Source organism: Streptomyces sp. NPDC002853 (genome assembly GCF_053591915.1).
The window spans coordinates 455,270-498,543 of the sequence record NZ_JBSFUS010000009.1; the positions used below are offsets into that span (position 1 = coordinate 455,270).

42 protein-coding genes (1 of these 42 cut by a window edge) are annotated in these 43,274 nt (G+C 69.6%); 31 read left to right on the plus strand and 11 right to left on the minus strand.

Annotated features, from left to right (window positions below):
- Positions 1-412, plus strand: partial view of a response regulator transcription factor gene (locus ACWD02_RS26710; RefSeq protein ID WP_451214950.1) — the 3' portion only. It extends 332 nt beyond the left edge of the window; 412 of the gene's 744 nt are visible here — the last part of the coding sequence; the start codon falls outside the window, past its left edge; the stop codon is at positions 410-412.
- Complete coding sequence (locus ACWD02_RS26715; RefSeq protein ID WP_451214951.1) at positions 409-1,815, plus strand: sensor histidine kinase; 1,407 nt, start codon at positions 409-411, stop codon at positions 1,813-1,815. Before ACWD02_RS26710 ends, ACWD02_RS26715 begins: the two co-directional genes overlap by 4 nt.
- A gap of 4 nt (positions 1,816-1,819) precedes the next feature.
- On the opposite strand, the gene ACWD02_RS26720 is transcribed toward ACWD02_RS26715, so the two are convergent.
- The gene (locus ACWD02_RS26720) at positions 1,820-3,124 is read right to left on the minus strand and encodes an LmeA family phospholipid-binding protein (RefSeq protein ID WP_451214952.1); all 1,305 of its coding nucleotides are present in this window, start codon (positions 3,122-3,124) and stop codon (positions 1,820-1,822) included.
- A gap of 97 nt (positions 3,125-3,221) precedes the next feature.
- Complete coding sequence (locus tag ACWD02_RS26725; RefSeq protein ID WP_451214953.1) at positions 3,222-5,042, minus strand: bifunctional metallophosphatase/5'-nucleotidase; 1,821 nt, start codon at positions 5,040-5,042, stop codon at positions 3,222-3,224.
- A 294-nt stretch (positions 5,043-5,336) separates the two neighbouring features.
- Here ACWD02_RS26725 and mshD point away from each other — a divergent pair, with 294 nt between their 5' ends.
- The 11 genes from mshD to pstB all read left to right on the plus strand — a co-directional run bounded on the left by mshD (position 5,337) and on the right by pstB (position 16,980).
- Positions 5,337-6,260 (plus strand): mycothiol synthase, encoded by a 924-nt coding sequence (mshD, locus tag ACWD02_RS26730; RefSeq protein ID WP_451214954.1) that lies wholly within the window; start codon positions 5,337-5,339, stop codon positions 6,258-6,260.
- Between the two features lie 91 nt (positions 6,261-6,351).
- Positions 6,352-6,825, plus strand: a complete 474-nt coding sequence (locus tag ACWD02_RS26735; RefSeq protein WP_451214955.1) for a GntR family transcriptional regulator — start codon at positions 6,352-6,354, stop codon at positions 6,823-6,825.
- Positions 6,822-7,724, plus strand: a complete 903-nt coding sequence (locus tag ACWD02_RS26740; protein ID WP_451214956.1) for an ABC transporter ATP-binding protein — start codon at positions 6,822-6,824, stop codon at positions 7,722-7,724. Before ACWD02_RS26735 ends, ACWD02_RS26740 begins: the two co-directional genes overlap by 4 nt.
- A complete protein-coding gene (locus ACWD02_RS26745) occupies positions 7,721-8,689 on the plus strand; it encodes an ABC transporter permease (protein ID WP_451214957.1) in 969 nt (322 codons plus the stop codon). Before ACWD02_RS26740 ends, ACWD02_RS26745 begins: the two co-directional genes overlap by 4 nt.
- 212 nt (positions 8,690-8,901) lie before the next feature.
- Entirely contained in the window at positions 8,902-11,145 is a 2,244-nt protein-coding gene (locus tag ACWD02_RS26750) for an RNA degradosome polyphosphate kinase (protein ID WP_451214958.1), read from the plus strand.
- Positions 11,126-12,199: a CHAD domain-containing protein gene (locus ACWD02_RS26755; protein WP_451214959.1), complete on the plus strand. Its 1,074-nt coding sequence runs from the start codon at positions 11,126-11,128 to the stop codon at positions 12,197-12,199. The genes ACWD02_RS26750 and ACWD02_RS26755 overlap by 20 nt, the downstream gene beginning before the upstream one ends.
- The gene (locus tag ACWD02_RS26760; RefSeq protein ID WP_451214960.1) at positions 12,196-12,618 is read left to right on the plus strand and encodes an NUDIX hydrolase; all 423 of its coding nucleotides are present in this window, start codon (positions 12,196-12,198) and stop codon (positions 12,616-12,618) included. The genes ACWD02_RS26755 and ACWD02_RS26760 overlap by 4 nt, the downstream gene beginning before the upstream one ends.
- 219 nt (positions 12,619-12,837) lie before the next feature.
- A complete protein-coding gene (pstS, locus tag ACWD02_RS26765) occupies positions 12,838-13,968 on the plus strand; it encodes a phosphate ABC transporter substrate-binding protein PstS (RefSeq protein WP_451214961.1) in 1,131 nt (376 codons plus the stop codon).
- Positions 13,969-14,085: 117 nt separating this feature from the next.
- Complete coding sequence (pstC, locus tag ACWD02_RS26770; RefSeq protein WP_451214962.1) at positions 14,086-15,108, plus strand: phosphate ABC transporter permease subunit PstC; 1,023 nt, start codon at positions 14,086-14,088, stop codon at positions 15,106-15,108.
- Positions 15,105-16,154 (plus strand): phosphate ABC transporter permease PstA, encoded by a 1,050-nt coding sequence (gene pstA, locus ACWD02_RS26775; protein ID WP_451214963.1) that lies wholly within the window; start codon positions 15,105-15,107, stop codon positions 16,152-16,154. Before pstC ends, pstA begins: the two co-directional genes overlap by 4 nt.
- A gap of 49 nt (positions 16,155-16,203) precedes the next feature.
- Positions 16,204-16,980: a phosphate ABC transporter ATP-binding protein PstB gene (pstB, locus tag ACWD02_RS26780; RefSeq protein WP_451214964.1), complete on the plus strand. Its 777-nt coding sequence runs from the start codon at positions 16,204-16,206 to the stop codon at positions 16,978-16,980.
- A gap of 112 nt (positions 16,981-17,092) precedes the next feature.
- Here pstB and ACWD02_RS26785 read toward each other — a convergent pair whose 3' ends face one another.
- The gene (locus ACWD02_RS26785; RefSeq protein ID WP_249589095.1) at positions 17,093-18,091 is read right to left on the minus strand and encodes an inorganic phosphate transporter; all 999 of its coding nucleotides are present in this window, start codon (positions 18,089-18,091) and stop codon (positions 17,093-17,095) included.
- A gap of 9 nt (positions 18,092-18,100) precedes the next feature.
- Complete coding sequence (locus tag ACWD02_RS26790) at positions 18,101-18,721, minus strand: DUF47 domain-containing protein (protein WP_363213187.1); 621 nt, start codon at positions 18,719-18,721, stop codon at positions 18,101-18,103.
- A 223-nt stretch (positions 18,722-18,944) separates the two neighbouring features.
- On the opposite strand from ACWD02_RS26790, the gene ACWD02_RS26795 reads away from it, so the two are divergent.
- Positions 18,945-19,298: a metal-sensitive transcriptional regulator gene (locus ACWD02_RS26795; RefSeq protein WP_363213188.1), complete on the plus strand. Its 354-nt coding sequence runs from the start codon at positions 18,945-18,947 to the stop codon at positions 19,296-19,298.
- Between the two features lie 127 nt (positions 19,299-19,425).
- Here ACWD02_RS26795 and ACWD02_RS26800 read toward each other — a convergent pair whose 3' ends face one another.
- Both ACWD02_RS26800 and ACWD02_RS26805 read right to left on the minus strand, forming a co-directional pair.
- A complete protein-coding gene (locus ACWD02_RS26800) occupies positions 19,426-19,608 on the minus strand; it encodes a hypothetical protein (protein WP_451214965.1) in 183 nt (60 codons plus the stop codon).
- Positions 19,609-19,750: 142 nt separating this feature from the next.
- Complete coding sequence (locus ACWD02_RS26805) at positions 19,751-20,572, minus strand: hypothetical protein (RefSeq protein WP_451214966.1); 822 nt, start codon at positions 20,570-20,572, stop codon at positions 19,751-19,753.
- Positions 20,573-20,691: 119 nt separating this feature from the next.
- On the opposite strand from ACWD02_RS26805, the gene ACWD02_RS26810 reads away from it, so the two are divergent.
- Positions 20,692-20,847: a hypothetical protein gene (locus ACWD02_RS26810; protein WP_451214967.1), complete on the plus strand. Its 156-nt coding sequence runs from the start codon at positions 20,692-20,694 to the stop codon at positions 20,845-20,847.
- Positions 20,848-20,949: 102 nt separating this feature from the next.
- Complete coding sequence (locus tag ACWD02_RS26815) at positions 20,950-22,521, plus strand: FAD-binding oxidoreductase (RefSeq protein WP_451214968.1); 1,572 nt, start codon at positions 20,950-20,952, stop codon at positions 22,519-22,521.
- Between the two features lie 315 nt (positions 22,522-22,836).
- On the opposite strand, the gene ACWD02_RS26820 is transcribed toward ACWD02_RS26815, so the two are convergent.
- Positions 22,837-23,535 (minus strand): phosphatase PAP2 family protein, encoded by a 699-nt coding sequence (locus ACWD02_RS26820; RefSeq protein ID WP_451214969.1) that lies wholly within the window; start codon positions 23,533-23,535, stop codon positions 22,837-22,839.
- A 199-nt stretch (positions 23,536-23,734) separates the two neighbouring features.
- Positions 23,735-24,733 (minus strand): C40 family peptidase, encoded by a 999-nt coding sequence (locus tag ACWD02_RS26825; protein ID WP_451215009.1) that lies wholly within the window; start codon positions 24,731-24,733, stop codon positions 23,735-23,737.
- Positions 24,734-24,890: 157 nt separating this feature from the next.
- On the opposite strand from ACWD02_RS26825, the gene ACWD02_RS26830 reads away from it, so the two are divergent.
- Positions 24,891-25,172: a DUF397 domain-containing protein gene (locus tag ACWD02_RS26830; protein WP_451214970.1), complete on the plus strand. Its 282-nt coding sequence runs from the start codon at positions 24,891-24,893 to the stop codon at positions 25,170-25,172.
- A gap of 31 nt (positions 25,173-25,203) precedes the next feature.
- Here the strand turns inward: ACWD02_RS26830 and ACWD02_RS26835 are convergent, their stop codons facing one another.
- Entirely contained in the window at positions 25,204-25,977 is a 774-nt protein-coding gene (locus ACWD02_RS26835) for a hypothetical protein (RefSeq protein ID WP_451214971.1), read from the minus strand.
- A 277-nt stretch (positions 25,978-26,254) separates the two neighbouring features.
- Between ACWD02_RS26835 and ACWD02_RS26840 the strand changes: the two genes are divergently transcribed.
- Positions 26,255-26,971: a DUF4232 domain-containing protein gene (locus tag ACWD02_RS26840; RefSeq protein ID WP_451214972.1), complete on the plus strand. Its 717-nt coding sequence runs from the start codon at positions 26,255-26,257 to the stop codon at positions 26,969-26,971.
- A 40-nt stretch (positions 26,972-27,011) separates the two neighbouring features.
- Here ACWD02_RS26840 and ACWD02_RS26845 read toward each other — a convergent pair whose 3' ends face one another.
- Entirely contained in the window at positions 27,012-27,647 is a 636-nt protein-coding gene (locus ACWD02_RS26845) for an NADPH-dependent F420 reductase (RefSeq protein ID WP_451214973.1), read from the minus strand.
- Positions 27,648-27,871: 224 nt separating this feature from the next.
- Here ACWD02_RS26845 and ACWD02_RS26850 point away from each other — a divergent pair, with 224 nt between their 5' ends.
- Positions 27,872-28,465, plus strand: a complete 594-nt coding sequence (locus ACWD02_RS26850; protein ID WP_451214974.1) for a hypothetical protein — start codon at positions 27,872-27,874, stop codon at positions 28,463-28,465.
- A 33-nt stretch (positions 28,466-28,498) separates the two neighbouring features.
- On the opposite strand, the gene ACWD02_RS26855 is transcribed toward ACWD02_RS26850, so the two are convergent.
- Complete coding sequence (locus ACWD02_RS26855) at positions 28,499-29,266, minus strand: TetR/AcrR family transcriptional regulator (RefSeq protein WP_451214975.1); 768 nt, start codon at positions 29,264-29,266, stop codon at positions 28,499-28,501.
- A gap of 94 nt (positions 29,267-29,360) precedes the next feature.
- Here ACWD02_RS26855 and ACWD02_RS26860 point away from each other — a divergent pair, with 94 nt between their 5' ends.
- The 12 genes from ACWD02_RS26860 to ACWD02_RS26915 all read left to right on the plus strand — a co-directional run bounded on the left by ACWD02_RS26860 (position 29,361) and on the right by ACWD02_RS26915 (position 43,142).
- Complete coding sequence (locus ACWD02_RS26860) at positions 29,361-29,582, plus strand: hypothetical protein (protein WP_451214976.1); 222 nt, start codon at positions 29,361-29,363, stop codon at positions 29,580-29,582.
- Between the two features lie 501 nt (positions 29,583-30,083).
- Complete coding sequence (locus ACWD02_RS26865; protein WP_451214977.1) at positions 30,084-31,805, plus strand: hypothetical protein; 1,722 nt, start codon at positions 30,084-30,086, stop codon at positions 31,803-31,805.
- A gap of 236 nt (positions 31,806-32,041) precedes the next feature.
- Positions 32,042-32,350 carry a hypothetical protein gene (locus ACWD02_RS26870; RefSeq protein WP_160505898.1) on the plus strand — a complete coding sequence of 103 codons (309 nt, stop codon included), beginning with the start codon at positions 32,042-32,044 and terminating at the stop codon, positions 32,348-32,350.
- Positions 32,351-32,546: 196 nt separating this feature from the next.
- Positions 32,547-33,386 (plus strand): hypothetical protein, encoded by an 840-nt coding sequence (locus tag ACWD02_RS26875; protein ID WP_451214978.1) that lies wholly within the window; start codon positions 32,547-32,549, stop codon positions 33,384-33,386.
- Positions 33,376-34,731 (plus strand): hypothetical protein, encoded by a 1,356-nt coding sequence (locus tag ACWD02_RS26880; RefSeq protein WP_451214979.1) that lies wholly within the window; start codon positions 33,376-33,378, stop codon positions 34,729-34,731. Before ACWD02_RS26875 ends, ACWD02_RS26880 begins: the two co-directional genes overlap by 11 nt.
- The gene (locus ACWD02_RS26885) at positions 34,728-36,287 is read left to right on the plus strand and encodes an SCO6880 family protein (protein ID WP_451214980.1); all 1,560 of its coding nucleotides are present in this window, start codon (positions 34,728-34,730) and stop codon (positions 36,285-36,287) included. Before ACWD02_RS26880 ends, ACWD02_RS26885 begins: the two co-directional genes overlap by 4 nt.
- A gap of 18 nt (positions 36,288-36,305) precedes the next feature.
- Entirely contained in the window at positions 36,306-37,727 is a 1,422-nt protein-coding gene (locus ACWD02_RS26890; protein WP_451214981.1) for an ATP-binding protein, read from the plus strand.
- 3 nt (positions 37,728-37,730) lie between these two features.
- Positions 37,731-39,296: a TraM recognition domain-containing protein gene (locus tag ACWD02_RS26895; RefSeq protein WP_451214982.1), complete on the plus strand. Its 1,566-nt coding sequence runs from the start codon at positions 37,731-37,733 to the stop codon at positions 39,294-39,296.
- A gap of 118 nt (positions 39,297-39,414) precedes the next feature.
- A complete protein-coding gene (locus ACWD02_RS26900; protein WP_451214983.1) occupies positions 39,415-40,350 on the plus strand; it encodes an ABC transporter ATP-binding protein in 936 nt (311 codons plus the stop codon).
- Complete coding sequence (locus tag ACWD02_RS26905) at positions 40,347-41,159, plus strand: ABC transporter permease (protein WP_451214984.1); 813 nt, start codon at positions 40,347-40,349, stop codon at positions 41,157-41,159. Before ACWD02_RS26900 ends, ACWD02_RS26905 begins: the two co-directional genes overlap by 4 nt.
- Before the next feature lie 55 nt (positions 41,160-41,214).
- Positions 41,215-42,474 (plus strand): sensor histidine kinase, encoded by a 1,260-nt coding sequence (locus ACWD02_RS26910; RefSeq protein WP_451214985.1) that lies wholly within the window; start codon positions 41,215-41,217, stop codon positions 42,472-42,474.
- Positions 42,471-43,142 carry a response regulator gene (locus ACWD02_RS26915; protein ID WP_451214986.1) on the plus strand — a complete coding sequence of 224 codons (672 nt, stop codon included), beginning with the start codon at positions 42,471-42,473 and terminating at the stop codon, positions 43,140-43,142. The genes ACWD02_RS26910 and ACWD02_RS26915 overlap by 4 nt, the downstream gene beginning before the upstream one ends.
- Positions 43,143-43,274: the final 132 nt, after the last annotated feature.

Here is a 43,274-nt window from a genome sequence, read left to right on the forward strand (position 1 = left end):
GCCCTTCGAGCTGGACGAGCTCTTCGCCCGCATCCGGGCGCTCCTGCGCCGCAGTTCGTACGCCGCCGGCGCGGGGCAGGCCGAGGAGGGCGACACGCTCGCCTTCGCCGACCTGCGGATGGACCTCGCGACGCGTGAGGTCACGCGCGGGGCGCGCACGGTGGAGCTGACCCGCACGGAGTTCACGCTGCTCGAGATGTTCCTCGCGCACCCGCGTCAGGTCCTCACCCGGGAGCAGATCCTGAAGGCGGTCTGGGGCTTCGACTTCGAGCCGTCCTCCAACTCCCTTGACGTGTACGTCATGTACCTGCGCCGCAAGACGGAGGCGGGGGGCGAGCCTCGTCTCGTCCATACGGTGCGCGGTGTGGGGTACGTGCTGCGGCCCGGGTCGGGCGGGGGCGGCGGCGAGTGAAGGGGCTCGTCCGGCGGTATCGCGCACTGCCGCTCCGATCGCGGCTGGCGATGCTGGTCGCGTCGGCCGTGGCCCTTGCGGTCGCGGCGGCCGCTGTCGTGTGCTGGTTCGTGGTGCGCAACGCGCTGGTGAGCTCGCTGGACAGCGCGCTGCGCGAGGCCCAGCTCTCCTCGGGGGAGGTCCTGAACGCGATCCAGACCAGCCGGTGCAGCGAGCAGCCGGGTGACATCACACAGCGGCCCGACCTGATCAAGCAGACGATCCAGGTCGTCGATCCCAAGGGCAACGACTGTCTGATCGTGGGTGAGCAGTCCGTCAAGGTGACGGCCGCCGACACGGCCGTCGCCGACGGCAGGTCCCGCGCGACCGTGCACAACGGCATCGCGTCGGACGGCTCCGAGTACCGCGTCTACACCTACCCCCTGCGGGGCGTCACCGGCGCGGTCTCGGTGGCCCGCCCCCTGAACGAGGTCGACGACACCCTCGACAACCTGGTCCTGGTCCTGGCCCTCGTCGCCGGGGTCGGCATCATCGGCGCGGGAGCCGCCGGCCTCTGGGTGGCCCGCACCGGCCTGCGCCCGGTCGACGAGCTGACCGCGGCCGTCGAGCACGTCGCCCGCACCGAGGACCTCGATCTCCGCATCCCCGTCGAGGGCGACGACGAGATCGCCCGGCTCTCGCGCTCCTTCAACTCCATGACCGCCTCGCTCGCCTCGTCCCGTGACCTCCAGCAGCAGCTCATCGCCGACGCGGGGCACGAGCTGCGCACCCCCCTCACCTCGCTGCGCACGAACATCGAGCTGCTCGCCCGCAGCGAGGACACCGGCCGGGCCATCCCGCCCGACGACCGCAAGGCACTGCTCGCCTCCGTGACGGCACAGATGACCGAACTGGCCTCGCTGATCGGCGACTTGCAGGAGCTGTCACGCACGGACAGCGGACAGAGCGGAAAGGTGCAGGTCGTCGCCCTGCACGACATCGTGGACGCGGCCCTCGAGCGGGCGCGGCTGCGCGGCCCCGAGCTGACCTTCGAGGCGGACCTCGGGCCCTGGTACGTACGCGCCGAGCCCGCGGCCCTGGAACGGGCCATCGTGAACATTCTGGACAACGCGGTGAAGTTCGGCCCCCCGGGCTCCGCCGTCGAGGTGGCCCTGAAGGGCGGCGCGCTGACCGTCCGCGATCACGGCCCCGGCATCCCCACCGACGAACTCCCGCACGTCTTCGACCGTTTCTGGCGCTCCCCGTCGGCCCGCAGTCTCCCCGGGTCGGGCCTCGGCCTGTCCATCGTGGCCCGCACCGTGCACCAGTCGGGCGGCCAGGTGGAGCTGCACCCCGCCGGGGGCGGCGGCACGGTGGTCACGGTCCGCCTGCCGGGGGCGCCGACCCCGCCCCCCGCCGCGTGAGCCGCTACTTGCCGATCCCCAGCCCCGTACCGCTCAGCCGCACCCGGATGCCGTCCTGCCGCACGCTCACGTCCTGCAGCCAGACGTTCCCCTTGCCCGGCAGCTTCGGCAGCTGGAAGGCGAGCGTGAGGCGGTCGGTGAGGACGGGGCGGGTGAGCTGGGAGAGGCCCTTGAGGAGACCCGGGTCCAGGCCCAGCTTCTTCAGGAGCTCGGGGTGTGCCATCGCGACGTCGAGGAGGTTCAGGCCCATCACGTCGTTGATGAAGCGCGGCGATCCGACCAGGTCGTGGAGCTTGGTGTCGCTCTTCAGGGCGCCGCTGACCACGGAGTCCGGGACGCCGAGCCGCTTGACGATCGACGGCACGGAGAGCAGCGCCTTGGCCTTGGCGGTCTCCTCGGCGAGGCGGTCCGCGGACTTCTTGCTGAGGTGCAGGCCCTCGGACTCGCGGGCTCCGGGCCGGTAGGTCGCCAGATCCCCGATCTGCAGGCTCATCCTGCCGATGTCGGTGGAGATGCCGCGGTCGCCGTTGCGCTGGATGCGGGCGTCGGCGCGCAGCTTCAGGTCGTGGCCGGCGACGGGCAGCGTGCCGCGGGCGAGGACCTGGTCGCTGCCGCGGCCGGTGAACGTGACCTGGGACGCGCCGAGTTCACGGTTCAGGTCGTCGAAGGAGAGGAGCACCTCGCCGTTCATCTCGTGGATGAGGGCGCCCTTGATGTCGGTGGGTCCGTCGCCGGTGATCGTCACGTCCGTGGCGGTGGCGGAGACCTGGGCGAGCGAGATCCGGTCGGCCGCGACGTCCGGGACGGTGACCTTGACCTTGTCGACGCGCTTGTCGACGACCTGGGTCAGGAAGGGGAAGCCCTCGATGTCGACCTCGGGCGTCGCGTTCAGGTGCAGGGAGTCCTTGAGCTTCTCCGCGGCCTCGTGCTCGGCGTAGAGCAGGGCCCAGCGGTCACCGAGCCCGAGGAAGGCGGTGGCGACCAGGAGCGCCACGACGGCCTTCGCGGCGAGCGGGAGCCCGGCGAACCGGTTGATGCGGCGGCGGCTGCCGCGGCGGTGGTTCGGGGGCTGCCAGGGGGCCTCGGCCTTGTCGGCGCCGGCTGCCTTGTCGTCGTCGTCCGTGTCGCGGAGGAAGTCCTCCAGCGGGTTCGGCGACGCGAGGGCGCCGAGCTCGTCGTACGGATTGAGCGGGGCGGTCGTCTCCGCCTGCGATGCTTCGGGGGGAACCGATTCGGCGTGCCAACCATCAGACGGATAGGCCTGGTTGTGATCGGGCGGAAGCGTGGCTATGCGGTGGGGGGAACGCATCAGCTGATTTCACCATACGTTCACACCCCACCCCAAGCCTTACGCCCAGTAACAGCCGATTTAGGCCACCTTCTGAGCGCGTCTGTTAACGCGTCATTCACTTCACGATGGTGATCCTGTCCGCCTTGGGCGACGCGATCGGCTTGTCCGCCGAGGAGTTGGCGGTCAGGTAGTCGTTGAACGCCTTCAGGTCATCGCTGCCGACCAGCGGCTTCGTGCCCTTGCCGAGCTCGCCGAAGCCGTCGCCGCCGCCCGCGAGGAAGGAGTTCATCGCCACACGATAGGTGGTGGCCGGATCGATCGCCTTGCCGCCCAGCTTGATCGAGTCGGTGACCACGCGGTCGGCGCCGGACTTCGTCATGTCGAGCGTGTACGTCAGGCCGTCCGAGATCTGCAGGATCTTCGGGGACGCCTCGTTCGACCCGCTCACCTGCTGCTTCAGACCGGTGATCAGCTGTGCGCCGGTCAGATCGACGAGGTTGACGGTGTTGCTGAACGGCTGGACGGTGAAGCCCTCGCCGTACGTGACCACCCCGTCACCCTCGCTCCCGCTCGCCTTGAAGACCAGGTCGGAGCGGATGCCGCCGGGGTTCATCAGCGCCAGGTCCGTCTCGGGGTCCAGCGACTTGCCGTGCGCGAGCTGCGCGTCCGCGATCAGGTCGCCGAGCGGCGCCTCGGGCACTCCGGCGCCACGGCCGGGGATGTCGGCGGAGATGTAGCCGACCGGCTTGTTGGCGACCGGGGCGGCCAGCTTGTCCCAGCGGGAGATGAGCGAGGTCATGTCCGGGGCCTTGGCCTGCTCCCGGCTGACGACGTGGTTCGCCGACTTCACCGACGTACGGACGATGTCCTTGGTCTTGCGGTCGTACGTGAGCGTGGTGTCCGTGTAGAGCTTCCCGAAGGACGAGGCGGACGTGACCATGCGGGGCTTGCCCGACGGGTCGGGGACGGTGCAGACGTACGCGGCGTGCGTGTGGCCGGTGACCAGGGCGTCGACCTTGGGCGAGATGCCCTTGGCGATGGTGGTGATCGGACCCGAGATGCCGTCGCCCGCGCCCGGCGAGTCACAGTTGTAGTTGTACGCCTGGCTCGCGGGGGCGCCGCCCTCGTGGATGAGCGTGACGATCGACTTCACGCCCTGCTTGTCGAGGATCTTGGCGTACTTGTTGACCGTCTCGATCTCGTCGTGGAACTTCAGCCCCTTGACGCCGTCCGCCGAGACGATGTCGGGCGTGCCCTCCAGGGTCACGCCGATGAAGCCGACCTTGACGCCCTTGTTCTTCCACACCCAGTACGGCTTGAGGATGGGCTTGTCCGTCTTCTCGTCGGTCACGTTGGCCGCGAGGTAGGGGTAGTCGGCCCCCTTGAACTTCTTGCCCTTCTCGAAGCAGCCGTCCTTGGGGTGACAGCCGCCCTTCTGCATGCGGGCCAGCTCCTTGGCCCCCTCGTCGAACTCGTGGTTCCCGACGCTGGTGACGTCGAGGTCGAGCTTGTTCATCGCCTCGATCGTCGGCTCGTCGTGGAAGAGGCCGGACAGCAGCGGGCTCGCGCCTATCAGGTCACCCGCGGCGGCCGTGACGCTGTAGGGCTTTCCCTTGCGGGCCGCACGAAGAGACGTGGCGAGGTACTCGGCGCCGCCGGCGTCGATCTTCTTCTCGGTCCCGTCGGCCTGCTTCTCCGTCACCTGGCCCGACGATCCGGCCGGGGGCTGCAGATTGCCGTGGAAGTCGTTGAAGGACAGCAGCTGCACGTCGACGGTGCGCTTCTTGCCCGCCGCACCCGCCGCGCCCGTGTGGTCCTGACCGGCGTTCGCGGGCAGCGCGGCGGCCAGCGCACCGATCGTGGCGAGCCCGGCCGCGGCGGCGAGCACACGGGTGGCGCGGCGTCTTGGCCGACGCGGCTGAGGAGTGACTGGCACGTGTCCCCCTGGGAGAGGTCTGAGACGAACTGAGGGTGGTGAGACACCGCGCAGCCTAAAGTCAACGCGCGTAGCGCGACAGGGGGTTACGGGTTACGAGGTGGTTGCCGTCGGGGGGCATGGCGGGAGCGTTGCGGACACTTCGGACACTTCGGATGAGTGCGTGGGGGCTTACGGGGGCGAAGCCGGCCGGGTGCGGCAGCAGCGGCGCGTACGCCGTCGCACACTCCCCCGCGGACCGTGAGTACGTCCGTGATCTGCTGCTCGACCGGCCGCCGCCGTACCCTCGACTCCATGACTGACGAGCAGCAGCCTCCCGCCACCCTGCGGCAGATCGACACCGTCGCCGCCCTCACCTCCGACCAGGCCGACGCCGTGCTCGGGCTCATCGCGGAAGCTGCCCGCTCGGACGGCCAGCAGGCCGTGTCCGAGCAGGGGCGGCTGCAACTGCGGGGAGGCGCGCGGGACGGGGTGCGGCATCTGCTGCTCGGCCTCGACGGCGAGCTCGTCGGGTACGCGCAGCTGGAGGACACCGATCCCATCGAGGCGCCGGCGGCCGAGCTGGTCGTGCACCCCGCGCACCGCGGCCGCGGGCACGGCCGGGCGCTCGGCAGCGCGCTGCTCGCGGAGTCCGGCCGCCGGCTGCGGATCTGGGCGCACGGGGGGCACTCGGCCGCGCGGCACCTCGCGCAGGTCCTCGGGCTCACCCTCTTCCGCGAACTGCGTCAGATGCGGCGCTCGTTGGGTGATCTCGACCTGCCGGAACCCGTCCTCCCCGAGGGCGTCTCCGTACGCGCCTTCGTCCCCGGCCAGGACGACGCGGCCTGGCTCGCGGTGAACGCCGACGCCTTCGCCCACCACCCCGAGCAGGGCTCGCTCACCCAGCGCGACCTGGACGACCGCAAGGCCGAGCCTTGGTTCGACCCGGCGGGCTTCTTCCTGGCCGAGAAGGACGGCGAGCTCGTCGGCTTCCACTGGACCAAGGTGCACGCGGACGAGGGCCTCGGCGAGGTGTACGTCCTCGGGGTGCGGTCGGGCGCGCAGGGCGGCGGCCTCGGCAAGGCCCTGACGACGATCGGTCTCGACCACCTGGCGGCGGCGGGGCTGCCGACCGCGATGCTGTACGTGGACGCGGACAACAAGGCGGCCGTCAGCGTCTATGAACGGCTCGGGTTCGTCACGCACGAGACGGACCTGATGTACCGCACGGAGTCCTGAGCCAACTCGACGAGGGGCGGCGTCACTTGACGCCGCCCCTTTCTTGCACCACCCTTTCACTACTCAATTAGTGAAAGGGTGGTGCAAGGGCATGGTCGAGTTCCGTATCGACCGGCGCAGCGGCGTCGCCACCTACCTCCAGATCGTCCAGCAGACCCAACAGGCCCTGCGCCTCGGCCTGCTGGAACCGGGCGACAAGCTGCCCACGGCCCGTGAGGTCGTCGAGGCCACGGCCATCAACCCGAACACGGTCCTGAAGGCCTACCGCGAACTGGAACGCGAGGGCCTGGTCGAGGCCCGCCGCGGGCTCGGCACCTTCGTGCGGAAGTCACTGGGCTCCACGCCCGCCGACTCACCGCTGCGCGGCGAGCTGAGCCAGTGGGCCGCCCGTGCCCGCGCCTCCGGTCTGGAGAGGGACGACGTCGCGGCGCTGTTCAGCGCCGTACTGGAAGAGCAGTTCACGCAGTCAGAGCAGTCAGCGCAGTCAGCGCGCACAGAGCACTCAAAGCACTCAGAGCACGCAGAGAACGCAGAGCAGCACGTGACCAAGGGGGACCCCGCATGACCGACACCGCCATCGAGGCGGCCGCGCTTGCCAAGAGCTACGGGCGGCGGGGCCATGCCCTGCGCGACTGCTCTTTCCGGCTGCCCGCCGGAAGGATCTGCGCGGTCGTCGGGCCCAACGGCGCGGGCAAGTCGACGCTCCTCGCCCTGGCCGCCGGGCTGTTGAGGCCGACCGAGGGCACGCTCACCGTGCTCGGCACCGACCCGGCCGCCGCGCGGGAACACATCGCGTACGTCGCCCAGGACAAGCCGCTCTATCCGCAGCTCAGCGTCGCCGACACCCTGCGGCTCGGGGCCGAGCTGAACCCGGGGCGCTGGGACGCGGGGCTCGCCGAACGCGTCGTACGGGAAGGGGGGTTGGACCCGAAGCTGCGCGTGCGCACGCTCTCCGGCGGGCAGCGCACCCGCGTCGCGCTCGCCCTCGCGCTCGGCAAGCGGGCCGAACTCCTGCTCCTGGACGAGCCGATGGCCGACCTCGATCCGCTCGCCCGCCATCAGCTGATGGGGACGCTGATGGCCGAGGCCGCCGAGCACGGCACCACCGTGGTGATGTCCTCGCACATCGTCGGCGAACTGGCCGACGCCTGCGATCACTTGCTGCTCGTCTCCGGGGGCCGGGTGCGGCTCGGCGGGGGCATCGACGACCTCGTGGCCGCGCACGCCCTGGTCACCGGGCGCCGGCCCGTCGAGGAGCTCGCCCCGCACACGGTCGTCGAGTCCCGCGCCACCGGGCGTGGCCTGACCGCGCTGATCCGCCCCGAGGGCCGGATCGACGGGGGCTGGGACGTCGAAGAGCCTTCCCTGGAGGAACTGTTGCTGGCCCATCTGCGCTCGCCCGAAGCACCGCCACTCCTGACGCCGAGCACGACGGCCGCCGTCGCGCGCGAGGTGACGGCATGAGCTCCCCTCTCCTGCGCGGCCCCCGCTGGGCGGATGTCCGGCTGCACCGCACCGCGCTGTGGACGGCGGGCGGCCTCGTCGTCGCGGCGGCGGTGGTGACGGGTTACCTGCGGTGGGCGGCCTCGGCCTACCCGGTGCCGACCGCCGACTGCCACGGCCCCTGCGAGGACACCTTCCTCGGGTTCGCCAGCGCCATGGACCTGCTCTCCAGCACCATGGAACAGGGGGCCGTGGCCCTGCTGCTCCTGCCCGTGCTGATCGGCGCCTTCGTCGCAGGCCCGATGACCGGCCGCGAGATGGAGTCCGGGGCGTACAAGCTGGCCTGGACCCAGTCGGTCTCCCCCGCGCGCTGGCTCGCGTCGAAGCTGACGACGGCCGCCGCGCTGACCCTGGGCGGCGCGCTCGTGCTCATGGCCGTCTTCCAGCTCGGCGCCTGGAACCTCCTGGGCCGCTGGAACCTCTCCTGGACCGACCGCGGCGTGTACGAGGCGATCGGCCCCGTCCTCATCGCGTACTGCCTGCTCGCCGTGGCCGTCGGCGCGCTCGCCGGACTGCTCCTGCGGCGCACACTGCTCGCCATGTCCGTCACCGGCGGCGTCACCGGCGGCGTTCTCCTCGCCCTGGGCAGTGTGCGCTGGCACCTGTTCCCGGTGACCACGGTCTCGGGGCCCGCCTCGGGCACGGACTCGGACTACACGATGCACGACGTCCCCGTGGACTCCCTCATCATGGACATGGGGGTCCACAACGCCGCCGGTGAACGGTTCGTGGCCGGACAGTGCTCCCCCGAACAGATGGCCGACTTCCCTTGCCCGACCGACACCCGCATCACCGGCTGGTACGCCGACATCCACCCCCATTCCCACTTCTGGTACGTCCAGTTGGTGGAGACCGGCATCATCCTCGCCCTCGCCGCGACAGCCACATACGCCGCCTTCCGCGTGCTGCGGCGTCGCGCCGCCTGAGTTGCGCATCGCCCCCGGACGTGTAGACGTCCGGGGGACTCCGGCAGATGTCCCGCACGTCATGTCGCCGTAACCAGTGATTCAGACTGGCTTGCGACCCTCGCTCAATGCAGCCCGCCGTGCCCGACCCTCCCCCCATGAACGGGAAGCTCGTCATCGCCCCGGCACTCTCCGACGCGCCCATCGGGGTCCCCGCGCGGAAGAATGGGGCCATGAGCCAGCCCAGCACGCAAGGTGTCCAGCACGCCCAGCCCTCTGTGGGCTCCATCGCCGCGCACCGCCCGCACACGCTGTCGGCAGCGGTGTCCGACCTCGACCCCGACATCGACGCCGATCTCGACGCGTACGACGAGGACGGCCAGGTGGGACACGACGGCCAGGAGCTGCCGCAGGGCCGTTTCCTGGACCGGGAGCGCAGCTGGCTCGCCTTCAACGAGCGGGTCCTGGAGCTCGCCGAGGACCCGAACACCCCGCTCCTCGAACGGGCCAACTTCCTGGCGATCTTCGCCTCGAACCTGGACGAGTTCTTCATGGTCCGGGTGGCAGGGCTCAAGCGCCGCATCGCGACCGGCGTCGCCACCCGTTCGGCCTCAGGCCTGCAGCCGCGCGAGGTCCTGGAGCTGATCTGGAACCGCTCCCGCGAACTCATGGCCCGGCACGCGGCCTGCTACCAGGAGGACGTCGCCCCCGGTCTCGCCGACGAGGGCATCCATCTGGTCCGCTGGAACGAGCTGACCGAGAAGGAGCAGTCCCGCCTCTTCACGCTCTTCCGGCAGCAGATCTTCCCCGTCCTGACCCCCCTCGCGGTCGACCCGGCGCACCCCTTCCCGTACATCTCGGGGCTCTCGCTCAACCTCGCCGTGGTCGTGCGCAACCCGGTGTCCGGACACACTCACTTCGCGCGCGTGAAGGTCCCGCCGCTTCTCTCCCGGTTCCTTGAGGCCTCTCCCCAGCGGTACGTCCCCATCGAGGACGTCATCGCCGCTCCCGCGCACCTCGCGGAGCTGTTCCCGGGCATGGAGATCCAGGAGCACCACATGTTCCGGCTCACCCGGAACGAGGACCTCGAGGTGGAGGAGGACGACGCCGAGAATCTCCTCCAGGCCCTGGAGAAGGAACTCATGCGCCGCCGCTTCGGGCCCCCGGTGCGCCTTGAGGTCGAGGAGTCCATCGACCGGAACGTCCTCGACCTGCTCGTGCGCGAGCTGAAGATCAGCGAGGCAGAGGTCTACCCGCTGCCGGGCCCGCTCGACCTGACCGGCCTCTTCGGCATCGCGTCCCTGGACCGGCCCGAGCTGAAGTACCCGAAGTTCATCGCGGGCACGCACCGCGACCTCGCCGAGGTGGAGTCCGCGTCCGCGCCGGACATCTTCGCCGCCCTTCGCGAACGCGACGTACTCCTTCACCACCCGTACGACTCGTTCTCGACGTCCGTCCAGGCCTTCCTGGAGCAGGCGGCCGCCGACCCGGACGTCCTCGCGATCAAGCAGACGCTGTACCGCACCTCGGGCGACTCCCCCATAGTCGACGCCTTGATCGACGCCGCCGAGTCGGGCAAGCAGGTGCTCGTCCTGGTCGAGATCAAGGCACGCTTCGACGAGCAGGCGAACATCAAGTGGGCGCGGAAGCTGGAGGAGGCGGGCTGCCACGTCGTCTACGGCCTGGTCGGCCTGAAGACGCACTGCAAGCTGTCGCTCGTCGTCCGCCAGGAGGGAGAGACCCTGGTCCGCTACTCCCACGTGGGCACGGGCAACTACCACCCCAAGACGGCCCGGCTCTACGAGGACCTGGGGCTGCTCACCGCCAAGCAGGAGGTGGGCGCCGACCTGTCCGACCTCTTCAACAGGCTCTCGGGGTACTCCCGCCGCGAGACCTACCGCCGCCTCCTGGTCGCCCCCAAGTCCCTGCGCGACGGGCTCATCTCGCGCATCGACAAGGAGATCCAGCACCACCGGGCGGGCCGCCCCGCCTACGTGCGCATCAAGGTCAACTCGATGGTCGACGAGGCCGTGGTGGACTCGCTCTACCGCGCGTCGCAGGCCGGTGTGCCGGTGGACGTGTGGGTACGCGGGATCTGCGCGGTGCGGCCAGGGGTCGCGGGGCTCTCGGAGACGATCCGGGTGCGTTCCGTCCTCGGCCGCTTCCTGGAGCACTCCCGCGTCTTCGCCTTCGGCAACGCGGGCGAGCCCGAGGTGTGGATCGGCAGCGCCGACATGATGCACCGCAACCTCGACCGCCGTATCGAGGCGCTGGTCAGGGTCACCGACCCGGCACACCGTGCGGCGCTCAGCCGGCTCCTGGAGACCGGCATGTCGGACACCACCGCCTCCTGGCACCTGGGCGCGGACGGCAACTGGACCCGGCACGCCCTCGATCCGGAGGGCCAGCCCCTGCGGAACGTACAGGAGATGCTCATAGACGCCCGGAGGCGCCGGCGTGGCACAGCTAAACCATGAGACGACGACAGGCGACGTCCTGTCGGCCTATCTGCAGGGCCAGGCCACGGAGTTCCTGCGCTCGCTGCGGCTGCACCGCGAGTCGTCGACGGACGCGCAGGGAGCGGAGGATTCCCTGGAGGCGGCCCGCGCCCTGCGCCGCGCCGCCCGCCGCATCGGCGGCACCCTGCACACCTTCCGGCCGCTCCTCGACCAGGAGTGGGCGGCGGGAATGCGCCCCGAACTGGCCTGGCTCTCCGGCACGTTGGCGAGGGAGCACGCGTTCGCGTCCCGCCTGGAACGCCTCCTCGACGCCCTGCACCGCCTGTCGGGTACGCCGGGGGTGCCGACGCCCACGGATCACGCGGCCGTCACCGCCAGGCGCTCCGCACGGCAGAACGGCTCGGCGCGGCCCGCGGCGCAGGGCGCCGGTGAACAGGGCGGGGCACCTCGGGGCCTGACGGTGGGGGCGGCCAAGGCCGCGGCCCTGCTCGAGCGGCAGCTCACCCTCGCCAGGACGCGGGCCCACTCCACGGCCCTCCAGGCCTTCGGCTCCTCCCGCTTCCACGCGGTGGCGGACAACGTCGCCGTCCTGGCCAGCGATGTCCCCCTCAGGACCAGCACCCCGGAGGACCTGAAGCCGCTGGCCGCGCGGGCCGAGGAGAACCTCGCCGAAGCGGTGGCCGCGCTCCCCCTGGGCCAGGCGGGCCACCCGTACAACGCGGAGGCGCTGACGCACGGCCTGGCCGCCGACACCGCCCCCGAGGCGCAGGACGCCCCCTGGCTGCAGACCCGCGCCCTCCTTCGCCTGCACAGGTACGCCCAGGAGGTCCTCACCGGCGGCCCCGGCGGGGACCCGCGCCTCGCGGACGCGGGGCAGGCACTGGACCGCCACCGCGAGGCCGCGGAGGCCGCGTCGGCCGCGGCGACGGCCGCCCGCACCCCCCGCATCGCCCCGGCCACGGCGTACGCCCTCGGTGTCCTGCACGCCGACCAGCGCCACGAGGTGGAGGCGGCCCGCTTCGCGTTCCACCAGGCCTGGCTCCGGGAGACAGAGGCGGCGAGTACCCGGTGACGCGCCCCGAGGGAGAGGTCGTCCGCGCCGCGGGCTGCGTCCTGTGGCGCCACTCCCCTTACGACGGCCGCCTGGAGATATGCCTGGTCCACCGGCCGAAGTACGACGACTGGTCGCACCCGAAAGGCAAGCTGAAGCGAGCCGAGACCCCCCTGGCCGGCGCCCTGCGCGAGGTCGAGGAGGAGACCGGCCACCGCTGCGATCCCGGCGCCCGGCTCCCCACGGTGCGCTATCTGGCCCAGGGCCGCCCCAAAGAGGTCAGTTACTGGGCGGCCGAGGCGACCGACGGCCACTTCGCGCCGAACAGCGAGGTCGACCGCATCCTCTGGCTCTCGCCGACCGCGGCCCGCAACCGCCTCACACAGCCCCGCGACCAGCAACTCGTCGACGCTCTGCTCGGCGTCCTCAACGCCGCGTAGTCAAGCAGATACTTTCCGTGACACTCTGCCTAACCAGGCCGACCGCCGAGGTTCACCCGCCGTTCACTCATGCCCATCGGCCGCTTCACCTGCCCTGCCTAATTTCAGCCTTACAAAACAACGTAGGACCGCAGGACAGAACGACCGCAGCACCGGAACGACGAAGACCTCGCACGCCGCCAGCAAAGGGCCGGCGGCTCCCGGAAGGAAGACCCGAAAGTGAAGCTTCAGCGCAAGAACCGGCTCCGCGCCCTCTCCCTCGGCGCCATCGCCGTCTCCGGCGCCCTGGCCCTCACGGCGTGCGGCTCCGACGACACGAGCGGCGGCAGCGGTGGCAGCGGCAAGGAGACCAACGCCAACGCCAACATCAAGTGCGACGACGCCAAGGGCCAGCTCGCGGCCTCCGGCTCCTCCGCGCAGAAGAACGCCATCGACGCCTGGCGCAAGGTCTACTCGACCGCCTGCAAGGACGTTCAGCTGAACTACAACCCGACGGGCTCCGGCGCCGGCATCACCGCGTTCATGCAGGGCCAGACCGCCTTCGCGGGCTCCGACTCGGCGCTGAAGCCCGAGGAGATCGCGGCGTCGAAGAAGGTCTGCAAGAACAGCCAGGCCATCGACCTGCCGATGGTCGGCGGCCCGATCGCCGTCGGTTACAACGTGCCCGGCGTGGACAACCTCGTCCTGGACGCCGAGACCCTCGCCAAGATCTTCGACGACAAGATCAAGACCTGGGACGACAAGGCCATCCAGAAGCTGAACCCGGACGCCAAGCTCCCCGGCACCAAGATCCAGGCGTTCCACCGCTCCGACGAGTCCGGCACCACGGACAACTTCACCAAGTACCTCAAGGGCGCGGCCCCCTCCGCCTGGCCGTACGAGCCCGGCAAGTCCTGGGAGGCCAAGGGCGGCCAGTCCGCCAACGGCTCCTCCGGTGTCGCGGGCCAGGTCAAGCAGACCGCCGGCGCCATCTCTTACTTCGAGCTCTCCTACGCCTCCGACGGCATCAGCACGGTCGACCTGCAGACCGACGCCAAGGAGCCGGTGAAGGCCACCGTCGACAACGCCTCCAAGGCCATCTCCGAGGCCAAGGTCGTCGGCAAGGGCAACGACCTCGCCCTGGAGCTGAACTACAAGCCCACCGCCGAGGGCGCGTACCCGATCACCCTGGTGACGTACGAGGTCCTGTGCGAGAAGGGCAACAAGGCCGAGACCCTCGCCGCGACCAAGTCCTTCCTGACCTACATCGCCAGCGAGGACGGCCAGAACGTCCTGAAGGAGAACGACTACGCGCCGATCCCGGCCGAGATCATCTCCAAGGTCCGCACGACCGTCGCGGGCCTGAGCTAGTCGAACCGAGTGCGGCCGGCCCCGCGTGTCAGGGCCGGCCGCACCGTCCGGTGCACCGCCGCCAGGAGCAACACCCGCTGAAGAAGCGGTGATCGGCTCCGCAGACCGGAGAACCTCATGGATATACCGAGCAGTACGACAGCACCCCCACCCCTCGACGACGTGAAGCCCTCGGGCATCACCCCCAAGAGCTCTCGCCGCAGCGCAGCCCGCCCCGGTGACCGGATCTTCCTCGGTCTCTCGCGCGGCTCCGGCATCACGCTGCTTGTGATCATGGCCGCCATCGCGGCCTTCCTGACCTACCGCGCGACGCTGGCCCTCGCGGACAACACGGGCAACTTCCTCACCACCTTCGAGTGGGACCCGGCCGGTGCCACCACCGGCGGCAAGCCGTTCTTCGGCATCGCGGTCCTGGTCTTCGGCACCGTGGTGAGCTCGGTGATCGCCCTGGTGATCGCCGTCCCCGTGGCCATCGGCATCGCGCTGTTCATCTCGCACTACGCGCCGCGCAAGCTGGCGACCCCCATCGCCTTCGTGATCGACCTGCTCGCCGCCGTGCCGTCGATCGTCTACGGCCTCTGGGGCGCCCTCGTGGTCGCGCCGAACCTGACCGGTCTCTACAGCTGGCTCGACGACTACTTCGGCTGGACCGGGATCTTCGAGTACCAGGGCGGCGCCCCGCGCTCCCTGATGACGGTCGGCATCCTGCTCGCCATCATGATCCTGCCGATCATCACGAACGTCAGCCGTGAGGTCTTCCTGCAGGTCCCGAAGATGCACGAGGAGGCCGCGCTCGCGCTCGGCGCCACACGCTGGGAGACCATCCGCATGTCGGTGCTCCCCTTCGCACGCTCGGGCGTCATCTCCGCCTCGATGCTCGGCCTGGGCCGCGCGCTCGGCGAGACGATCGCCGTCGCCACCGTGCTCTCCCCGACCTTCCTCATCAGCGCGTCCGTGCTCGACCCCGGCGGCGGCACCTTCGCGCAGAACATCGCCAGCAAGTTCAACGAGGCGACCGAGTACGGCCGTGACGCGCTCATCGCCTCCGGTCTGGTCCTCTTCATCATCACGCTGCTGGTCAACGGCGCGGCCCGCATGATCATCGCGCGCCGCAAGGAGTACTCGGGGGCCAACGCATGAGCGCCACCATCACCAAGCCCGCGAGCCTGCGGGGCGCCCGCCTGCCGCGCTGGACGCCGGCCGTCGTCGCGCTCGGCTCCGTCGCTGTCGCCGTCGGCATCGGCGTGGGGGCCGGCCTGGAGAGCCGTATCCAGTGGGGCCTGATCGCGGCCATCCTCTTCATCGGCGTCTCGTACGCCGCCGCGGTCACCGTCGAGGGCGGCCGTCAGGCCAAGGACCGCCTCGCCACCTCGCTGGTGTGGGTCATGTTCCTGCTGGCCGTGGTCCCGCTCGCCTCGCTGATCTACGAGACCGTGGAGCGCGGCTCGACCGTCTTCAACGGCTACTTCCTGACCCACTCCATGGGCGTGGTCGCGGACGACGAGCCCGGCGGCGGCATCTACCACGCGATCATCGGAACCCTGGAGCAGGTGCTCCTGGCCTCCGCCATCGCCGTGCCGATCGGCCTGCTCACCGCGATCTACCTCGTCGAGTACGGGCGCGGGAAGCTCTCCAAGGTCGTCACGTTCTTCGTGGACGTCATGACCGGCATCCCGTCGATCGTCGCGGGCCTGTTCGTCCTCAGCTTCTGGATCCTGATCCTGGGCTTCGACTTCTCCGGCTGGGCCGGTGCCATGGCGCTCGCCATCCTGATGATGCCGGTGATCGTGCGCTCCACGGAGGAGATGCTCAAGCTCGTCCCGAACGAGCTGCGGGAGGCATCACTCGCCCTCGGCATCCCGAAGTGGCGGACCATCCTGAAGGTGGTCCTGCCCACCGCGATCGGCGGCATCACCACGGGCGTCATGCTCGCGGTCGCCCGTATCGCGGGCGAGACCGCACCGGTGCTGCTCCTGGTCTGGGTGAACCCCATGATCAACACGAACCCCTTCGAGGGCTCGCAGGCCTCCCTGCCGCTGTACATCTACCAGCAGTACGGGGCCGGCAACCAGGCAGGTTACGACCGCGCCTGGGCGGCAGCGCTCGCCCTCATCGGCTTCATCATGATCCTCAACCTGGCGGCCCGCGGCGTAGCCCGCTGGAAGGCCCCCAAGACGGGCCGCTGACGCGGCCACTCAGCGACCCTCTCGTATCCCCCTTAAGGCAGTGATCCACATGGCCAAGCGAATCGACGTATCGGGCCTGACCGCTTACTACAGCGCCCACAAGGCCATCGAGGACATCTCGATGACCGTGGAGCCCCGCTCCGTGACGGCCTTCATCGGCCCCTCCGGCTGCGGCAAGTCCACCTTCCTGCGCACCCTCAACCGCATGCACGAGGTCACCACCGGTGGCCGCGTCGAGGGCAAGGTGCTCCTGGACGACGAGGACCTCTACGGTCCCGGTGTCGACCCGGTCGCCGTGCGCCGCACCATCGGCATGGTGTTCCAGCGCCCCAACCCGTTCCCGACGATGTCGATCTTCGACAACGTGGCGGCGGGCCTGCGGCTCAACGGCTCGTACAAGAAGAGCGAGCTGAACAACATCGTCGAGAAGTCCCTCAAGGGCGCCAACCTCTGGAACGAGGTCAAGGACCGCCTGAACAAGCCCGGCTCCGGTCTCTCCGGCGGTCAGCAGCAGCGTCTGTGCATCGCGCGTGCCATCGCGGTGGAGCCCCAGGTCCTCCTGATGGACGAGCCCTGCTCGGCCCTGGACCCGATCTCGACCCTCGCGATCGAGGACCTGATCGGCGAGCTGAAGGAGCGCTTCACGATCGTCATCGTGACGCACAACATGCAGCAGGCGGCGCGCGTCTCGGACCGCACGGCCTTCTTCAACCTCGCGGCGGTCGGCCAGCCCGGCAAGCTCGTCGAGATCGACGACACGGAGCGCATCTTCTCCAACCCGTCCGTGCAGGCCACCGAGGACTACATCTCGGGCCGTTTCGGATAAACCCCTTCCGACTCCTTGCGGTGCTGCATGGCGGTGCCACCGCAGGGGCAACAAGAAAGGCCCGCCCCCTGGCTCCCGGGGGGCGGGCCTTTCCTTTTGCTCTTACATCTCGCTAGAGGAACGCCAGATTCACGATCCAGAAACTCACCGCGGCGACGATCGCAGCCGCGGGCATCGTGATGAACCAGCCCAGGATGATGTTCTTGGCGACACCCCAGCGCACCGCGTTGACCCGCTTCGTGGCCCCCACACCCATGATCGCGGAAGTGATCACGTGCGTGGTGGAGATCGGCGCGTGGAACATGAACGCGGTGGTGAACATGATGCCCGCGCCGGTGGTCTCCGCGGCGAATCCCTGCGGCGGGTCCAGCTCGATGATCTTGCGTCCGAGCGTACGCATGATGCGCCAGCCACCCGCGTACGTACCGGCGGAGAGCATCAGCGCACAGGCGATCTTCACCCAGATCGGAATGGGCGCGTCGGCGTCCTGCACATCGGAGATGACCAGGGCCATCACCACGATGCCCATCGTCTTCTGCGCGTCCTGCAGACCGTGACCGAGCGCCATTCCGGCCGCCGAGACCGTCTGCGCGATGCGGAATCCGCGCTTGGCCTTGTGCGGGTTGGACTTCCGGAACATCCACATGATCGCGCACATCACCAGATAACCGGCGACGAGACCGACAAGGGGCGAGATGAACATCGGAATGACGACCTTGTCGAGCACTCCGGACCAGATCACCCCGATACCACCGGCAAGCGCGGCTCCGACCATTCCACCGAAAAGGGCGTGGGACGAGGACGAAGGAAGCCCGAAATACCAGGTGATGAGGTTCCACACGATGGCGCCCACCAGGGCGGCAAAGAGGATCCACATTCCCTTGTTGCCTTCGGGCGTCTCGATCAGGCCCTTGCTCACCGTCTTGGCGACCCCGCTGCCCATGAAGGCACCGGCGAGGTTCATGACGGCGGCCATCGCGAGTGCCGCGCGAGGCGTCAGCGCACGCGTGGAGACGGAAGTGGCAATGGCATTCGCAGAGTCGTGAAAGCCATTCGTATACGTAAATCCGAGCGCGACGCCGATGGTCACGACCAAAGCAAAGGTGTCCATGGAGAGGCCTCAGGACTCCTTGACCGCGATGGTCTCCACCGTGTTCGCGACGTGCTCGAACGCGTCGGCCGCCTCTTCGAGCACGTCGACGATCTGCTTCAGCTTCAGCACCTCTATGGCGTCGTACTTGCCGTTGAAGAGCTGAGCGAGAAGCTTGCGGTGAATCTGGTCGGCCTGGTTCTCCAGACGGTTGACCTCGATCCAGTACTCGGTGAGGTTGGACATCGTCCGCAGATTGGGCATGGCCTCCGCCGTGAGTTCGGCGGCCCGCGCGAGCACCTCGATCTGCTGCTCGACGCCCTTGGGGAGTTCCTCGACCTGATAAAGGACGACCAGGTCGACGGCCTCCTCCATGAAGTCCATGATGTCGTCGAGGGACGAGGCGAGGTTGTAGATGTCCTCGCGGTCGAAAGGCGTGATGAAGGAGGAGTTCAGCTGGTGGAAGATCGCGTGGGTAGCGTCATCTCCAGCGTGCTCCGCGGCCCGCATACGCTCTGCGATCTCGGCTCGGGCGGAGGCGTCAGCCCCGAGCAGTTCCATCAGGAGCTTCGAGCCCGTGACAATGTTGTCCGCGGATGCGGCGAACATGTCGTAGAAGCTCGTCTCCCTGGGGGTCAGACGAAAGCGCACGTGGGGTCCTCGGGGTGCTTTGGATTCGGTCAGGCTGATGCTAGGCGCATCATCCGGCCACGGCTAACCGGCCAGACCCCAGTGTCGCCCATCAGGGACAGTGATCAGCACGCCCCCCGAGCAATCGAGTATCCTATACCCACTAGGGGTATAGAAAGCCAGGCGAGCCAGCGGCTTTTCCTATGACTGCCCAGCAGAGTGACTGTCCAAGCAGGAGGACGCGATGACGACCACCGATGCGGCCGGTGTGGCCATGAACACCGAAGCGCCCTCCGAGCCCGGCCACGACCAGGGCGTCCACGGCTACCACAAGCAGAAGGACGAGCACCTCAAGCGCCTGCGGCGCATCGAGGGGCAGATCCGGGGCCTGCAGCGGATGGTCGAGGAAGACACCTACTGCATCGACATACTCACCCAGGTCTCGGCCGGCACGAAGGCCCTGCAGTCCTTCGCCCTCCAGCTCCTCGAGGAGCACCTGCGGCACTGCGTGGCGGACGCGGCCGTCAAGGGCGGCGACGAGATCGACGCGAAGGTCGAGGAGGCCACCAAGGCCATCGCCCGCATGATGCGCACCTGATCTTTCGCGTGCCGCGTGCCGCGTGCCACGCCAGGCGGACCGCCGGCGAGGGGCGACAGGGGGCGGGCGGAGTGACGCGGCAGGGGCTGGGCCGCGCCTCGCATCCCGGGAGTCCCGGGGGCCGGGGCTAATCCCGGTTATTGCCCAGCTGCTCCACGTCGGTGAAGACGTTCAGGACCTCGTCAATGCGGTCGGCGCTCAAGCGCTCGGCGGCGGCGGACGCCGCGATGATGAGTTCACCGCACAGCTCGATCTCGGCAAGGGCAACGTGGTCCTGAACAGTCGTACCGCGTACCAGAGCCACGTTCATCACCTCTTCCTGACCTTGCTTCCTGCCGGTACCGACTTCCTAGAGTAGGGAGCGGTCTACACACCGCGCATGGCACGGACGGACCATTTCCACACCCCCGGGCGCTACTAGCCATGCACACGGGCGCGACTAGCCGTGCACCCTACTTCTCGGCGATCTTCCCCGCGAAGATGTCCTCGCTCGCCGGAAGCCGCACGTCCACCCGCACCCCGAAGTCGAACAGCAGCGTGGTCGAGGCCACCTCGGCGTTCGCGACGCTGAAGTGCTGGCGCAGCTTGCGCAGCCGCCCCTGCTCGTCGAGGTACGCGTCGAACGGCACCCCGCCCTTGCTGAACCCTTTCGCCGCCGCACCCAGGGCCCGCCGCTGCCCCTCGGACGCGGACTTCGCGGCGTCCGGCAGGTCGGCGGTCCCGCGGTAGTGGCGCACCTGCACGCCCGCCACCGCCGTCTTGCCGACGTACGACACCTTGCGCACGCCCCGCAGCAGCTCCGCCGCGGCGAGGGGATCGGTGGCGCCGCCCGTGACCAGGTTGCCGTCCGAGAGCGACGCCGTGTCGATGCGCACCCACTTGTCGGCGGGCACCCCGGCCCCCCGGTTCTTCATGTAGAGCGCGCCGCTCGCCATCAGCTCGGTGATGGGACGGTGCTCCTCGTCCCCGGCGGGATCCTTCGGCAGCACCACCACGAACCGCCCGACCTGCCGCCTGAAGTCGTACGAGCCCTGCCCACGGATGGTCACGCGGGTCCCGCCGCTGGCCATCTCCATGGACGTACGCGCCTTGGAACTGCCCGCGCGGACAAGGGCGTCGGCGGAGCCCCGCACCGCGTCGACGGCGTCCTGGGGGGCGCTGCGCCCGTCGTCGGCCGCGGCTCCGCCGCCCGCACAGCCCGTGGTGACGGCCATGAGACCCACCGCCGCGGCCGTGACGGCCGCTCCGCCTGTGCGCCTTCGCTGCTGACCCATCGCCCGACTACCCCCAAGCCTTCCCGCGAGGTTTGTAGCCCCCTGTCGTTCCGTGTAACGACCGGTACGTTGACCCGTCACGCGTAAGAGCGTTAACCCGGCGTGGGTACCGTGGGTCCGTGGCAGAGGAGCAACAGGACGAACCCCACCGCACGACGACGGTCGAGCAGGGCCGCTTCTGCGCGGCCAGGTGCAGTTGCGGCTGGCGCGGTCCGGCCCGCAGAGCGCGCAGCAAGGCCAGGACGGACGCGGAGTCCCACTCCTCCCACGGGTAGCCACCGCTCGGCCGCTCCCCGTTCAACTCCCCTTTCCGCTCGGCGGAACCCATGGGTCCCTCAGCCCGTCTCGTACTCCGGGAAGGCAACGGGAGGGGCGACATGGAACGGCGTACGTTCATCGGCACCACGGCGGCGGCCGCGGCGGCCTTCGCGGCGGCGGGCTGCTCCGGCAGCGGCAACGGCGGCGGCGCGACCTCCCGCAGCGCGGACGCTCCCCGTTCCGGCACCCCCATCCGTACGTCGAGCGCGGCCGCGTCGGCGGCGGCGAACCTCACCGCCCTCGCCAAGGACCTGGACGGCACCCTGGTCAAGCCGGGAGAGGCACAGTGGGCGGCGGCCCGGCAGCTCTACAACACGCGCTACGACAGCCTGAAGCCGACGGCGGTCGCGTACGTGGCGAACCCGGACGACATCCGCACGACCCTGGCCTACGCCCGCGCGCACGACGTCCCGGTCTCCATACGCAACGGCGGCCACTCCTACGGAGGTTGGTCGTCCGGCACGGGACGCCTCATCGTCGACGTGTCGAAGCTGAACAAGACGCGGGCCAGTGGTTCGACGGCCACGGTCGGCGCGGGCGCGAAGCTGATCGACGTCTACCGCGCGCTCGCCGCGAAGGGCGTGACGATCCCGGCGGGCTCCTGCCCGACCGTCGGCGTCTCGGGCCTGACCCTCGGCGGCGGCCACGGGGTGGTCTCGCGGGCGTACGGCCTGACCTGCGACAGCCTGACGTCGGCGACGCTCGTCACGGCGGACGGCAAACAGCTGACGGCGAGCAAGAACGAGAACAAGGACCTGTTCTGGGCGCTGCGCGGCGCGGGCAACGGAAACTTCGGTGTGGTGACGGAGCTCCGGTTCCGCACGCACGCGGCCCCGCAGGGCGTCTCGGCGTACATGAGCTGGCCCTGGTCGAAGGCGGCCGCGGTCATCAAGGCGTGGCAGGAGTGGGGCCCCGACCAGCCGGACGAGATCTGGTCGTCGGCGCACCTGGCGAACACGCCGGGCGGCACGCCCACGGTGTCGGTCGCCTGCTTCTCCCTGGGCACGTACGGGGAACTCCAGAACGCGGTGGACCGCCTGGCGGACAAGATCGGCGCCCCGGCCCGCAGCGTCTCGCTGAAGCGGCGCTCGTACGAGGAGGCGATGGAGGTCTACGCGGGCTGCTCGTCCTTCGCGTCGGACGCCCAGTGCCACCTGCCGGGCGCGACGCCGGGGCGGAGCCCGCAGGGGGCGCTGAACCGCGAGACGTACGCGGCGAGTTCGGACTTCTTCGACCGCTCGCTGTCGGCGGCCGGAATCCGCACGCTCCTCGCCCAGGTGGAGAACGTGACGGGCGCGAGCGCCGGCAGCATCGCCCTCACCGCCCTGGGCGGCGCGATCAACCGGGTCGACCCGACGGCCACGGCCTTCGTGCACCGCCGCTCCCGGATGCTGGCGCAGTACATCGCGGCTTGGCGCCCGGGGACGTCCGGCAAGCCCGCACAGGCATGGCTGAAAACGGCTCATGGGGCGATGGGCCGGTACGCGTCCGGAGCGGCGTACCAGAATTACGCGGACCCGACCCTGAAGAACTGGCGCGAGGCCTACTACGGCCCGGCGGCCCCTCGCCTGAAGAAACTGAAGAAGCAGTACGACCCGAAGCGCTTCTTCGACTTCGCGCAGGCCCTCTGACTCCCCGGCCCGCCCGAACCCTCCGTTACCCCGGACGGCGTCCCCGGCAACCCGAACAGCCCCACCCGACACGCCCTCGGGTGGCCCACTGCCCGGGACCCGGCTGCTCTGGGGGTATGAACCCGCGAATAGCCACAGCCGCAGCGTCCACCGCCGCCCTACTGGCTCTGACGGCCCCCGCGGCCCACGCGGCCGACGCCGGCACGCACCCCCAGGCGGGCGCCCTGACCGCCATCTCCGCGGGAGTGACCGTGGCGGCGGCCGGCACCGGCTGGTGGCTCCTGAAGCGCCGCCGCGCGGACGAGAAGCCGACCGCTACGCCGCAAGATCCCGCTCATCCGGCCCGGCGGCCGTCCGCCGGGGAAGCTCGGCCACAGCCTCGTCCCGAGGCTCCGCCCACACCAGCCGAGCGCCCCGCCCCGTCCGTCCGACGGCCCTGACCACAGGGGTCAGCAGAGCCATCGCCAGCGGCGAGAGCAACAGCGCGACAGCCGTCCCGAGCGCGAATCCGCCGACGACGTCCGTCGGATAGTGCACGCCCATAAAGACCCGGCAGAAACCTTCGGACAAGGCGAGGGCGATGCCGACAAGACCGAACTTCCGGTTGGCCACGAAAAGCCCGACGCCCAGAGCCATCGCGAGCGTCGCGTGATCGCTCACGAAGGAGAAGTCGGTCTTTCCGTGCACAAGGAGCTCAAGGCCGTCATGGTCCTTGAAAGGCCGACGGCGCTCGACGAATCCCCGGATCGGCACATTCACCAGAACGGCGATCCCGGCCGCCAAGGGCGCCCAGACAACAGCGGCGACAGAGGAAGCGGCATCATCCAGCGTTTCGCGCTTTCGCTGCCCCCACCAGCACCAGAGGACCAGCAGAACAAGCGCGAGCAGCAGTCCGTACTCGCCGACGAATGCGATCGACTTCGCCAGCCAGGCCGGTGAATCCTCGGCAAGGCCGTTGATGTCGTAGAGCAGGCTGACGTCGGGGTTCGACCCTGTGGTGTCGAGTCCAGCCATGGTGCTGCGGCCCCTTGTCTCCTCGCCTCGGACGCACCTTGCCGTGCGTCCTTCCGTCAACCCCCGTGGCTACGGTCAAGGGAACGCGTGGCCCCCTTCACTACGTTCCACTCTCCACCGAATGATCACGCAGACGTTACCGAAGAGAGACTCATCACCGCAGCTCAGAGAAGTGTACTGACGGAGAGTTCAAGCCACATCACGCGCCGCGAACGGCCTCCGCGCCGTCCTCCGTGACGCGGGTCGCGCCGAAGTAATCCGGCGTATCGATCGGGTCGAACCGGATCACCGCACCGGGCCGCGGGGCATTGATCATGTAGCCCCCGCCCACATAGATCCCGACATGCCGGATGGCACGGGAATTGGTGAGGTCGTCCGAGAAGAACACGAGGTCACCCGGGAGCAGTTCGTCCCGTTTCGGATGGGGCCCCGCGTTGTACTGGTCGTTCGCCACACGCGGCAGATCGATGTCCACGCTGCGATAGGCGGCGAGAGTAAGACCGGAGCAGTCGAACCTGCCGTTCTGTTCGGCGGTTCCATTGCCGCCCCACAGATAGAGCGTGCCGAGCTTCTTCTGCGCGTAATAGATCGCGCCCGCCGCCTGCTCCGAGGGCTGCACCCTGCCGGTGGGCCGGGCGAAGCTCTTCTCCAGGTCCGTGATGGTCTTCACGTAATTCTGGGTCTCGCGGTAAGGGGGAACACCGCCGTACTTGATGACGGCGTACGCACCCGCGTTGTACGCGGCGAGCATGTTCTCCGTCGGGCTTCCCGGGGCGTCCTTCACATAACCGGCGAGTTTGCAGTCGTACGAAGCGGCGGACGGGATGGCGTCCTTCGGGTCCCAGACGTCGCGGTCGCCGTCGCCGTCACCGTCCACCCCGTGCGTGGCCCAGGTCCCCGGGATGAATTGCGCTATCCCCTGGGCCGCGGCCGGGCTCTTGGCCTTCGGGTTGAACCCGCTCTCCTGGTACAGCTGCGCGGCGAGCAGCGCGGGATTGATGGCCTTGCAGAGATTGCCCCACTTCTGCACGAGGGGCTGATAGGTGGCGGGCACGGCGCCCTTCGCGAGCCCCACGTTGCCCTGACCGGCTCCGTTCGCCATGCTCCCGGCGGCCATGTACGTCCCCACGACGAGCAGGGCGATGAAGCTCATCGCCCCACCGATACCGACGGCCGCGACCAGCCACGCCTTACGCACCGTCAACCACCCCTCATCATGCGGGAGTCCACCGCGCCCCAGTCTGACATCCTCCACCCCGTAAACGGAGCAGAATCCCACCTCAGGCCGCGTATGGCCGAGCGGGCGAGCGCCGCCACACAGACCGACCGAGCCGAGCCGAGCCAGGGAACCGTCCATGTCCGAAAGCACCTCCCCCACGCCCTCCGTACCCCCGGACCTCGACTGGATCCGTGCCGCCCCCGAGGGGGAGGAGGGCCCGGGGCCCTGGATCGAGATCGCGTACGGCCCGCAGGACGCCGTGTACCTCCGGGAAACCAGTGACCCCGAGAACGTCGTGACCACGACGCGGAAGAAGTGGGACGCCTTCGTACTGGGCGTACAGGCGGGCGAGTTCGACCACTTCGTGGAAGGGGTGGAGGGGGTGGAGGGGCCCGCGGGGGTCGAGGAGGCGGAGTGACGGCGCCGGCGCCGTCTCCCGGCGCCAGGGGTCAGCCCTCTACGAACTCGTCGGTCAGCAGGCAGCCGTCGATCAGCGCGGGCGCCGTGGACACATCGCCCTCGGGCCGGAAGTTCGGGTTGCAGTTGAGTTCCAGGAGTGACGACCCCGAAAGATCCCGGAGCGTCTCGCCGTCCGGCGCGATCACGGCGAAGTCCTTGCCGATCGCGAAGCCGCCCTCTATCCCGGCGCGTTCGTCGGTCTTCATCCGCTCGGTGATCTCCGCCTTGTAGGCGGTCTGGAACTGCTTCATGTCGCTGGTCTTGAAGACCCGGATCCAGCCGTCCCCGCCGTCGTCGCACGTACCGCGGAACTGCACGCCCCAGGAGAGGTCGAACTTCTCGTCCATGGGGTAGTAGCGCTCGTCGGACGGATCGATGCTGTACCGCTCGCACGTGGTGAAGCGCTGGAGGTACTCGCCCGCGGCCATCACCGTGCCGGCCCGGGGCATGTTCTCCAGCATCCACTTCTGCCGGACTTCGGGCCCGCCGCTGCTGCCGCCGTTACGAGCGGGCGCCGCGTCGGAGTCGGCCCCGGGAGTGGCACCGGGAGTGGCGCCGGCACTGGCGCTGGTGCCGGTGTCCACGCCGGAGTCGGAGCCAGGGCTGGAGTCGGCCCCCGAGCCGGAGTCGGCCCCCGAGCCGGACACCGCCGCGGACGCGGACGCGCCGTCGTCCTTGCCCTCACCCTCGTCCTCGCAGCCGGTCACCGTCAGAGCAAGAGCCGCCGCCGCGACGACTGCGGCCAGCCTGGAGCGCGTACGCATGATGGTGTGATCCGTTCCCCCGCCGAGTATTGACGCCGGGACCCTAGATCACCTGCATGTCCATGATCAAACCAAGTTCATGATCGAAAACCCCACGCCACGTGACTCGGCACGTACACCGCACGTCCCACCTCACCGTCCCAAGCGACGATCATTTACGCAGGTCAGGGCCCCGAAACCGTTCCAGCGTCCCGGATGCTCCGGCGTTCCTTGCCCGCGCGGGAGCCGCCCCCCTTAGCTGTGATCACCACAGCCCAGCACTACTCCGGGGGAACCCATGAAGCACACCCGCAAGGCCGTCGCAGCAGTCATCGGCCTCGTCGCCGCCCTCTCGCTCACCGCGTGCAACGGCGACGACAACGCGTCGGCGGACACCAAGCCCAGCGCGTCGGACTCGGCGGAGAAGGGTGGCGGCAGCGGCAGCGGCGGCACCGGGGAATCCTCGAGCGAGGGAAGCGGCCACAAGAGCACCGGCGGGAGCGACGGTTCCGGCACCGATGCGAACGCGGGCGCCGGAACCGATACCGATACCGGTACCGGAACCGGAGCCGGAACCGACTCGAAGAAGGTCGGCATCTGCCGCACCGACGAGCTCGAGGTGAACGCCACCGACAACACCACCGACAAGACGGAGGGCGTCGTCACCGTCGTCTTCAAGAACGGCGGCGGCCGCGACTGCTCCATCAAGGGCTACGCGGGGGTCGACCTGACGGCATCCACGGGCGACACCCTCTCCGTGAGCCGCAACGGCGAGCAGCCCACGCCCGGCGTCCTGAAGGACGGCGAGTCAGCCGCCTTCAACATCACGTTCCCGTACAACAACTCGGGCGGCTCCGGCGTCCGCATCACCAGCCTCGTCGTGACTCCCCCGAACGAGACCAAGCACGTCACGCTCGACTGGCCCGCGGGCACGCTCCCGGTCTCCGACGGCGAGAGCTCCGTCAAGCTGGAGATCAACCCGGTGGGCAAGGTCAGCGACTCCCCGGCAGGCTGAAACCCCCGGCCCCGACCTCGCCCCCGTCCCCGGCACCTGCTCACGCGGCCCGCGGACGCACCACCTTGAAGCCGAACCCGTACGAGCCGATCGCCTCGGCCACGCCCATGAACAGATACGCGGCGTGCTCCTGGCCGCGTGCGGTCCGGATGCCTCCCAGGTCCAACTGGGAGGCATCGGCCCATCCGAGGTCGCTCAGCAACTGCCGCGTGGTCTGCTTCGCGTCGGCGTCGTCGCCGGAGAGGAAGATCGTCGCCGGCTCCTCCAGACTCCCCGGGTCCTTCATCACGACGGAGTCGACGGTGGCAAGCGTCTTGACCACGGCCACGTCGGGAAATGCGGCCTGAATCTCCTCGCCGAGGCTGTAGTTGGGGTGGGAGAGCTCCATGTCCCCGGTGAACCCGACCCCGATGTCGACCAGCACCTTCCCGGCCAGGGACGCCGCCCCGATCTCCTTCAGCACGTCCATCGAGGCCGTACCGGGCGTGGCGTTGACCAACACGTCCCCGTGCGCGGCGGCCTCCGCGAGCGTGACGACATCCAGTCCCCGCAGCTCCTCCGCCCCGCCCCGCTCCTTCGGGGATCGCGATCCCAGTACGACGTCATGCCCCGCTGCCTGCCATCCAGTTGCCAGCGCGCGAGCCACATTTCCGGTTCCGAGCAGTCCGATTCGCATGCCAAAAACGCTAATCGGCACACCCGCAAAGAGAATCGGCCCCGAGCCCTACACCACATCAGCCGGTCGACGTACCCCAAAAGCCCGAGCCCCACCAAAAGCCCCGAGCCACCTACGCTCTCTGCCTTCTGACCTTTTCCTGTAGAGAGAGTCTCCAAGTGAACCCTGCTGGATTCCCCACCGCCTGGGATCACCCGCCTACTCGCCGGGCCTGGCAGCTGCACATGCTGAGGAATGCGGCCGGTCTGGTCGGTTGGGCCGGTATCTGGATCGCGCTCCTGGGAATCTCACTCAGGACACCCGACTGGGCTGTGTGGATCTTCCTGCCGTACTGGCTCTACAGCCCCTATCGCATGCTCATCCAGGTGGGCTACATCCCCACAGCTCTGGGCATGCGGCGCATCCTGCGCGCGTTCCCGTGGCAGGTGCTCCATGACGTACCTCGCGGCCTCGCGGACCACCCGGAGGTCGTGGGGCCCCAGCACGGATGGTTCGAGCTGCCCAATCCCGCCGATCCGCAGCAGCGGCTCCCGCTGGTCTTCAGCAAGCACTACCGCCTCAACTGGTGGTCCCGACGGCTGGCACCCCGCGTTAAGCCTCGACTGAAGGCGCAGATCGAGACCGTCTGGATCGCCGGGGACCCGCGCATGATCGGCGTTGTTGCCGCGCCGCCGACTCGGAGCGGGCGATCGCCCCGTCGTTTCCAGATCCTCGACCAGGGGCTTGGAAAGGGCGACGGCAGCCGGATCGCCGGATGGGGCATCACGCCCGACGACCTCGAACGCGGTCGGCGCGCCGGAGTCACGCCGAATCGCTGACGCTTCACCCCCTCCCGCTCTCGCCCGAAGCGATCAAGCGTGCTGCGACCGGCCGGGGTTGAAGATCTTGTCCAGGTGGTAATCGAGCGTGCCGCGTACGTCGGTCAGAGTGCGGCGATCGTGGAGTACGTCCCCGCCCAGACCGACCGCCGCCGCCACCAGGAGGTCGGCCTCGTGTCGGGCGTTCAGGCCCGGGGCCGTTTGCCCGCTCTCCTGGGCCGTGGCGATGAAACCGGCGACGAGTTCCTCCAGGGGGTGATCGTCGCTCAGGAAGACCGCCGCGATGGCCGGGTCGGTGAGGCTGCGTGCGTAGTACGCGGAGAACACCCGCAGAGCCATGGTCCGTTGAGCGTCCAGCGGCAGGAACTCGTCGAGCATGGCGCTGAGTACACCGCGCAGGTTCGCGGGGTCGAAGTGGATGCGGGTCCGGGCCAGGCGTTCGTTCTCGCGGTGCAGCATGTGCAGGGCGGTGACGAGGAGTTGGTGCTTGCTGCCGAAGTGGTACTGGACCACCCGCAGCGACACCCCCGCCTCCGCCGCGACCTCCCGCATGCTCGCCGCGTCCAGCCCTCGCTCGGCGGCGATGCGCCACACCGCCTCAGCGATCTGCCGGCGCCTGCGCGACCGGGCGCCGGACGTGGGAGCCGGGCTCTCGGGCGCCGGGACGGGGGGCCGCTTCCGCTGCCGATAGGCCCTCGCCTGACAGCTCCGGGAGCAGTAGAGAGCGGGGCGGCCACGCTTGCCCGCGGCGGTGATTTCGGCACGGCAGACCGTGCAGCGGGCTTTCTTTTCGTCACGCACGTTTCTCATTCTAGGACCTGGAATGTGTGACGTAATACCACATTGGATGGGCAGAGCGCCGATGTGCCGCCTACTGCACTGATACGTTCGTACCGTGAAATACGACATCCTGCAGATCCTCGGCGCAGTCCTGATGTGTTTCTCCGCGCAGGGCCTCATCCGGCTGCTCCTCGACCACGGCCACACCGGCGTCCTCGGCTGGATTCCCGGCAGCTTCGCGGTTCTTCTGGCCGCGTACGTCCTCGCGCTCGCCGGGGGCGTACTCCTGACCGGCTGGTCCCACTCCCAGGCGAAGGCCCTCGGCCGGCGCGACTGACCGCGAGGCGGGGAGGCCCGGCACTGCACGGCCTGTTGACGGGTGTCCAACTTTCCCCGATCGTTGGGGAATTGAGCGCAAATCAAGGCGCTGCGTTGTGACGGCTGGGGGGAGCCGAGCATGCAACCTGGGGACGAGCACGCCACGGGGGCAGAGCCCAACGACGCCGTACCCGGTGGTCCGGGGCCCAGCGACGCGGTCCCGGGGGACGGGGAACGCGCGGGTCACGGCTCCGGTACGGGCGAACCGCAGCGCCCGGCGGCCCCGGAAGCACCACATCCGGGTCAAGTTCCGGGTGAGACGGGTGAAACCCCCGGCGCACCACATCCGGGCCAAGCCCCGGGTGAGACGGGTGAAACCCCCGGCGCACCACATCCGGGCCAAGCCCCGAGCGAGAGCCGAAGCCCCGCATCCGCCCCCGCCCCCGCGCCCGCCCCCGGGCCAAGCGCTCCCCCGCCCTCCGAAGCCCCCCAAGGGGGCCACTTCGGCCCGCCGCCCCCGATGGCACCACCGCCCACACCCACACCCACGCCCCAGCCCTCCGCATCGCCACCGTTCCCCCCACCCACACCCCCACCACCCGCGGCCCCGCCCACCTACGGCCCGCCCGCGCCCCCACCCGGCCCTCCTCCCGGCCCCCCACCCGAGCCCGACCCCCTGCGTGCCCTGTCCGCCGCGCTCCTGAATCTCACCGGTCTCGGCCTCGGTTACGTCCTCCTGAAGCGCTGGCTCCTCGCTGCCCTCTGCTGGGCCGCGACCGCAGCGCTCCTCTTCGTGGCGCTTCCCGCCGAGGTCGACGGCGTCCCCGGCGGCGTACTCGTCGGGTTCGTGGCCTTCCTCGTCCTCGCGGCGGCCGACGGGGCCCGCCGCGCCCTCCGTACCCACCAGGCCTGGCCGCTCCGCGCGCCGCTCGCCGTCGGGCTCGGGCTCGTCCTGCTCGCCGTTCCCGCCGGAGGCGTCATCGCGTACGACGCCGCGCGCGACGAGGCCGTGGAGCAGATGCTGCTGGACCGGCTCGACAAGGCCGACAAGATCGTCACGGCCGCCGACGGCCGCACCTTCGACGCCGCCGAGGACGACTACCGCTCCGCCCTCGCCATCTACCGCGGCCTGGGCGAGGACCACCCGGAGTCGAAGGCCGCCAAGCGCGTCCCGGACAGCCTCGCCACGTACTACAAGTCCGTCGCCGCCCCTTACGACGAGCGCGAGTACTGCGACGCCCTCAAGCCCCTGAAGTACCTCCGCACCGTCCCCGGCTCCCTCGGCAAGGACCGCGTGGGCACCCTCGCCACCTGGCCCGACGACCGCCTGGCCACGTCCCTCTACGAGTGCGGCAGCCAAGGTCTCGGAGCCGCCTCCACGGCGGCGGCCGGGAGCTCCGACGGCGATGAACTGGGAGAGCTCCTGCGCACGTTCCCCGACTCCGACCAGGCAGGCAAGGTCGAGCCCGCCATCCGCGACGCCATCGACGCCCGCTCGTCGGACCTGAAGGGCTCCGACCCCTGCAAGGCCACCGAGGAACTCCGCGGCATCGACACCACCGCCAAGGCCCTGCCCGACGGCAAGGGCGACGGCCTCTCCGACGACGCCGCGAACGCGGTGGAGTCGGGGGTGTACGCGTGCGGCGTGGACGAGTTCAAGGACCGGAAGTTCAGCCAGGCGGCCAAGACCCTCAACGACTTCACCGGGACCTACAAGAGCAACGGCAAGCGTGACCGCGCCAAGGACATCGCCATCGCCGCCGAGATCGCCGCGGCCCGCCCGGCTGCGGGCAGCAGCCTGCCGCCGGCGAAGTCACCGGGCGGCGCGAAGCTCACGTACGTCGTCGAGAACGGGGGCCCCGGCCCGCTCGAGGTCCTCTACACCGGCCCGACCACCGGCAGCCTCAAGCTCTCCGCGTGCGGCAACTGCAAGACGTACACCAGCAGGGCCCAGGGCAAGAAGGCCTGCCTCGCGGGCAGCGGGTACCCGCAGAAGACGCTCCGGCTGCCCCCCGGCGACTACCACTTCCTCTACAAGCGCGACACGAGCAGCGTGGGAAGCGTCCGCAACAACACCGAGGGCAGCAAGATCCAGCCCGGCTACCGCTACACCGACTGCTCGTACGTCGTGACGGGAGGCGGCCTCGGGGACCTGGACGGTCTCGACGGCCTCGACGGGCTTGACGGACTCGACGACGTGAACGACCTCCGGGGGCTGGATGGCCCCGACAGGCGTACATGACCGATGATGTGAGTCTCCGTCACCGGACCCGGTCAGAATGAGACCTGGTCAGAGGGCTCGCCGGGCCGTCATTGCCCGGCGTCACTCACCGTGATACACAGAGTGACCATACGTTTCAGCCAACGAATGACGCCAAGTCGACATGCACTGGCCCATTTGTCGGCGAGAATGAGCTGTCCTCTGTACTGCGGTAGGCAGAGGTGACGGAACAACCCACTAGGGGCGGTGAGTTACACATGCTTATGGCAGCCGAAAAGGGCGACATCACCACCATCATCGGCGGGATCGCCCCCGACTGGGGTCCCTTCGGGAGCCTGGGCAACGAGGCACGGGTGATGATCGAGGTCGTGATGGCGATCGCCATCCTCCTCTGTCTCGGCATTGCGATCTGGGGCGCGGCGAAGCAGCGCATCGGCGCGACGGCGCTGCGCGACACCTTCAGCGCGGAGCAGGGCAAGGGTCTGATCATCGCGGGCCTGACCGGCGTCTTCATCATCGGTTCGCTCGGCACGGTCTTCACCATCGTGTACGGCATGGCGGTCTAGCCCCCGCCACCCACATACGTCACATACGTCCCCGTCCCCCCACCCCCTGTCCCCCTTCGACCCACCCATCCGTCGTGCCCACCGGCTGAGGTTGCAACTCCCTGATGTCGAGTCACCACACCGCGCCCGCGCGGGAACCAGCACGGCTACCGTCGTACGTGGCGGTTCACCGAGAGGTTGAGGGGGCGTACGCGGCATGAGTCTCGACGATGAGCGGAACGGCGGCCTCTACGGCGGCTCGGGCGAGACCCGGACCCGGCTCCCCGAGGGTGAGGGGGGTGGCCAGGATGTGTACGGAGGAGCGCGCAGATCCGGCCGTTCTTCGTCCCGGTCCCTCGTGACGGTGGTGGGTGTGGTGGTGGTGCTGATCGCCGCCATCGCCTTCGCGAACCGCGGCGACAGCGGGTCCTCCTCCGGAGAGGGGGACGGAAAAAAGGCGGAAGCGAACCCCACCGCCGCCTCCGGCGAGAAGCCTGTCGACGGCAAGACATCGGGCATCCCCTCGGGCTTCGCGAAGAGCGAGCAGGGGGCGGAGTCCGCTGCGGCGAACTATGCGGTGGCGCTCGGCTCGGCGGACATGTTCAAGGCCGGCCTGCGCCACAGCATCGTCAACACCGTCTACACCCCGCAGGCGGCCGCCTCTCGCCAGGCCTCGCTGGACAAGGTGTACTCCGGCAAGGAGTTTCTGACGGGCATCGGCCTGAACCCTGACGGCAGCGCACCGAAGGGCACGACCTTCGTCTCGCGGATCATCCCCGTGGGCACCACGTCCAAGCAGATGAGCGGCAACTCGGCCACCGTGGAGATCTGGTACTCCTCGCTCTTCGGCCTTGCTGGAGAGAGCACGAAGAATCCGGTCTCCGAGAGCTGGTTCACGAACACGTACGAGCTGCGGTGGGTCGGGGGCGACTGGAAGGTCGCCGACTTCAAGCAGAAGGACGGCCCCGTCCCCGTCGGACGCGACCAAAGGGCCTCGTCAGCCGACGACATGGCGAAGGCTGTGGAGGAGTACGGAGGGTTCACTTATGCCCGCTAACAACCGCCGTCGCACCCTCACGCTCGCAGCCGCGGTAACCACGGTGCAGACCACCGTGGTCCTCTTCGCCACGCAGGCCGTCGCCGCGCCCGAGCCCGACGACGACCCCTGCGATCTGATCCGCGGCCCCGCCAAAAAATACTGCGAAAAAGGCCAAGAAAGCAGCAGCGGCGACAGCAGCGGCAAGTACCCCACCGACGCCCCCCTGGACTCCACCGCCGACCCCCTCTCCTCCCTGGCCAAGGGCTGCGCCGAAGCCGCGTCCTGGACCGTCGACAAGCTCTCCGAAGCCGTGAAGGAGACCGCCGAGGTCGACTTCACGAACCCCAGCTTCCTCAAGCAGTACGCGGTCGTCTTCGCCGCGTCCACCATCCTGACCCTGCTCCTCTGGCTCCTCGCGGTCGCCAAACGCGCAGTGCGAGGCGTCCCCCTCACCACCGCGCTCACCGAGGCCATCGGGTTTTTGTGGCTGACGGTCCTCGCGTCCGCCTTCACGCCGTTGATCCTCTATACGGTCGTCTCGGCGGCCGACGGCGTCACGGATGTCATCGCGAAGGCCACCGGCGGTCAGACGGACACCTTCTTCGGGACGTTCTCCGAGGCCCTGAAGAAGGGCGAGGACATCGGCGGCGGGCCGATCATGCTGATCGTCGTCTCGCTCGTGTCGATCCTCGCGGCCGGCATCCTCTGGCTCGAGCTCGTCATCCGGGCCGCCCTGCTCTACGTGGGCGCCCTGCTCGGCACCGTCGTGTACGCGGGCCTGGTCGACAAGAACCTGTGGACGCACGTCCGCCGCTGGGCGGGCATCATGATCGCCGTCATCCTCGTCAAACCGATCATCGTCATCGTCCTCGGCCTCGCCGGAGCGCTGTCCGCCGACGACGGGCCCGACGCCTTCTCGGCGGTCGTCTCCGGGCTCTCGATCATCCTGCTCGCCATCTTCGCGAGCGCCATGATCTACCGCTTCGTCCCCGGCTTCGGCGACGAGATCGCCAACTCCCGGAACAACCGCATCTCCCAGGGTGCGGAGAACCGCGCCGCGGCCGTCATCTCGTCCCCCGCGTCCCTCGTCTCCCAGGGCATCAAGACCCACAGCTCCCGTGGGGGCGGCGGCGGAGGCGGCAACAACCAGCCCCGGCCCGCCAACCCCGCCAGCGGCGGCGTCGCCGCCCACAGCAGCCGCACCGGCGGAGGCGGCGGAGGCTCATCGAACGGCGGCGGATCTGTCCCCTCCGCCGCACCCCCGCCCCGGGGCAGCGCGACCAGCACACCGCACGCGCGCAACCGCGGCTCAGGAAATGGCTCCACTGGCACCAATCGCTCGGGAGGTGAAGGGCGTTCATGACCACCCAGTCCCACGTGTCCCATCCGGTCGCGCCCCGCCGCACATATCTGATCGGCCGTGCGCGGCCGAACGCGATCGTCGGCAAGAACCGGGAGACCGGTGAGATCGCGCTGATCATCGCCGGCGCCTTCGTCGGGATGATGTGCGGGCTCCTGGTCCCTGTCCTCTCCCTGCGCATCGTGCTGCTCATGGGCTTCCCGATGCTGGCGATCGCCGCGGTCTACGTCCCCTACAAGGGCCGCACGTTCTACAAGTGGTTCGAGATCAACCGCAGCTACAAGCGCTCCCTCAAGCGCGGCACCGCCTACCGTTCCGCCACCCCCGAGGCGGGCATCCGCTTCGACGGCAGGGAGGTCGAGGTCGGCCCGCCGCCGGGCATCGGCCGCATCAACTGGCTGGCCGCGCCCTTCGGGCCCGACGAGATCGCCGTGCTCCTGCACGCCGACCGGCGGACCGTCACCGCCGCCATCGAGATCGAGGGCCCCGGCGTCGGCCTGCGCGACTCCGAGGACCAGGAGGCGCTGGTCGACCGCTTCGGCACGCTGCTCAAGCACGTCGCCAACGGGGACGGGTTCGTGACGCGGCTGCAAATGCTCGCGCGCACCCTCCCCGCCGACCCGGACGCCCACGCCAAGGACGTCAGCGTGCGCGGCGACGACCGGGCACTGCCCTGGCTTCAGCAGTCGTACGAGCAGCTCCAGTCGATGGTCTCCACCAGCAGCGAGCAGCACCGCGCGTATCTCGTCGCCTGCATGCACTACTCCCGCGACCTGGCCGCCGAGGCCCAGGCGATGGCGCGCGCCAGCCGCCCGCACGGCGGCCGGAAGCTCGACAAGGACGCCGGCCTCGCGGTCGTCATGGCGCGCGAGCTGACCGACATCTGCTCACGGCTCCAGGAAGCGGACATCCGCGTACGGCAGCCCCTCGGGCAGGGGCGGCTGTCCTCGCTCGTGCACTCCATGTACGACCCGGACCACCCCATCGACCACATCCAGGCGATGACGAAGCGCAACGCCTGGCCCGCCGAGCTCGACGCCATGGAGCCCACCTACCTCCAGGCCAAGACCCGCGAATCCTCCACCCGCGCCCCCTGGTGCCACGCCACGGCCTGGGTGAAGGAGTGGCCGATGACCCCCGTCGGCGTCAACTTCCTGGCCCCGCTGCTCGTCCACACCCCGGACGTGATCCGCACGGTCGCGGTGACCATGGACCTCGAACCCACCGAGGTCGCCATCGAGCGCATGCTGACGGAGAAGACGAACGACGAGGCGGAAGCCAGCCGCCAGGCCAAGATGAACCGCACGGTCGACCCCCGCGACATCGCGTCGAACTCCCGTCTGGACCAGCGCGGCGAGGACCTCGCGAGCGGCGCGGCCGGCGTCAATCTGGTCGGCTACATCACCGTCTCGTCCCGTTCCCCCGAAGCCCTCGCACGCGACAAGCGCACCATCCGGGCCTCGGCCGGGAAGTCGTATCTGAAGCTGGAGTGGTGCGACCGCGAGCACCACAGGGCCTTCGTCAACACGCTGCCGTTCGCGACCGGCATCCGACGCTAGAGCTGAGGGCTGCCAACCATGCGGGATCCGCTGACCATCCTCACGGACGCCTTCACGTCCTTCCTGTTCGGGAAGGTGGAGACGACCAGACTCCCGGTGCGTACGTCGACGGGGCAGGCCCAGGCGGTCTATCTGCCGACGGCCGCCCCCGGCCTCGGCGACTCGGGCGTGATCATCGGGCGCGAGGTGTATTCCGGCAAGGGCTACATCTACGACCCGTTCCAGCTGTACGGCCAGCAGCTCCCGGCCCCGCACTGGCTGGTGCTCGGCGAGTCGGGCAACGGCAAGTCGGCGCTCGAGAAGACGTACGTCCTGCGGCAGTTGAGGTTCAAGGACCGGCAGGTCGTCGTCCTCGACGCGCAGGGCGAGGACGGCGTGGGCGAATGGAACCTCATCGCCCAGGAGCTGGGGATAACTCCCATCCGCCTGGACCCGACGGCCGCGCTCGACATGGGCATCCGCCTCAACCCGCTGGACCCCTCGATCACCACGACGGGTCAGCTCGCCCTGCTCCGCACCATCATCGAGGTCGCGATGGGGCACGGGCTCGACGAGCGCTCGGGCTTCGCGCTCAAGGTCGCCCACGCGTACGTGAACGAGACGATCGTGGAGCGCCAGCCCGTCCTCACGGACATCGTGGAGCAGCTCAGGCACCCGGAGCCGGAGTCGGCCGAGGCCATGAACGTCGCCATAGACGACGTACGGGCGTGGGGTCTGGACGTCGCGCTCGTCCTGGACCGCCTGGTCGACGGTGACCTGCGGGGCATGTTCGACGGCCCGACGACGGTCGGCATCGACCTGGACGCCCCGCTGATCGTCTTCGACCTCTCGCACATCGACCGCAACTCGATCGCGATGCCGATCCTGATGGCGATCGTGGGCGTCTGGCTCGAGCACACCTGGATCCGCCCGGACCGCAAGAAGCGCATCTTCCTGGTGGAGGAGGCGTGGCACATCATCAACTCACCGTTCGTGGCACAGCTCTTCCAGCGGCTGCTGAAGTTCGGCCGGCGGCTCGGTCTGTCCTTCGTGGCGGTGGTCCACCACCTGAGCGACGTGGTGGACGGAGCGGCGGCCAAGGAGGCGGCGGCGATCCTGAAGATGGCGTCGACCCGCACCATCTACGCCCAGAAGGCGGACGAGGCGAGAGCGACGGGCCGGGTGCTCGGCCTGCCGCGCTGGGCGGTGGAGATCATCCCCACCCTCACTCCCGGTATCGCCGTGTGGGACGTGAACGGCAACGTCCAGGTGGTCAAACACCTGATCACCGAGACCGAACGCCCCCTGGTCTTCACCGACCGCGCCATGACGGAATCGTCGGCGGACCAGATGCTCGGCGACGACGCCCTGCGGGCGGCGGAGCTGGAGGCCGAGGAGCGTGCGGCGTACATGGAGCAGCAGATGAACGGTCCTTCGTCGTCGCGTTCCGGGGTGGCATGAGCGATGGGATACCGGGGGCCTGAGCCCGAGTACGGCTACCGGGGCGGGCGGCGCGAGTCACGCGAGCGAGGCATCCCCGACGGCCTCCTCGTGGGCGGCCTCGCCTTCGTGCTCGGCCTGACGGTCCTGGTCTGGTCGGCGACGGGCCTCGCGGGCCTGTTCTCGCACGGCTCCTGGCCCAAGAACGTCACCTTCGGCAATACGCCGGTGGCGATGCGGCACCTGCTCCAGCAGCCACACGACATCGCGGGCGCCTGGCCGGCCACCCCGGCGGCGCAACTCACGGGCTACGGCCTGTTCTGGGGCCTCCTGATCGGCCAGCTGATGGTGCTGGTGGTCCTGACGATCTTCGTCCTGGGGACGGTGACGCGGTGGCGGGCGGTACGGAGAGCGAGACGCGAGCAACGCCTCACGCCTTCTCCGGAGGCGCGCGCGACGGCTGAGACGGCTCCGGTCGAGACGGCTCCCGCTGAGACGGCTCCGGTTGCGGCAGCTCCCGCTGAGAAGGCTCCGGTCGAGACAGCTCCCGCTGAGACCGCTGCGTCCACACCACCGGGCGCCGATGAACAGGGCGTCAGGGCAACTGAGGGGCCTCGCGCCGAACCGCCGAGCATGGAGAAACTGACGGTCCCCACCCCCCGTACCCCCCTGGTACTGGGCCCCCAGGAAACCCGCAGACCCCTCGCGGCAGAGGCAATCCGAGACGCCGAGGGCGCAGCCCTGGTCCTCACCTCGGACCCCACCCTGTGGGAGGAGACCAAGGACGCCAGAGCGAAGCTCGGCCCGGTCCTGGTCTACGACCCCTCCCACCTCTGCGACACCCCCGCGAGAATGCACTGGCCCCCCACCACCGCCTGCGAGGACAAGGCGGTGGCCGCTCAGAGAGCCACCGCCCTGCTGGCCGCCATAAGGCCCGGCGCCAAACTGGACAGCACGGTGGCCGACACAGCGGAAACGCTCCTTCGCAGCTTCCTGCACGCCGCGGCGGTGGACGGCCGCCCCATCAAGCACGTGCACCGCTGGGCCCAGGGCACCGGGGTCCAGGACGCCGTACGGGTCCTGCGCACACACCAGAAGGCGGCTTCGGGAGCCGCGGGCGAGCTGGAGGCGGCACTCACGGCGTACCCGGAACGCCGGGACATGGCCCAGGAGTTGACGGCGAGAGCACTCTCCGCCCTCTTCACCCTGAACGTACGGGAATCGTGCACCCCGAACCGAACCGATGCCCTCACCTTGGATTCCTTCATCGATGAAGGGGGCACGCTTTTTGTGGTGGGTGAACCCATCGAGGACCCCAAGTCGCCCCAAGGTCCCGGCGCGATGCCGCTCCTCACGGCACTCGCCTCAAGCGTGGTCGAGCACGGCCGGCGCATGGCCGAACGGTCATCCTCCGGTCGGCTCGACCCACCAATGACGCTGATCCTGGACGACGTGGCCGCCGTGGCCCCGCTCCCCCAGCTCCCGGAGCTCCTGTCCACCGGCGCGGACCGCGGCCTGCCCACGCTGGCCCTCCTCCGCTCCCGCGAACAGGCCCGCGCCCGCTGGCCGCACGCGGAACTCCCCGGCTAGCCACCCGGCGCGGGCCACGGCCTCAGGGTCGCCGTCCTACCCCGGTACTAGACGCACCCACCCGGCTCCCGCCCCTGGTCCGACGCCTCGCGCCGCCACGCGCGCCAGCATCAGAGGCATGATTCGGGCATACGAACTCACCAAGCGCTACGGCGAGAAGACCGTCGTCGAGGACCTGTCCTTCACCGTCCACCCGGGCGCGGTCACCGGATTCCTCGGACCCAACGGCGCGGGCAAGTCCACCACCATGCGGATGCTCCTCGGCCTGGACGCCCCGACCCGCGGGCGCTCCACCATCGGCGACCGGACGTACGCGACGCACACCGCGCCCCTGCACGAGGTGGGCGCGCTCCTGGAGGCCCGGTCCGTGCATCCGGGCCGCACCGCCTTCCACCACCTGATGGCTCTGGCCCACACGCACGGCATCCCACGCCGCCGGGTCGACGAGGTCCTGGACCTCGTGGGCATCCACGAGGTGGCGCGCAAGCGCGTGAAGGGCTTCTCGCTCGGCATGGGCCAGCGTCTGGGCATCGCGGCCGCGCTCCTCGGCGACCCCGCGGTGGTCATCCTCGACGAGCCGGTCAACGGCCTCGACCCCGAGGGCGTCCTGTGGATCCGCAACCTGCTCAAGTCCCTTGCCGCCGAGGGCCGTACGGTCCTGGTCTCCTCGCACCTCATGAGCGAGATGGCGCTGACCGCCGAGCACCTGATCATCATCGGCCGCGGCAGGCTCCTGGCGGACACCACGGTCGAGACGTTCGTACGCGATTCGGGAACCGGCTCCGTCAAGGTCGTCACCCCGGAGGCGGGCCTCCTCGGCGAGCTGCTCGCCGAGCCCGGCGTGCAGATCACGAGTGACGCGCCGGGCGTCCTCGACGTACGCGGCACCGACGCCGAACACATCGGCCGCACGGCGGCGCGCCACGGCATCCCGCTCTTCGAACTGACCCCGCACTCGGCCTCGTTGGAGCAGGCGTTCATGGACCTGACGCGTGACTCGGCCGAGTACGTCACCCCGTCGATCACCCCGCAACCGGAAGAAGCCGCAGCATGAGCACCGACACTCTCCCGCCCACCATCAGGACGGCCCCGGGGCCCTCGCCGGCGTACCGCCTGAGCACCAAGGGCATCCTGCGCTCCGAATGGCACAAGCTGTGGACGCTCCGCTCGACCTGGATCACCTTGCTCACCGCCGGCGCCCTCGTCCTGGCCGTCGGCATCACGATGGGCGTCACCTACGACGGGGACGACGCCGACATCGACACGGTCGTCTTCACCCTCTTCGGCACGCAGCTCTCCCAGATCTGCCTCGCGGTCCTCGGCATCCTCGTCACCGCGGGCGAGTACTCGACGGGCATGATCCGGGCGTCCCTCACCGCCGTCCCGAACCGCCTGCCTGTCCTGTGGTCCAAGGCGGGGATCTTCACGGCCGTCGCCTTCACCATGTCTCTCGCCACCAATGTCGTCACGTTCCTCGCCGCCCAGATCTGGCTCTCCGGCTCCGACAAGGAGCTGTCCCTGACGGACTCCGGCGTCCTGGGCGCCCTCGCGAGCAGCGCCGCGGCCATCACCCTTCTGAGCCTCATCGCGCTCGGCCTCGGCGCCCTGTTCCGCTCGGTGCCCGGCGCCATCGGAGCGTTCGTCGGCGCCGTGCTGATCCTGCCGGAGGTCCTGACGATGCTGCCGTTCGCCGCCGTGGACACCGCCATCCGGCACTTCCCCGCCCAGGCGGCCACCTCGCTCGGCTCGATCACCCGGGTGGAGAACACCATCGCCCCGGGGACGGCCCTGTTCACGCTCGCTCTCTGGGCAGCCGTGATCATCGCCGCGGCGTCCGTCCTCCTCAAGCGGCGCGACGTCTGACGATGCGGCCGCGAACTCCCGGGCACTCGCCCAACTCCTGTACGAGGATGAGGCCGTGACCGAGCCACACCCCCTCACTCAGCTGCTCCAGCGCTCGTCCCAGCGGGTGCGCGCCTTCGACAGGCGCCGCCCGCTGGTCTGGGACGTGCTGGTGACCACGTTCTTCGTGATCGCCGCCCTCACCGACGCCACCGGCGGCTGGCGCAACACCGCGGCCAACCCCCAGGTGGCTCAGGGGCAGATCTACCTGATGAGCGTGTGCCTCTCCGCCCCGCTGCTGTGGCGCCGCCGCCACCCGCTGGCCGCCCTCGCGGTGATGGCGGCGGTGACCGTGGCCAGCAACTGGACGGGCGCCTGGCTGCAGGCCGCGCTGATCCAGTACATCGTCGTCTTCAACATCGCCCTGCGGCTGCCCTTGAGGACCCTGGGCCGTGCGGCCGCGATGACCGCACTGCCCATGACGGTCTGCTTCTTCTCCTACCCGCGGAACAGTTGGGACGAGTTGGTCGTCCCTCAGGTCTGGTCCTTCGTCGTCGTCGCTCTCGCCGGCATCGCGGTGCGCTCCCGCCAGGACTACACGCAGGCCCTCGTCGAACGCGCCAAGCAGCTAGAAGTCGAACGCGACCAGCAGGCGCAGCTCGCCACCAACGCCGAACGCACCCGCATCGCCCGGGAGATGCACGACATCATCGGCCACAACCTCTCGGTCATCACGACCCTCGCGGACGGCGGTTCGTACGCGGCCGCCAAGTCCCCGGAACGCGCCGCCCAGGCGCTCACGGCCATCGGCACGACCAGCCGCCAGGCCCTTGCGGAGCTGCGCCGGCTCCTGGACGTCCTGCGCGAGGACGCCCCTCACCCACCTGAGGCCGCCGCCCTGGCCCCCCAGCCCGCCCTCACCGACCTCGACCACCTCATCGACGGGGTACGGGCCGCGGGGCTTCCGGTCCGCAGCACGGTCCGCGGCCGCCCGGACTCCCTCCCGGCGGGCCGCCAGCTGACGGTCTACCGCGTCGTCCAGGAGTCCCTCACGAACACCCTGAAGCACGGCGGCCCGGAGGCAACGGCGTACGTCGAAATCGAGTACGGCGACGACGGGGTGCGGGCGACGGTGACGGACACGGGGGCCGGTAATGCCACGGGACCGCCCGGCCGCCCCTCACCTGGTGCCTCGCCGGCCCGGGGTCTCACGGGAATGCGCGAGCGAACGGCCCTGTACGACGGGACACTTGAGGCAGGCCCGCTGCGGCAACCGCCGGGCGGCTGGCAGGTAAGACTCCATCTCCCCCAGGAACTCAAGGAATCTCCCCAGTGACGACCGTGCTCATCGTCGACGACCAGCCGATGCAACGCTTCGGCTTCCGCATGCTCCTGGAGAGCCAGGACGACATGAAGGTGGTGGGCGAGGCAGGCAACGGCAGCGAGGCGGTCCGCATGACGGCCGAACTCCACCCGGACGTCGCCCTGATGGACATCCGCATGCCGGGCCTCGACGGCATCGAGGCCACCCGCCGCATCGTGGCCGCGGGCGACCGCACCCGCGTCCTGATCCTCACCACGTTCGACCTCGACGAGTACGCGTACGCGGGCCTGCGCGCGGGAGCCTCGGGCTTCCTCATCAAGGACGCCCTGCCGGAGGAGCTCCTCGCGGGTGTCCGAGCGGTCGCCACGGGAGACGCGGTCGTGGCCCCGAGCCTCACCCGCCGCCTCCTCGACGCGTACGCCGATCATCTGCCGCCAAGGCCCGGCGAGGACGCCGACCCGTTCCGGGACCCACGCCTGGCCTCACTGACGGAACGGGAGCGCGAAATCCTCACGGTCATCGGGCAGGGCTGGACGAACGCGGAGATCGCGGGCCGGCTGCACCTGGCGGAGTCGACGGTGAAAACACACGTTGGCCGCATTCTCGCGAAAACGGGGGCGAGGGACCGAGTTCAGGCGGTAATTCTGGCCTACGACACAAAAGTAGTGCGGCCGGAGTAGAGGGGTGGGGGTTGGGGGGCGCGGTAAAGGCAATTGCCCTTGAACGCAGAAAACCCCCGCACCCAGAGGGTGCGGGGGTTTCCCGTTAATAATAGTTCGGCGGCGTCCTACTCTCCCACAGGGTCCCCCCTG

Excerpts from the sequence above, each read along its gene's own strand:
- ACWD02_RS26720 (WP_451214952.1), bottom strand. The coding sequence starts at position 3,124 with ATGCGTTCCCCCCACCGCATAGCCACGCTTCCGCCCGATCACAACCAG.
- mshD (WP_451214954.1), top strand. The coding sequence starts at position 5,337 with ATGACTGACGAGCAGCAGCCTCCCGCCACCCTGCGGCAGATCGACACC.
- ACWD02_RS26735 (WP_451214955.1), top strand. The coding sequence starts at position 6,352 with ATGGTCGAGTTCCGTATCGACCGGCGCAGCGGCGTCGCCACCTACCTC.
- ACWD02_RS26740 (WP_451214956.1), top strand. The coding sequence starts at position 6,822 with ATGACCGACACCGCCATCGAGGCGGCCGCGCTTGCCAAGAGCTACGGG.
- ACWD02_RS26745 (WP_451214957.1), top strand. The coding sequence starts at position 7,721 with ATGAGCTCCCCTCTCCTGCGCGGCCCCCGCTGGGCGGATGTCCGGCTG.
- ACWD02_RS26750 (WP_451214958.1), top strand. The coding sequence starts at position 8,902 with ATGAGCCAGCCCAGCACGCAAGGTGTCCAGCACGCCCAGCCCTCTGTG.
- pstC (WP_451214962.1), top strand. The coding sequence starts at position 14,086 with ATGGATATACCGAGCAGTACGACAGCACCCCCACCCCTCGACGACGTG.
- pstA (WP_451214963.1), top strand. The coding sequence starts at position 15,105 with ATGAGCGCCACCATCACCAAGCCCGCGAGCCTGCGGGGCGCCCGCCTG.
- pstB (WP_451214964.1), top strand. The coding sequence starts at position 16,204 with ATGGCCAAGCGAATCGACGTATCGGGCCTGACCGCTTACTACAGCGCC.
- ACWD02_RS26785 (WP_249589095.1), bottom strand. The coding sequence starts at position 18,091 with ATGGACACCTTTGCTTTGGTCGTGACCATCGGCGTCGCGCTCGGATTT.
- ACWD02_RS26795 (WP_363213188.1), top strand. The coding sequence starts at position 18,945 with ATGACGACCACCGATGCGGCCGGTGTGGCCATGAACACCGAAGCGCCC.
- ACWD02_RS26800 (WP_451214965.1), bottom strand. The coding sequence starts at position 19,608 with ATGAACGTGGCTCTGGTACGCGGTACGACTGTTCAGGACCACGTTGCC.
- ACWD02_RS26805 (WP_451214966.1), bottom strand. The coding sequence starts at position 20,572 with ATGGGTCAGCAGCGAAGGCGCACAGGCGGAGCGGCCGTCACGGCCGCG.
- ACWD02_RS26815 (WP_451214968.1), top strand. The coding sequence starts at position 20,950 with ATGGAACGGCGTACGTTCATCGGCACCACGGCGGCGGCCGCGGCGGCC.
- ACWD02_RS26820 (WP_451214969.1), bottom strand. The coding sequence starts at position 23,535 with ATGGCTGGACTCGACACCACAGGGTCGAACCCCGACGTCAGCCTGCTC.
- ACWD02_RS26830 (WP_451214970.1), top strand. The coding sequence starts at position 24,891 with ATGTCCGAAAGCACCTCCCCCACGCCCTCCGTACCCCCGGACCTCGAC.
- ACWD02_RS26835 (WP_451214971.1), bottom strand. The coding sequence starts at position 25,977 with ATGCGTACGCGCTCCAGGCTGGCCGCAGTCGTCGCGGCGGCGGCTCTT.
- ACWD02_RS26840 (WP_451214972.1), top strand. The coding sequence starts at position 26,255 with ATGAAGCACACCCGCAAGGCCGTCGCAGCAGTCATCGGCCTCGTCGCC.
- ACWD02_RS26845 (WP_451214973.1), bottom strand. The coding sequence starts at position 27,647 with ATGCGAATCGGACTGCTCGGAACCGGAAATGTGGCTCGCGCGCTGGCA.
- ACWD02_RS26850 (WP_451214974.1), top strand. The coding sequence starts at position 27,872 with ATGCTGAGGAATGCGGCCGGTCTGGTCGGTTGGGCCGGTATCTGGATC.
- ACWD02_RS26865 (WP_451214977.1), top strand. The coding sequence starts at position 30,084 with ATGGCACCACCGCCCACACCCACACCCACGCCCCAGCCCTCCGCATCG.
- ACWD02_RS26870 (WP_160505898.1), top strand. The coding sequence starts at position 32,042 with ATGCTTATGGCAGCCGAAAAGGGCGACATCACCACCATCATCGGCGGG.
- ACWD02_RS26875 (WP_451214978.1), top strand. The coding sequence starts at position 32,547 with ATGAGTCTCGACGATGAGCGGAACGGCGGCCTCTACGGCGGCTCGGGC.
- ACWD02_RS26880 (WP_451214979.1), top strand. The coding sequence starts at position 33,376 with ATGCCCGCTAACAACCGCCGTCGCACCCTCACGCTCGCAGCCGCGGTA.
- ACWD02_RS26885 (WP_451214980.1), top strand. The coding sequence starts at position 34,728 with ATGACCACCCAGTCCCACGTGTCCCATCCGGTCGCGCCCCGCCGCACA.
- ACWD02_RS26890 (WP_451214981.1), top strand. The coding sequence starts at position 36,306 with ATGCGGGATCCGCTGACCATCCTCACGGACGCCTTCACGTCCTTCCTG.
- ACWD02_RS26895 (WP_451214982.1), top strand. The coding sequence starts at position 37,731 with ATGGGATACCGGGGGCCTGAGCCCGAGTACGGCTACCGGGGCGGGCGG.
- ACWD02_RS26900 (WP_451214983.1), top strand. The coding sequence starts at position 39,415 with ATGATTCGGGCATACGAACTCACCAAGCGCTACGGCGAGAAGACCGTC.
- ACWD02_RS26905 (WP_451214984.1), top strand. The coding sequence starts at position 40,347 with ATGAGCACCGACACTCTCCCGCCCACCATCAGGACGGCCCCGGGGCCC.